The 55,415-nt window shown below is 68.0% G+C and carries 55 protein-coding genes and 2 pseudogenes (2 of these 57 cut by a window edge); 31 read left to right on the forward strand and 26 right to left on the reverse strand.

Annotation, left to right across the window (positions count from 1 at the left end):
- The 8 genes from atpA to J2P76_RS17450 all read right to left on the reverse strand — a co-directional run.
- On the reverse strand, window positions 1-500 hold the 5' end (the start) of the coding sequence (gene atpA / locus J2P76_RS17415) for a F0F1 ATP synthase subunit alpha (protein WP_207408929.1). Its footprint begins 1,042 nt before the window's first position; only the first 500 of its 1,542 coding nucleotides appear in the window; it begins with the start codon at window positions 498-500; its stop codon lies off the left edge, out of view.
- 30 nt (window positions 501-530) lie between these two features.
- A complete protein-coding gene (locus tag J2P76_RS17420) occupies window positions 531-1,070 on the reverse strand; it encodes a F0F1 ATP synthase subunit delta (protein ID WP_207408930.1) in 540 nt (179 codons plus the stop codon).
- Between the two features lie 12 nt (window positions 1,071-1,082).
- Window positions 1,083-1,553 carry a F0F1 ATP synthase subunit B gene (locus J2P76_RS17425; RefSeq protein ID WP_207408931.1) on the reverse strand — a complete coding sequence of 157 codons (471 nt, stop codon included), beginning with the start codon at window positions 1,551-1,553 and terminating at the stop codon, window positions 1,083-1,085.
- Between the two features lie 148 nt (window positions 1,554-1,701).
- Window positions 1,702-1,944 (reverse strand): F0F1 ATP synthase subunit C, encoded by a 243-nt coding sequence (atpE, locus tag J2P76_RS17430; protein ID WP_129968194.1) that lies wholly within the window; start codon window positions 1,942-1,944, stop codon window positions 1,702-1,704.
- Window positions 1,945-2,057: 113 nt separating this feature from the next.
- The gene (atpB, locus tag J2P76_RS17435) at window positions 2,058-2,939 is read right to left on the reverse strand and encodes a F0F1 ATP synthase subunit A (protein WP_207408932.1); all 882 of its coding nucleotides are present in this window, start codon (window positions 2,937-2,939) and stop codon (window positions 2,058-2,060) included.
- A 70-nt stretch (window positions 2,940-3,009) separates the two neighbouring features.
- Complete coding sequence (locus tag J2P76_RS17440; protein ID WP_207408933.1) at window positions 3,010-3,438, reverse strand: ATP synthase subunit I; 429 nt, start codon at window positions 3,436-3,438, stop codon at window positions 3,010-3,012.
- Window positions 3,439-3,619: 181 nt separating this feature from the next.
- A complete protein-coding gene (locus tag J2P76_RS17445; protein ID WP_207408934.1) occupies window positions 3,620-5,182 on the reverse strand; it encodes a DUF1254 domain-containing protein in 1,563 nt (520 codons plus the stop codon).
- Between the two features lie 197 nt (window positions 5,183-5,379).
- Window positions 5,380-6,156, reverse strand: coding sequence for an enoyl-CoA hydratase (locus J2P76_RS17450; RefSeq protein ID WP_207408935.1), 777 nt, complete (start codon window positions 6,154-6,156; stop codon window positions 5,380-5,382).
- Window positions 6,157-6,202: 46 nt separating this feature from the next.
- Between J2P76_RS17450 and J2P76_RS17455 the strand changes: the two genes are divergently transcribed.
- Window positions 6,203-7,966: a M61 family metallopeptidase gene (locus J2P76_RS17455; protein WP_207408936.1), complete on the forward strand. Its 1,764-nt coding sequence runs from the start codon at window positions 6,203-6,205 to the stop codon at window positions 7,964-7,966.
- A gap of 130 nt (window positions 7,967-8,096) precedes the next feature.
- Here J2P76_RS17455 and J2P76_RS17460 read toward each other — a convergent pair whose 3' ends face one another.
- A complete protein-coding gene (locus J2P76_RS17460; protein ID WP_207408937.1) occupies window positions 8,097-8,993 on the reverse strand; it encodes an NAD(P)/FAD-dependent oxidoreductase in 897 nt (298 codons plus the stop codon).
- A gap of 113 nt (window positions 8,994-9,106) precedes the next feature.
- Between J2P76_RS17460 and folB the strand changes: the two genes are divergently transcribed.
- Window positions 9,107-9,475: a dihydroneopterin aldolase gene (gene folB / locus J2P76_RS17465; protein ID WP_012247355.1), complete on the forward strand. Its 369-nt coding sequence runs from the start codon at window positions 9,107-9,109 to the stop codon at window positions 9,473-9,475.
- A gap of 8 nt (window positions 9,476-9,483) precedes the next feature.
- Complete coding sequence (ttcA, locus tag J2P76_RS17470; protein WP_207408938.1) at window positions 9,484-10,458, forward strand: tRNA 2-thiocytidine(32) synthetase TtcA; 975 nt, start codon at window positions 9,484-9,486, stop codon at window positions 10,456-10,458.
- A gap of 131 nt (window positions 10,459-10,589) precedes the next feature.
- Here ttcA and J2P76_RS17475 read toward each other — a convergent pair whose 3' ends face one another.
- From J2P76_RS17475 to apaG, 5 genes are read right to left on the reverse strand one after another with little or no spacing between them, the layout of a single operon-like run.
- Window positions 10,590-11,546: an NAD(P)-dependent oxidoreductase gene (locus tag J2P76_RS17475; RefSeq protein ID WP_207409246.1), complete on the reverse strand. Its 957-nt coding sequence runs from the start codon at window positions 11,544-11,546 to the stop codon at window positions 10,590-10,592.
- A 28-nt stretch (window positions 11,547-11,574) separates the two neighbouring features.
- On the reverse strand, window positions 11,575-12,381 hold the full coding sequence (locus J2P76_RS17480) for a DsbC family protein (protein ID WP_207408939.1): 807 nt from the start codon (window positions 12,379-12,381) through the stop codon (window positions 11,575-11,577).
- Window positions 12,382-12,400: 19 nt separating this feature from the next.
- Window positions 12,401-13,570: a UbiH/UbiF family hydroxylase gene (locus J2P76_RS17485; protein ID WP_207408940.1), complete on the reverse strand. Its 1,170-nt coding sequence runs from the start codon at window positions 13,568-13,570 to the stop codon at window positions 12,401-12,403.
- Entirely contained in the window at window positions 13,567-14,859 is a 1,293-nt protein-coding gene (mltA, locus tag J2P76_RS17490; RefSeq protein ID WP_207408941.1) for a murein transglycosylase A, read from the reverse strand. The genes J2P76_RS17485 and mltA overlap by 4 nt, the downstream gene beginning before the upstream one ends.
- Window positions 14,860-14,893: 34 nt before the next feature.
- Window positions 14,894-15,268 carry a Co2+/Mg2+ efflux protein ApaG gene (apaG, locus tag J2P76_RS17495; protein WP_207408942.1) on the reverse strand — a complete coding sequence of 125 codons (375 nt, stop codon included), beginning with the start codon at window positions 15,266-15,268 and terminating at the stop codon, window positions 14,894-14,896.
- A gap of 104 nt (window positions 15,269-15,372) precedes the next feature.
- On the opposite strand from apaG, the gene rpe reads away from it, so the two are divergent.
- The 7 genes from rpe to J2P76_RS17530 all read left to right on the forward strand — a co-directional run bounded on the left by rpe (window position 15,373) and on the right by J2P76_RS17530 (window position 21,247).
- Complete coding sequence (gene rpe / locus J2P76_RS17500) at window positions 15,373-16,104, forward strand: ribulose-phosphate 3-epimerase (protein ID WP_207408943.1); 732 nt, start codon at window positions 15,373-15,375, stop codon at window positions 16,102-16,104.
- Between the two features lie 7 nt (window positions 16,105-16,111).
- A complete protein-coding gene (locus J2P76_RS17505) occupies window positions 16,112-16,828 on the forward strand; it encodes a phosphoglycolate phosphatase (RefSeq protein WP_207408944.1) in 717 nt (238 codons plus the stop codon).
- 211 nt (window positions 16,829-17,039) lie between these two features.
- Window positions 17,040-18,560 (forward strand): anthranilate synthase component I, encoded by a 1,521-nt coding sequence (gene trpE, locus J2P76_RS17510; RefSeq protein ID WP_207408945.1) that lies wholly within the window; start codon window positions 17,040-17,042, stop codon window positions 18,558-18,560.
- Window positions 18,561-18,624: 64 nt separating this feature from the next.
- Entirely contained in the window at window positions 18,625-19,191 is a 567-nt protein-coding gene (locus J2P76_RS17515) for an aminodeoxychorismate/anthranilate synthase component II (RefSeq protein WP_207408946.1), read from the forward strand.
- A gap of 15 nt (window positions 19,192-19,206) precedes the next feature.
- Window positions 19,207-20,238 (forward strand): anthranilate phosphoribosyltransferase, encoded by a 1,032-nt coding sequence (gene trpD / locus J2P76_RS17520; protein WP_207408947.1) that lies wholly within the window; start codon window positions 19,207-19,209, stop codon window positions 20,236-20,238.
- Window positions 20,235-21,023 carry an indole-3-glycerol phosphate synthase TrpC gene (gene trpC / locus J2P76_RS17525; RefSeq protein ID WP_207408948.1) on the forward strand — a complete coding sequence of 263 codons (789 nt, stop codon included), beginning with the start codon at window positions 20,235-20,237 and terminating at the stop codon, window positions 21,021-21,023. Before trpD ends, trpC begins: the two co-directional genes overlap by 4 nt.
- Window positions 21,024-21,079: 56 nt before the next feature.
- The gene (locus tag J2P76_RS17530; protein ID WP_207408949.1) at window positions 21,080-21,247 is read left to right on the forward strand and encodes a hypothetical protein; all 168 of its coding nucleotides are present in this window, start codon (window positions 21,080-21,082) and stop codon (window positions 21,245-21,247) included.
- Between the two features lie 9 nt (window positions 21,248-21,256).
- On the opposite strand, the gene J2P76_RS17535 is transcribed toward J2P76_RS17530, so the two are convergent.
- From J2P76_RS17535 to J2P76_RS17545, 3 genes are read right to left on the reverse strand one after another with little or no spacing between them, the layout of a single operon-like run.
- Window positions 21,257-22,009, reverse strand: coding sequence for an SDR family oxidoreductase (locus J2P76_RS17535; protein WP_207408950.1), 753 nt, complete (start codon window positions 22,007-22,009; stop codon window positions 21,257-21,259).
- Window positions 22,010-22,043: 34 nt separating this feature from the next.
- On the reverse strand, window positions 22,044-22,664 hold the full coding sequence (locus tag J2P76_RS17540) for a 2-hydroxychromene-2-carboxylate isomerase (protein WP_207408951.1): 621 nt from the start codon (window positions 22,662-22,664) through the stop codon (window positions 22,044-22,046).
- Entirely contained in the window at window positions 22,661-22,921 is a 261-nt protein-coding gene (locus J2P76_RS17545; protein WP_242697400.1) for a DUF2917 domain-containing protein, read from the reverse strand. The genes J2P76_RS17540 and J2P76_RS17545 overlap by 4 nt, the downstream gene beginning before the upstream one ends.
- 128 nt (window positions 22,922-23,049) lie before the next feature.
- Between J2P76_RS17545 and J2P76_RS17550 the strand changes: the two genes are divergently transcribed.
- Both J2P76_RS17550 and J2P76_RS17555 read left to right on the forward strand, forming a co-directional pair.
- On the forward strand, window positions 23,050-23,964 hold the full coding sequence (locus J2P76_RS17550; RefSeq protein WP_207408952.1) for a LysR substrate-binding domain-containing protein: 915 nt from the start codon (window positions 23,050-23,052) through the stop codon (window positions 23,962-23,964).
- Between the two features lie 47 nt (window positions 23,965-24,011).
- A complete protein-coding gene (locus tag J2P76_RS17555) occupies window positions 24,012-25,016 on the forward strand; it encodes an MBL fold metallo-hydrolase (RefSeq protein WP_207408953.1) in 1,005 nt (334 codons plus the stop codon).
- A gap of 10 nt (window positions 25,017-25,026) precedes the next feature.
- Here J2P76_RS17555 and J2P76_RS17560 read toward each other — a convergent pair whose 3' ends face one another.
- Both J2P76_RS17560 and aqpZ read right to left on the reverse strand, forming a co-directional pair.
- Window positions 25,027-25,902, reverse strand: a complete 876-nt coding sequence (locus J2P76_RS17560; RefSeq protein ID WP_207408954.1) for a dienelactone hydrolase family protein — start codon at window positions 25,900-25,902, stop codon at window positions 25,027-25,029.
- Window positions 25,903-25,990: 88 nt separating this feature from the next.
- A complete protein-coding gene (gene aqpZ, locus J2P76_RS17565; protein WP_207408955.1) occupies window positions 25,991-26,692 on the reverse strand; it encodes an aquaporin Z in 702 nt (233 codons plus the stop codon).
- 157 nt (window positions 26,693-26,849) lie between these two features.
- On the opposite strand from aqpZ, the gene J2P76_RS17570 reads away from it, so the two are divergent.
- The gene (locus tag J2P76_RS17570; RefSeq protein WP_207409248.1) at window positions 26,850-27,362 is read left to right on the forward strand and encodes an acyl-CoA thioesterase; all 513 of its coding nucleotides are present in this window, start codon (window positions 26,850-26,852) and stop codon (window positions 27,360-27,362) included.
- A 183-nt stretch (window positions 27,363-27,545) separates the two neighbouring features.
- On the opposite strand, the gene J2P76_RS17575 is transcribed toward J2P76_RS17570, so the two are convergent.
- Window positions 27,546-27,995, reverse strand: coding sequence for a MarR family winged helix-turn-helix transcriptional regulator (locus J2P76_RS17575; protein ID WP_347565329.1), 450 nt, complete (start codon window positions 27,993-27,995; stop codon window positions 27,546-27,548).
- Between the two features lie 224 nt (window positions 27,996-28,219).
- Here J2P76_RS17575 and J2P76_RS17580 point away from each other — a divergent pair, with 224 nt between their 5' ends.
- Together J2P76_RS17580 and J2P76_RS17585 are read left to right on the forward strand one after the other, a co-directional pair.
- The gene (locus J2P76_RS17580) at window positions 28,220-28,684 is read left to right on the forward strand and encodes a tripartite tricarboxylate transporter TctB family protein (protein WP_207408956.1); all 465 of its coding nucleotides are present in this window, start codon (window positions 28,220-28,222) and stop codon (window positions 28,682-28,684) included.
- A 21-nt stretch (window positions 28,685-28,705) separates the two neighbouring features.
- Window positions 28,706-29,392 (forward strand): annotated as a pseudogene (locus J2P76_RS17585) (tripartite tricarboxylate transporter permease); the annotation flags it as partial.
- On the opposite strand, the pseudogene J2P76_RS17590 reads toward J2P76_RS17585, so the two are convergent.
- The 4 genes and pseudogenes from J2P76_RS17590 to J2P76_RS17605 form a co-directional block, all read right to left on the reverse strand.
- Window positions 29,352-30,773: pseudogene (locus tag J2P76_RS17590) on the reverse strand (cytochrome c oxidase subunit I); the annotation flags it as partial. The pseudogenes J2P76_RS17585 and J2P76_RS17590 sit on opposite strands and share 41 nt — an antisense overlap.
- A 144-nt stretch (window positions 30,774-30,917) precedes the next feature.
- A complete protein-coding gene (locus tag J2P76_RS17595; protein WP_207408957.1) occupies window positions 30,918-31,922 on the reverse strand; it encodes a lysylphosphatidylglycerol synthase domain-containing protein in 1,005 nt (334 codons plus the stop codon).
- Complete coding sequence (gene clsB, locus J2P76_RS17600; RefSeq protein WP_207408958.1) at window positions 31,915-33,123, reverse strand: cardiolipin synthase ClsB; 1,209 nt, start codon at window positions 33,121-33,123, stop codon at window positions 31,915-31,917. The genes J2P76_RS17595 and clsB overlap by 8 nt, the downstream gene beginning before the upstream one ends.
- Window positions 33,120-33,893: an endonuclease/exonuclease/phosphatase family protein gene (locus J2P76_RS17605; protein WP_242697401.1), complete on the reverse strand. Its 774-nt coding sequence runs from the start codon at window positions 33,891-33,893 to the stop codon at window positions 33,120-33,122. The genes clsB and J2P76_RS17605 overlap by 4 nt, the downstream gene beginning before the upstream one ends.
- Before the next feature lie 285 nt (window positions 33,894-34,178).
- Between J2P76_RS17605 and J2P76_RS17610 the strand changes: the two genes are divergently transcribed.
- The gene (locus J2P76_RS17610) at window positions 34,179-37,217 is read left to right on the forward strand and encodes a GAF domain-containing protein (RefSeq protein ID WP_207408960.1); all 3,039 of its coding nucleotides are present in this window, start codon (window positions 34,179-34,181) and stop codon (window positions 37,215-37,217) included.
- 25 nt (window positions 37,218-37,242) lie between these two features.
- Here J2P76_RS17610 and J2P76_RS17615 read toward each other — a convergent pair whose 3' ends face one another.
- Together J2P76_RS17615 and J2P76_RS17620 are read right to left on the reverse strand one after the other, a co-directional pair.
- Window positions 37,243-38,319, reverse strand: a complete 1,077-nt coding sequence (locus tag J2P76_RS17615) for a mechanosensitive ion channel family protein (RefSeq protein WP_207408961.1) — start codon at window positions 38,317-38,319, stop codon at window positions 37,243-37,245.
- A 74-nt stretch (window positions 38,320-38,393) separates the two neighbouring features.
- Window positions 38,394-39,320, reverse strand: coding sequence for a sigma-54-dependent transcriptional regulator (locus J2P76_RS17620; protein ID WP_207409250.1), 927 nt, complete (start codon window positions 39,318-39,320; stop codon window positions 38,394-38,396).
- Window positions 39,321-39,635: 315 nt separating this feature from the next.
- Here J2P76_RS17620 and J2P76_RS17625 point away from each other — a divergent pair, with 315 nt between their 5' ends.
- The 15 genes from J2P76_RS17625 to J2P76_RS17695 all read left to right on the forward strand — a co-directional run.
- Entirely contained in the window at window positions 39,636-41,027 is a 1,392-nt protein-coding gene (locus J2P76_RS17625; protein ID WP_207408962.1) for a sigma-54-dependent transcriptional regulator, read from the forward strand.
- A gap of 54 nt (window positions 41,028-41,081) precedes the next feature.
- Complete coding sequence (locus tag J2P76_RS17630; RefSeq protein ID WP_207408963.1) at window positions 41,082-42,851, forward strand: thiamine pyrophosphate-requiring protein; 1,770 nt, start codon at window positions 41,082-41,084, stop codon at window positions 42,849-42,851.
- 58 nt (window positions 42,852-42,909) lie between these two features.
- Window positions 42,910-43,155 (forward strand): hypothetical protein, encoded by a 246-nt coding sequence (locus tag J2P76_RS17635; RefSeq protein WP_207408964.1) that lies wholly within the window; start codon window positions 42,910-42,912, stop codon window positions 43,153-43,155.
- On the forward strand, window positions 43,155-43,637 hold the full coding sequence (locus J2P76_RS17640) for a hypothetical protein (protein WP_207408965.1): 483 nt from the start codon (window positions 43,155-43,157) through the stop codon (window positions 43,635-43,637). Before J2P76_RS17635 ends, J2P76_RS17640 begins: the two co-directional genes overlap by 1 nt.
- A 92-nt stretch (window positions 43,638-43,729) precedes the next feature.
- Window positions 43,730-44,062 (forward strand): DUF883 family protein, encoded by a 333-nt coding sequence (locus J2P76_RS17645; protein WP_207408966.1) that lies wholly within the window; start codon window positions 43,730-43,732, stop codon window positions 44,060-44,062.
- Between the two features lie 68 nt (window positions 44,063-44,130).
- Window positions 44,131-46,833 (forward strand): ATP-binding cassette domain-containing protein, encoded by a 2,703-nt coding sequence (locus tag J2P76_RS17650; RefSeq protein WP_207408967.1) that lies wholly within the window; start codon window positions 44,131-44,133, stop codon window positions 46,831-46,833.
- A 165-nt stretch (window positions 46,834-46,998) separates the two neighbouring features.
- Window positions 46,999-47,727, forward strand: coding sequence for a BON domain-containing protein (locus J2P76_RS17655; protein WP_207408968.1), 729 nt, complete (start codon window positions 46,999-47,001; stop codon window positions 47,725-47,727).
- A gap of 35 nt (window positions 47,728-47,762) precedes the next feature.
- Entirely contained in the window at window positions 47,763-48,191 is a 429-nt protein-coding gene (locus J2P76_RS17660) for a PRC-barrel domain-containing protein (RefSeq protein WP_207408969.1), read from the forward strand.
- Window positions 48,192-48,259: 68 nt separating this feature from the next.
- Window positions 48,260-48,994 (forward strand): SDR family oxidoreductase, encoded by a 735-nt coding sequence (locus J2P76_RS17665; RefSeq protein WP_431603409.1) that lies wholly within the window; start codon window positions 48,260-48,262, stop codon window positions 48,992-48,994.
- Window positions 48,985-49,572, forward strand: coding sequence for a D-glycero-alpha-D-manno-heptose-1,7-bisphosphate 7-phosphatase (locus tag J2P76_RS17670; RefSeq protein ID WP_207408971.1), 588 nt, complete (start codon window positions 48,985-48,987; stop codon window positions 49,570-49,572). Before J2P76_RS17665 ends, J2P76_RS17670 begins: the two co-directional genes overlap by 10 nt.
- The gene (locus J2P76_RS17675) at window positions 49,569-50,675 is read left to right on the forward strand and encodes a glycosyltransferase family 9 protein (protein ID WP_207408972.1); all 1,107 of its coding nucleotides are present in this window, start codon (window positions 49,569-49,571) and stop codon (window positions 50,673-50,675) included. Before J2P76_RS17670 ends, J2P76_RS17675 begins: the two co-directional genes overlap by 4 nt.
- A gap of 30 nt (window positions 50,676-50,705) precedes the next feature.
- Window positions 50,706-52,442: a carbamoyltransferase family protein gene (locus J2P76_RS17680; protein ID WP_207408973.1), complete on the forward strand. Its 1,737-nt coding sequence runs from the start codon at window positions 50,706-50,708 to the stop codon at window positions 52,440-52,442.
- Window positions 52,439-53,428, forward strand: coding sequence for a glycosyltransferase family 2 protein (locus tag J2P76_RS17685; RefSeq protein WP_207408974.1), 990 nt, complete (start codon window positions 52,439-52,441; stop codon window positions 53,426-53,428). Before J2P76_RS17680 ends, J2P76_RS17685 begins: the two co-directional genes overlap by 4 nt.
- Window positions 53,425-54,483, forward strand: coding sequence for a glycosyltransferase family 9 protein (locus tag J2P76_RS17690; protein ID WP_207408975.1), 1,059 nt, complete (start codon window positions 53,425-53,427; stop codon window positions 54,481-54,483). The genes J2P76_RS17685 and J2P76_RS17690 overlap by 4 nt, the downstream gene beginning before the upstream one ends.
- Window positions 54,480-55,415 carry the 5' portion of a glycosyltransferase gene (locus J2P76_RS17695; RefSeq protein WP_207408976.1) on the forward strand. 42 nt of this gene lie beyond the right edge of the window, so 936 of the gene's 978 nt are visible here — the first part of the coding sequence; it begins with the start codon at window positions 54,480-54,482; its stop codon lies beyond the right edge, outside the window. Before J2P76_RS17690 ends, J2P76_RS17695 begins: the two co-directional genes overlap by 4 nt.

The raw sequence follows: 55,415 nt of genomic DNA on the forward strand, positions 1-55,415 counted from the left end.
ATCAGTTCGCGCTGGCCGCGGCCGATCGGCACCATGGAGTCGATGGCCTTGATGCCGGTTTGCAGCGGCTGCGACACCGAGCGGCGGGCGATCACGCCAGGCGCCACTTTTTCGATGATGTCGGTTTCTTTGGTGTCGATGGGGCCCTTGCCGTCGATGGGCACGCCCAGCGTGTTGACCACGCGGCCCTTCAGTTCGGGGCCGACCGGCACTTCGAGGATGCGGCCGGTGGTCTTGACCTGGTCGCCTTCCGACACGCCGGTGTAGTCGCCCAGAATCACGGCGCCGACGGAGTCGCGCTCGAGGTTCAGCGCCACGCCGAAGACGTTGTTGGGAAATTCGAGCATTTCGCCCTGCATCACGTCGGACAGGCCGTGGATGCGGGTGATGCCGTCGGTTACGGACACGACGGCGCCCTGGGTGCGAATGTCAGCCGAAGCGCCCAGGCCCTCGATGCGGCTCTTGAGCAGTTCGCTGATCTCGGAGGGATTGAGTTGCATATTGACTCCTGGAATCCTGTTTGTCTGGCGTCAGGCGGCCAGCGTATCCCGCAAGCGGGCCAATTGAGCTTGTACGGAAGTATCGAGCACCTGGTCGCCAACCGCCACGCGCACGCCGCCGATGAGCGACTTATCGACCGTGACGCTGGGCTTGAGCTTGAGGCCTAACTTGGTTTCGAGCGCCTCGATCAGTTCCTTGACCTGGGCGTCGCTGAGTTCGAACGCGCTGGTGATTTCCGCCTGCGCCGTGCCTTCGTGGCGATTCTTCAGCGCGACGAATTGCTCGGCGATGACGGGCAGCAACAGCAGCCGGTCGTTGGCCACCAGCAGTTCGATGAAATTGCGAACGGCCTGGGGCAGCTGGGCCTTGACCAGGCCGGTAAACAGCCCGGTGCGCTGGGCATCGTCCAGGCGCGGATCGTTCATCGCTTCGCGCACGTCGGGATGGGCGGCCAACTGGGCCAGCTCGCCGATCAGGTCGGACCAGGCCGGCAAGCCGGCCTTGTCGTCACGCGCCACGCTGAAAATCGCTTCAGCGTAGGGCCGGGCAACAGTGGAAAGTTCAGCCATGGCGTTCCTGGATTAAAGCTGCGCCTTGAGCTGGTTGAGCAGCTCGGCGTGGGCGCGGGCGTCGACCTCGCGCTTGAGGATCTGTTCAGCACCCTTGACGGCCAGCGCGGCGACGTCGTCGCGCAGCGTATCGCGGGCACGCTGAACTTCCTGCGCGGCATCCTGTGCCGCCTGGGCGACGATGCGGGCGCGTTCAGCTTCGGCTTCACGGCGAGCCTGCTCGATCAGCGAGGCGGCCTGCTTCTCGGCCTCGATGATGCGGGCGTGGTTCTCGGATTTTGCAGAAGCCTCGATCAGACTGACGCGCGCCTGGGCCTGGGCCAGATCGGCCTTGCCCTTCTCGGCGGCGGCCAGGCCGTCGGCGATTTTTTGGCGGCGCTCGTCCATCGCCTTCGTCAGGGGCGGCCACACGAATTTCATCGTGAACCAGCCCAGAACGAAGAACACGAGCATCTGGAAAAAGATCGTCGCGTTCAGATTCACGGTCGTTCCTTTAACACCTTGCGGCTCCGGACGCGTCAAGGGCGCCACGGAGCACTCGATACTTTGCCGGCATGCGGCGAAAAATTTTCGCCGCCGCCGGCGTCAAACCCGCCATTGCGCCGGCGGGCGTTGCCATGGACCGTCGGGCTTAACCCGCGAACGGGTTGGCGAAAGCGAACAACATGGCGATACCCACGCCGATCAGGAATGCCGCGTCGATCAGGCCGGCCAGCAGGAACATCTTGGTTTGCAGCGCATTCATCAGTTCAGGCTGACGAGCCGAAGCTTCCAGGTATTTGCCGCCCATCAGTCCGATGCCGATGCAAGCGCCGATAGCGCCCAGACCGATGATAAGACCGCAAGCGAGGGCAACGAAAGCGACGTTGGTCATGACAACTCCTTGGTTAGAAATCTGAAGTCAAATTGTAAGAAAACGGTACTGCTAGGAATGCAAGAAAACCTTGCGCCCCGGGCGCGGGCGGCCTGCCCGCGCCAGGAATAGGGTCAATGCCCTTCGTGTGCCTGGCCGATGTACACCAGCGTCAGCATCATGAAGATGAAAGCCTGCAACAGCACGATCAGGATGTGGAAGATGGCCCACACCGAACCGGCCAGCACATGCCCGATGCCCAGGCTGATGCTGGAGGCGTTCAGGCCCGTCCAGGCGCCGCCCAGCAGGGCGATCAGCATGAAGATGAGTTCGCCGGCGAACATGTTGCCGAACAACCGCATGCCCAGCGACACCGACTTGGCGGCGTATTCGATCAGGTTGAGCAGCAGGTTGGCGGGAGCCAGCAGCAGCGCGCCGATGCCATGGCCATGGAAAGGCGCCGTGAAGAGTTCTTTGACGAAGCCGCCCGGGTGCTTGATCTTGATGCCGTAGTAGAGCATCAGCAGCAGCACGCCCATGGACATGCCCATGGGCACGTTCAGGTCGGCGGTGGGCAGGATGCGGTGGTAGTAGAGCGGGTCGCCGTGGTGGGCACCCAGGCCGGTCCAGCGCCAGATGGTGGGCATGAGGTCGACCGGGATCAGGTCGAGCGCGTTCATCAGGATGATCCAGAGGAACACGGTAAGGGCCAGCGGCGCCACGAACTGGCGGCTCTTGGCGTTGTTGACGATGCCCTTGGCCTGGTCGTCGACCATGTCGACGATCATTTCGACGAAGACCTGGAAGCGGCCCGGCACATTGGAAGAGGCGCGGCGCGCGGCCAGCCAGAGAAACAGCACCACGACCAGGCCGGTGAGAGCGGACCAGAACACCGAGTCGTAGTTGATGACGTTGAACTGGGCGATGACGGACTGCTTTTCGCCAATATTGTTCAAGTGCACCAAGTGGTGCTGTATGTACGCGGCCTGAGGTGTTACGTCGCTGGCAGCAGCCATTTGAACCCTACCCTGTTTGCTATGTGGCCGGATCTTGCGAGCCGGCCGTTTACATGATCTTTTTAAGCAGCTACGACAACTTGCGGAACAGCAACAGCACGAGATAGCCCTTCAGCGTGAGGATCAGCCCGAGCAGCACCGCCGGCCACACCAGCCAGCCTTGCGCCACACGCGACAGCAGCCACAACAGCAGTGCCGTCATGAGCAGCTTGACCATCTCGCCGAGGAAAAAAGTAACGGGGCTGGTTCGGCCCGACTTGAGGACGTTGATGAGCAGGCGCAATGCAAACAACGCATTGGGTATGAAATACGCCCCCGCCCCCGCCAACGCCGACAACCCTGCCGCCGCACCCGCAATGATCCCTGCAATTGCTGCCGCTGCGAGCCCCATGGCGCCCTGCGCCGCCAATACCCACAAGAGCCCCCGGCAAGCCTGGGCATCGAGTGCCGCGCGATCGGCATCGGTAAGCACCGGATTCTGTTCCACCAGGCTTTGCATCAGGCTTCCCCGCTCTTGCGGCAAAGACAGGCGCGGCAGGCTTACCGCGTGTTTTTATCCCGCAAGCGTCAAACTCGTAGAGTATAGCGTGATTCGTTTTGGTCGGGCAAATGAAGAAACCGACGCCGGATCAGTCCGGCGCCGGTTTTGCAACACGGCCGCAAGGCCGCCCCGGGCGGGGTCAGTCTTCTTTGACTGGCGGCGGCGCCCAATGGCCATCGAGGGCGATGTCTTTGGGCCAGTACAGCCGCATGTTGAGCATGAAGTTGCCCTGGTGCGGCGCGGGCAGCCAGTTGGCCGCCTTGCGCGGGCCCGGGTCATCGCGCTGGATGTAGATGTCCAGCGAGCCGTCGGCGTTGTATCGCAGGGGATCGGTGCTGCGCAGCGCGTAACGGCCGATGGAGTTGGCGGCCAGGCCCTGATCGGCGTTGTACAGGATCAGGGACCACGACGCATTGACCGGCGGCAATTGCCCCTTGTCGAAATGCAGCACGTACTCTTCGTCGCTGCGCAGCAGCTCGCCGTCGTCATCGATGGTGGTGACCGGGTACAGCGCGTCCTGCGGCGTGTTGGCGCCCAGCCCGGCATAGGCGATGGCGGCGCGGCGGGTGTAATCGGTGCCGTAGGTGCCGATGCCATGCAGCACCGTGCTCCAGCCGTTCATGGGCTTGCCCAACTGGGCAACCGCATCGGCGATGCGGCGCCCCGCCACGGGACGCGCGTCGGCCAGCGCCTGCTGCACCACCGGGTCGAGGCGGCTGTACGAAAAGGGCTGCGGGCCCGCCAGGCCGATGCGGCGCATGCGCGACAGGATCGCATTGTCGTTGGCGTGCGGCGGATTGGCGGCCAGCAGTTCCGAGAACACCGTGAAGAACGTGGCCGGGTCCATGGCGGCCACCTGCTGGCCGGGCGAGCCCTGGGCGTTCCAGGTAACCGACGAGACCGGGGGCGGCAGCATCGGGGCCGCGCCCACCGGCACGTAGCCGGGGCTGGCCGGGCTTTGCGGCCAGGTGGCCGGCTTGGCCGCGCCGCGGCGCGGCGGGGTGACCAGCGCGGGCGGCGGCGCCGCCATCGGCGAGGCAGTCATGCCGGCCTGAAACTGGTTGACGGCGCCATATTCGTTGGGCCCGCCAGTCTGGATGCGGGCGATCAGCCATCCCATGCCGGTGGGGCTGCGCACGACATCCGCGCCGATCGGCGCGGTGCCCTGCCAGTGCGGGCCGACGATGGCGAAGGTTTGCTCGCCATTGCCGGTGGTGCGGGTGCCGCGCGAGGCGAACTCGTCGGTCCACATGTCGAGCAGCGACAGCGCGTAGTAGCGGCCGCCCGAGGCGGGCACGCGCACGATCAGCGGCTGGCGCGAAACGTCGAACCAGAGGCTGGAATACAGCATGTCGGTGCTGGGCCAGGCCACGTCGGTGGCGCCGGGATCCGGAAACACCGTGCGGTGGCCGAACTGATTCATGGGCGCCTTGCCCGCCAGCGGTGTCTGCACCTGGGTCGAGGCCCGCCGCGTCGCCTCCATCAGCACCATCGGATAAGCGTAGAGGTAGGCGTCGACCGCGATGTCGCGCAATTCTTCGGCGGTAACGGCGGGGCTGGACGCGGCCGTCGGGGTTTCGGACACCAGCCGCATCGAGGGCCGCGGCTGGGCCAGGGCGGCGCAGGCAAAGCCGGCGGCCAGCGCGCCGGCCAGCAGGGCCCGGGGCCAGCGGCGTGTGAGGGGAAATGGACGGTTATGCATGGGGGGCTCCTTGTTCGTTGTTGGCAAACGAGCCAGCCATCCCGCCCGGAAGGGGATGGCCTTTTTCGGCATGACGCTGCTTCAGGATAGGCGCGGAAGCTGCAACAAGGTGAGATTTAAAGGTTACAGCCCGAAACCAACCGTCCATATTCCCCGCGCAATCCGTTTTTGTTCGCCGGGAGCCCGCGTAACAAGCGTTACTTGTGCCGGAAAGCCGGCGGGCGCTTTTCCATGAAGGCGGCCATGCCTTCTTTCTGGTCTTCGGTGCCGAACAGCGAATGGAACACGCGGCGCTCGAACAGCAGCCCTTCGTTCAGCGACGACTCGAAGGCGCGGTTGACGCATTCCTTGGCCATCATGACCGAGGGCAGCGACATCGAGGCAATGACAGTGGCGGCCTCGAGGGCTTCGTCCATCAGCTTGTCGGCCGGGACCACGCGCGATACCAGCCCGGCCCGCTCGGCTTCTTCGGCGCCCATCATGCGGGCGGTGAGGGCCAGGTCCATGGCCTTGGCCTTGCCCACCGCGCGGGGCAGGCGCTGCGTGCCGCCGGCGCCGGGAATGACGCCCAGCTTGATTTCCGGCTGGCCGAACCGGGCGGTGTCGGCGGCGATGATGATGTCGCACATCATGGCGAGCTCGCAGCCGCCGCCCAGGGCGTAGCCGGACACGGCCGCGATGACGGGCTTGCGGATGCGCTTGAGGGTTTCCCAGTTGCGGGTGATGTATTCGCTGCCATAGACGTCCATATAAGACCAATCTTTCATGGCGCCGATGTCTGCGCCGGCGGCGAACGCCTTCTCGCTGCCCGTGATGACCACCGCGCCGATGCCGTCGTCGGCTTCGAAAGCCAGCAGCGCGGCGCCCAGCTCATTCATGAGCTGGTCATTGAGCGCATTGAGCGCCTTGGGGCGGTTCAGCGTCAGCAGCCCGACGCGTCCACGGGTTTCGACCAGCACAAACGATTCGCTCATGGGGATGTCTCCTGGAAAAATAAATGTAGGTCAGTAAGATAGCGCAATGGACACCCCCGTAATTTACCGCCTAGAGCCCAGCGACCCCGCCGGCCATCGCTACCGCATCACCCTGACCGTGCCGCAGCCGGACCCCGACGGCCAGCGGCTGGCATTGCCGGCCTGGATTCCCGGCAGCTACCTGATCCGCGATTTCTCGCGCCAGGTCGAGACCTTGCAGGCACGGTCGGCCGGCCGCCCGGTCGCCGTCACCAAGCTCGACAACCACACCTGGCAAGCCGCGCCCTGCGCCGGCCCGCTGCAGATCGACTACACCGTCTACGCCTGGGACCTGTCCGTGCGCGGTGCGCACCTGGACGAGGCTCACGGCTTTTTCAACGGCACCAGTGTGTTCCTGCGGGTAGAGGGCCGCGAAAACGCGCCCTGCCTGCTGGACCTGGCCCCGCCGCGCGGCATTGCCGGCTGGAAGGTCTACACCAGCCTGCCCGAGGCGCGCGGCCACGCCGGCGCGGCCCGCCGGCACGGCTTCGGCCTGTACCGGGCCCCCGACTACGACGCGCTGATCGACCACCCCGTGGAAATGGGCACGCCCCAGGTGGCCCGCTTTACCGCGCACGGCGCCGAGCACGAACTGGTCTTCACCGGCGTGGCGCCCCGCCTCGACCTGAGCCGCATCGCCGCCGACGCGCGCCGCATCTGCGAAGCCCAGATCGCCTTCTTCGAGCCGCGCAGCAAGCGTGCGCCCTTCCTGGACAGCAGCGACCGCTATGTATTCATGACCATGGTGGTGGGCGACGGGCACGGTGGCCTGGAACACCGCGCCAGCACCGCGCTGATGGCGTCGCGCAAAGACCTGCCGGTGCTGGGCCAGCAAGGCCAGGGCGAGGGCTATCGCGGCTTTCTGGGGCTGGTCAGCCATGAATACTTCCATACCTGGAACGTCAAGCGCATCAAGCCGGCCGCCTTCGCGCCCTACCATCTGCAGCAGCCCGACCTGACGCGGCTGCTGTGGGTGTTCGAGGGCTTCACGTCGTACTACGACGACCTGATGCTGCTGCGCGCGGGCGCCATCGGCCTGACCGACTACCTGCGCCTGCTGGCCAAAACGATTACCAGCGTGGCGCGTTCGCCGGGGCGCCGCAAGCAGTCGGTGGCCGAAAGCTCGTTCGATGCCTGGACCCGCTACTACAAGCAGGACGAGAACTCGCCCAACGCGCTGGTCAGCTACTACACCAAGGGCGCGCTGGTGGCGCTGGGGCTGGACCTGACCATCCGGCGCGAGTCCGGCGGCGCGCGCTCGCTGGACGATGTCATGCGGCTGCTGTGGCAGCGCTACGGCCGCGATTTCTATCGCGGCAAGGCGCAGGGCCTGCCCGAAGACGCCCTGCCCGCGCTGGTCCGCGAAGCCACCGGCGTGGATGTGCGGCGCTTCGTGGCGCGCCACGCCTACGGCACGGCCGACGTGCCGCTGGCCGAATTGCTGGCGCCGCACGGCGTCGGCCTGCACTGGAAGCCCACGGTCAACATCCCGTCGCTGGATGTGCGCACGCGCAAACAGGGCGATGCCCTGGCGCTGGCCACGGTGCTCGAGGGCGGCGCGGCCCACAAAGGCGGCCTGTCGGCCGGCGATGTGCTGGTGGCGGTCGACGGGCTGCGCGTGGATGCGCCGGCCGGGCTGGAGCTGCTGCTGGCGCAATACCGCGCCGGCGACCGCGTGACGGTGCACGTGTTCCGCCGCGACGAACTGCGCGCCTTCACTGTGCGGCTGGCCGCGCCGGCGGCGCTGGACTGCGTGCTGTCGGTAAAGTAGCGGCCGCCCAGGTGTCAGGCTCCGCCAGGTGCCTGACACCGCAGTACGCCGCGGCCGTCTCAGTCCCTACGGTGTCCGATACCCTGCGGGAGTCGGACACCTGGCAACAGCCCGGGATGGTTCGCCATCTTCAGCCGGCGCCGCGCTCCCAGTGGCGCTGGATGGCCTTGGCGGCCACCACGCCATCGGCCAGCGAAGTCACCACGCAGGGGTGCATGCGGTGGGCGACCTCGCCGATGCCGTAGACGCCGGACACGCTGGCCTCGGCCGTGGCGGCATCGGTGCGTATATACCCGCGCGGGTCGCGCTGCAGGCCCAGGCCGTCGGCAAACGCGGCCTGCGGCTCCCAGCCGTAGAACACCAGAATCACGTCATAGGCCTGCCCATCCACCGTGCGCGCCGCGGGATCGACCCGGTAGGGGCCGACCCGCACGCCGTCGCGGCCGGCCCGCGACACCCATTGCTGCTGGGCGCGCACGCTGCGGGCGTACAGATGCACGCTGCGCGCGCCCCGGTTGCGCACATAGACGAAGTTTTCATAGGCGTTGTCGCCGCCGCCCAGCACGGCCACCGACAGGCCGGTGTAGTCGTGCGCCATGATGGACGAGCCCGGCCCCACGAACACGCCGGGCCAGGCGGCGTCGGCGGGGTGGTCCGGCAGGCCGCGCGCGCGCACGCCCGAGGCGATTACCAGGGCCCGCCCCCGGACAGTGGCGCCGGCCCCGCCGGCGTCCAGATCGACTTCGAAACCGCCCTCGGCGCGCCGCGCCTGCCGCGCGGCCGTGCCCAGGCGCGCCGGTACACCGGCGGCCCGCACGCTGCTGGCGATATTGGCGGCCACCTGCTGGCCGGTAACGCCGGGCAGCACGGCGATCCAATCGTCGGCGAACGGATTGTCGTTGCCCAGCCCGCCCAGGCGCGGCCCGGCCTCGACCAGCAGCGGCGCCAGGCCCAGCCGGGCCAGCCAGATGGCGCACGAGGCCCCGGCCGGGCCGCCGCCCACGATCACTGCGTCGTATTGCTGCATAGTCTGTCGTATTCCGTGTGGCAATGCCGTGCGCCGCGCGGGCGCATCAGGCGGATTGTAGCCAGGGGCCCCACCCGCCTTACAATTCCGGTTCTCTCTTCCAGGTATTCATCATGCCTACACGCCGCATCATCCTTTCCGGACTGGCGCTGGATGCCCGCATCGGCATTCTCGAACACGAGCGCAGGGCCACCCAGCCGCTGCACATCGATGCCGAGTTCGACGTGGACATCACCCGCAGCGTCGATGACCACGACATCCACAGCGTGCTCGACTACCGGCGGCTGCGCGAGGCCATTGTCGAAGAATGCACCCAGGCGCACGTGAACCTGATCGAAACGCTGACCGAACGGGTCGCGGCCCGCCTGCTGCGCGATTTCGACGAGGTACGCGCGCTGCGGCTGCGCATCAGCAAGCCCATGGCGTTCTCGGACTGCGCCGCAGTGGGCGTGGAAATCCAGCTCAATCGCCAGGCCGGCTGACTCTGACCATGCAAGACCTTATCGACACCCCCATCGCCGCGCGCACGCCGGCCGAAGAAAAAATCCGCCACGAAGGCAACAAGCTGTCCAAGCGGCTGGCGCGCGAAACCACCCGCGCCATCGCCGACTACAACATGATCGAAGCGGGCGACCGGGTCATGGTGTGCCTGTCGGGCGGCAAGGATTCCTACGCGCTGCTGGACATCCTGCTCAGCCTGCGCAAGCGCGCGCCGTTCTCGTTCGACATCGTGGCGGTCAACCTGGACCAGAAGCAGCCCGGCTTTCCGCCCGATGTGCTGCCCGCCTACCTGACGTCGCTGGGCGTGCCTTTCCATATCGAGACGCAGGACACGTATTCGATCGTGACCCGCGTGATACCCGAAGGCAAGACCATGTGCTCGCTGTGCTCGCGGCTGCGGCGCGGCATTCTGTACCGCGTGGCGGGCGAACTGGGCGCCACCAAGATCGCCCTGGGCCACCACCGCGACGACATCCTGGCCACGTTCTTCCTGAACCTGTTCTACGGCGGCAAGGCCAAGGCCATGCCGCCCAAGCTGGTCTCGGACGACGGCCGCCACACCGTGATCCGGCCGCTGGCCTACGTGCCCGAACACGACCTGGTGGCGTATGCCCGGTTCAAGCAGTTTCCGATCATTCCGTGCAATCTGTGCGGCTCGCAGGAAAACCTGAAGCGCCAGGAAGTGGCGCGCATGATCCGCGACTGGGACCGCCAGCACCCGGGCCGTTCCTGGAACGTATTCAATGCCCTGTCGCGCGTCGTGCCATCGCACCTGATGGACCGCGACCTGTTCGACTTCGCGGGGCTGAAGCCGTCGGGCGTGCCGGACGCCAACGGCGACACGGCGTTCGATCCGGTCGATCCGGAAGATCCGCAAGCCGAAGCGGGCGGCGCCTGTGCCGACGGCCCTGCCGGCGGCGACTCGGCCATGACGGAACAGAAAGTGGTGTTTGCCAGACTGTAGGCCCGCGGCCGCCAGCTGCCTGGCCGGGGCCAGGTGCCTGACTCCGAAGGTGTCAGACACCGTGCTGTTGAAACAGTCGTTGCACACTTCGGTGTCTGACACCTTCGGGGTCAGACACCTGGCAATACCGCCTACGCGTTCAGCACGCGCACTGGCTGGCCTGCCATCCAGGCTTTTACGGCCTCGAGCGCGCTGCGGTAGAACGCGGTGAAGTTCTCGGGGCTGACATAGCCCAGGTGCGGCGTCAGCACCACGTTGTCGAGCGCCCGCAGCGTGTCGGTGGGCGGCAGCGGCTCTTCGGCGTAGACATCCAGGCCGGCGCCGGCGATGCGCCCCTTGCGCAGGGCGTCCAGCAGCGCGGGCTGGTCCACCAGCCCGGCGCGCGAGGTGTTCACCAGGAAGGCCGTGGGCTTCATGGCGGCCAGCGCGGCGGCGTCCACCACATTGCGCGTACGGTCGCTGAGGATCAGGTGCACGCTGATGACATCGGCATTGGCGAACAGTTCGTGCTTGGGCACGAATTCCACGCCCGCGGCCTCGGCCCGCTCGGCCGTCAGGTTGGGGCTCCAGGCCTGCACCTGCATGCCGAAGGCCTTGCCCACCTGGGCCACCGCCGTGCCCAGCTTGCCCAACCCCAGCACGCCCAGGCACTTGCCGGCCAGCGGCTGCGGCATGCCGGTTTGCCACAGCCCGCGGCGCATGTTGGCGTCTTCGGTGACCAGGTTCTTGAACAACGCCAGGATGTGCGCCCAGGCCAGTTCGGCCGTGGCGGTGTTGGCATCGGCGCTGCCCGGCGCTCCGCACACCACGATGCCCTGGCGCGTGCAGGCGTCCATGTCGATGGCCAGGTTGCGCAGGCCGGTGGTGACCAGCAGGCGCAGCCTGGGCAAGGCCTCGACCAGCTGCGCCGGAAACGGCGTGCGCTCGCGCATGGCCACGATGACATCAAACGGTTGCAGGGCGCCGGCGCGCTCGCCTTCGGGCAGGTAATCGCGAAACGACTGCACCTGGACCCGCGGGCCCAGCGCGGCCCAGTCGGCGTAGCGCTCGGCCACGCCGTGGTAGTCGTCGAGCAGGGCAACCTTGATGACATCGGTGTTCATGAAGAGGCTCCGGTCATTGGCCCAGGCGGGCCTGGATCATTTCGAGCGGGGCGGCGCCATTCAGGCGGGTGCCGTCCTGGAAGAAGATCGCGGGGGTGCCGCGCACCATCAGCTTCTGGCCCAGCGCCAGCACCTGCTGGATGGGCGCGTCGCACTCGGCGGTGGCCGGCGCCTTGCCGCGCTGCATCCAGTCTTCCCAGGCCTGGGCGGGATCTTTGGCGCACCAGACATCGCGCGACTTGGTTTTCGAATCGGGCGCCAGGATGGGATACAGGAAGGTGTAGATGGTGAGATTGCTCTCGTTCTGCAGCGTCTTGTGCAATTGCTTGCAGTAGCCGCAGTTGGGGTCTTCGAAGATGGCCATCTTGCGCGAGCCATCGCCGCGCACCTGCTTGACGGCCAGGTCGAGCGGCAGCTGGTCGAAGGAGACCGAGCCGAGTTTTTCCTGGCGTTCGCGGGTGACGTCGCGGCGCGTCATGGCGTCGATGAGCGGGCCCTCCATGACCCAGGTGACCTTTTCATCGGTATAGACCAGGTCGCCGCCCAGCTGGACTTCGAAAATGCCATAGGGCGTGCGGCGCACGGCGGTCACGCTGAGTTCGGTGAAGCGCTGCGCGAAGCGTTCCTTGACGGCCTGGGCAGCCGGATCGGACACCGATTCGGTGGAATACGACTTGCCGGCCGGCGCCTTCGAGCCTGGCACCGTGGAATAGACCTGGTCTTGCCTGGCGGGCGCCTGCTGGGCCCAGGCGCCCCATGCCAGGGCAAGCCCCGCCACGCACAGCGCGCGGGCCAACAGGGCGGAAAAGCGGAAATTCATCAGTGCTCCTTGGGGCGGGCTAGTTGCGCGAGGCCCCGTCGATCAAGTGGCGTTTCAGGAAAGGGGAAGCGTCGACCCATTGCATGCCGGCATTGCGCAGCCAGGCCAGCGGCGCGGCACGTGTGCCGAACAGACGATACAGGCCATCGGTGGCCAGGCGCATGGCGAATACCGATTCGGCGCGGGCCCGTTGATAGCGGCGCAGCACGCGGGCATCGCCGGCCGTGCGGTAGGGTTCGCGGCCGGCCACCGCGCGGGCCAGGGCTTCGACATCGCCCAGGCCCAGATTGAGCCCCTGCCCGGCCAGCGGGTGCACGCGATGCGCCGCATCGCCCGCCAGCGCGATGCCGGGGGCCGTCATGCGGGCCTGGTCGAGGGTAAGCGGAAAGCCGTGCAGCTTGCTGCGCATGCGCAACCGGCCCAGGCGCCCCTGGGCGGCATGCGCCAGCAGCTGCTCGAGCTGCGCCGCCTGGGCCTCGGGGGCCAGGGCCTGCAAGGACTGGGCCTGCGCGTTGCGCATGGACCAGACCATCGACACCTGCGGCCCGGCCGAAGTATCGGGCAGGGGCAGCAGGGCCAGCACGCCGTCGTCGCGGAACCACTGGAAGGCGGTGCCATGATGCGCGAGCTCGGCGTCCAGGTGCGCCACCAGGCCGGTGTCCTGGTAGGGCACCGAGGTATGCGGGATGCCGGCGGCCGTGCGCAGCGGCGAGGCCGCGCCATCGGCGCCGACGAACAGTTCGGCCCGCAACCATTCGCCCGAGCTGGTTTCCACCGCGCCATCGCGATAGCCCACGCAGCGTTCGGGCAGCCAGGGAATGCCGAACATGCGCACGGCCTGCATCAGCACGCGTTCGATTTCGCCGGACTCGACGATCCAGGCCAGCTGCGGCTGGGCGGCCTGCCAGGCGGTCAGGTCGACCCGGCCATCGGCGTCGCCGTGGATTTCCATGGCCTGCACGGGCATGATGCGCGCCGCGGGCATGGCATCCCAGACACCCAGCTCGGCCAGAAAGCGCTGGCTGGCCGGCGAAATGGCGTAGACCCTCGGGTGGTAGGCGTCGGGATCGGCGGCGGGCACGGTGGCGGCGGGCGCCAGCAGGGCCACCCGCTGCCCGCGCCGCGCCAGGGCCAGCGCGCTGGCCAGGCCGACGATGCCGGCTCCGCAGACGACGATCTGGTGAGTCATCGCGCGCTGGGCTCCCCGGCCTGCTTGGGCCACAGCACCCACATCTGGCCGCGCTGCTTCATGCGGCCGGCCAGGGCGCCGGCCTCTTCGCCATAGCCCCAGTAGAAGTCGGCACGCGCCGCGCCGCGGATGGCCGTGCCCGTGTCCTGGGCGAACACCAGGCGCTGCAGCGGCCGGTCGGATGCCGGCCAGGTGGTGGCCAGGTACACGGGCGTGCCCAGCGGCACGAAACCGGTATCCACGGCAATGGCGCGGCGCGGCGCCAGCGGAATGCCGTAGGCGCCCTTGGGCCCCAGTTCGGGATCGACCACGGCCTCTTCGCGGAAGAACACCACGGCCGGATTGGCGTTGAGCATTTCGGGCACCCGGCCCGGGTTGCGCTGCGCCCAGGCGCGGATGTTCTGCATCGAGGCCTGGTCGGCGCGCAGCTCGCCCTGCGCGATCAGCCAGCGGCCGATCGATGCATACGGCTGGCCGTTGTGGTCGGCGTAGGCCAACCGGATGGTGGTGCCGGCGTCGGGGCCGTCGGTCAAGAGCACGCGGCCCGAGCCCTGCACCTGCAGGAAGAAGTTGTCGACCGGGTTGTCGATCCAGACGATGGCCGGCGGCCGCTGGCCCGAGGATTCGATGGCGGCGCGGGTGTCGTACGGCACTACGCGCTTGCCCACCAGCTTGCCGCGCACCCGCTTGCCCGCCAGTTCGGGATACACCGCCCCCAGGTCGATGGTGAGCAGGTCGTCGGGCACGGCATACAGCGGCCATTGGTAGGCCCCGCCCTGCCGGCGCGAGCCGCGCACCAGCGGTTCGTAATAGCCGGTGACCGTATTGGCGGCCGGACGGTTGTCGGCGCCGTTCAGGCGCCACGGCTGCAGGTATGTTTGCAGGAACTGGCGCACGGCGGCGGCGTCGGCGGGCGCGCGGGCGGGGTCGGCCGCCGCCGCGCAGACCGGCTGCCAGGCGCGCGGCGTGGCGCGCGCCGGCGCCGCCAGGTTGCCGCTGGTGGGCCGCATCAGGCCCTTGCAATTGCGGATGAACAGCGGCCAGAACTGCGACAGGTCGTCGCCCGACCAGCCCGGCAGGTCGGCCCAATTGGCCCGCTGGAAGCGGCCGCCCAGCGTGCGCGCGGGGGTGTCGCGCAGGGCCGACAGCGGCGGCACCACCAGCGGCCCCGTGACGGAGGGCGCGGCGGCGCCGGGCTGGCCCGGCTGCCCGGACTCGGGCGGGACTTCGGACAGGCTGCATGCCGCCAGCAGCGGCGGCAGGCACAACAGGCTAAGGAAACGCTTCATAAACCGTGACAGGGAAAAAGCGGCATGCCGGGCATCAGTGCAGGGTGCGCGGCATGGCCAGCAGGAATTCGGTAATGGGCACCTCGAACGGGATGCCGTTCTCGCCCACGCAATGGTAAGTGCCGCGCATGGTGCCCACAGGCGTGTTCAGCGGACAGCCGCTGGTGTATTCGAAGGTTTCGCCGGGCGCCAGCAGCGGCTGCTGGCCCACCACGCCCAGGCCGCGCACTTCCTGGACGCGCTGGTTGCCGTCGGTGATGATCCAGTGGCGGCTGATGACCTGCGCGGGATGCTCGCCCGTATTGGTGATGCGCACGGTATAGGCGAACACATACTGCTGTTCGGCGGGATCGGACTGCTCGGGCACGAAGCGCGGAGCGACGGTGACGGTCAGGTCGTACGGTTTCAAGGGCCTTTCCCGGTGGGCACTGGGCGGTTGAGCGGCGTGCCGCGCGGCCGGCGGGGCCGGGCCAGGCGGCATTCAGGTGCGGCAAACTACAATAATGGCACATTATGCCCGCGGAAACCCCGATCATCATGCCCACTGCAGCCCCGGCCGCCACCCGCATCGCCCCCAGCATCCTGTCCGCGGACTTCGCCCGCCTGGGCGAAGAGGTGCGCAACGTCGTCGCCGCCGGCGCCGACTGGATCCATTTCGACGTCATGGACAACCATTACGTGCCCAATCTGACCATCGGGCCGATGGTATGCGCCGCGATCCGGCCGCACGTGCAGGTGCCCATCGACGTGCACCTGATGGTCGAGCCGGTGGACGAACTGGTGCCGCAATTCGCCAAGGCGGGCGCCAACATCATTACCTTCCACCCCGAGGCCTCGCGCCACGTGCATCGCACCCTGTCGCTGATCCGCGACCACGGCTGCAAGGCCGGGCTGGCATTCAACCCGGCCAGCCCGCTCGACGCCATGGATCACGTCATGGACCTGCTGGACGTGGTGCTGCTGATGTCGGTGAACCCGGGCTTCGGCGGCCAGAGCTTCATTCCGGCCACGCTGCACAAGCTGCGCGACGCCCGCGCGCGCATCGACCGCTGGATGCAGGCGGGCGGCCAGCCCATCCTGCTCGAGGTCGACGGCGGCGTCAAAGTCGACAATATCGCGCAGATCCGTGCGGCGGGCGCCGACACGTTCGTGGCCGGCTCGGCCATTTTCGGCCAGCCCGACTACGCGGCGGTCATCCAGTCCTTGCGCGGCGAGATCGCCAAGGCCGGAACCCTGTCCGCCTGAGGCCCCCATGACCGCTTTCCACGCCGTGCTGCTCGACCTGGACGGAACCCTGCTCGACTCCATTCCCGACCTGGCCCACGCGGCCAACGCCATGCGCATCGAACTCGGCATGACGGCCCTGCGCGAAGAAGTGGTGGCCACGTTCGTAGGCAAGGGGGTCGACAACCTGGTGCGCCGCGCCCTGGCCGGCTCGCTGCACGACGCCGACCCCGATCCGGCCCTGTTCGCCCGGGGGCGCGAATCGTTCTACCGGCACTACCACCTGGTCAACGGCGACAAGGCCACTGTGTTCGACGGCGTGATCGACGGGCTGAAAGCCATGCGCGACCAGGGCCTGAAGCTGGCCGTGGTTACCAACAAGCCCACGGAATTCACCCTGCCCCTGCTGCAGCGCACCGGCCTGGCCGGCTTTTTCCAGGAAGTGGTGTGCGGCGACACCTGCGCGCGCCGCAAGCCCGACCCCGACCAGATGCTGTACGTGTGCGAGCGCCTGGGCGTGTCTCCGGCCCAGGCGGTGGCCATCGGCGACTCCATCAACGACGCCCAGGCGGGCCGCGCCGCGGGCGTGCATGTGCTGGCCGTCCCGTACGGTTACAACGAAGGCCAGGACGTGCACGGACTGGATGTCGATGGTATAGTTGGCAACATTGCCGAAGCGGCCCGGTGGATTGCCCTCTGGAACGCCGACCGGCAATTTTCTTCATTGCACAAACCCGTCAAATGAACGCTCGCCCCTTGAACCAAATGCGCAACGCCTCGTGGCGTTGGTGGCGTTTGTCTTCCGGGTGGCGATGATTCCCTTCCCGGCCCTGGACGCATCTGCCGCCTAGTGCCGAAGCTGTATGAAAAACAGCGCCAAAGCCCGGAACCGCAACTGGACCGGGCTTTTTTGTTGTGTGCCTGGTCCGTAGACCCAAAAAACCCACGAGACCCACATGACCGAAATCGAATTCAACGCACTGGCCGCCCAGGGGTACAACCGCATTCCGCTGGTAGCCGAGACCTACGCCGACCTGGACACGCCGCTGGCCATCTACCTGAAGCTGGCCCACAGCGGCCCGCAGGGCGGCCGCATGAGCTGCCTGATGGAGTCGGTGGTGGGCGGCGAACGCTTCGGCCGCTATTCGTTCATCGGCCTGCCGGCCCGCGTGGTGATCCGCGCCAGCGGCACCACCACCGAAGTGCTGCGCGATGGGCAGGTTGTCGAAACGCACGCCGGCGACCCCCTGGCATTCATCGAGCAGTACCAGGCCCGTTTCAAGGTGGCCCTGCGGCCCGGCATGCCGCGCTTCTGCGGCGGCCTGGCCGGCTACTTCGGCTACGACACCGTGCGGCACATCGAACCGCGCCTGGGGCCGGCGGTCAAGCCCTTTCCGGCGGGCATGGACGGCGGCACGCCCGACATCATGCTGATGCACGTCGATGAACTGGTCATCGTCGACAACCTGGCCGGCCGCACCTACCTGATGGTGTATGCCGACCCCACCCAGCCCGAAGCGTACAGCCGCGCCCAGCGCCGCCTGCTGGAGCTGCGCGGCCGCCTGCGCCGCCCGGTGGACATTCCGTACAGCCACGCCAGCATGCAGACCGACGAGCAGCGTGACTTCAAGAAAGAAGACTACCTGGCCGCCGTGCGCCGGGCCAAGGAATACATCGCCGCCGGCGACCTGATGCAGGTGCAGGTGGGCCAGGTGATTTCCAAGCCGTTCCGCGACGCCCCGCTGTCGCTGTACCGCGCGCTGCGCTCGCTGAACCCGTCGCCCTACATGTACTTCTGGAATTTCGGCGACTTCCAGGTGGTGGGCTCGTCGCCCGAGATCCTGGTGCGCCAGGAACAGGTCAACGACAACGGCGCGGCCAAGTCGCAGGTCACCATCCGCCCCCTGGCCGGCACGCGCAAGCGCGGCTCGACGCCCGAGCAGGACCTGGCCCTGGCCGAAGAACTGCGCGCCGACCCCAAGGAAATCGCCGAGCACGTGATGCTGATCGACCTGGCGCGCAACGACGTGGGCCGGGTGGCCGAGGTGGGCTCGGTGAAGGTTACCGACACCATGACCATCGAGCGCTATTCCCATGTCATGCACCTGGTGTCGAACGTGGCCGGCAACCTGAATCCCGGCATGAGCAGCATGGACGTGCTGCGCGCGGCGTTCCCGGCCGGCACGCTGACCGGCGCCCCCAAGGTGCGGGCCATGGAAATCATCGACGAGCTCGAACCCGTGCGCCGCGGCATCTACGGCGGCGCGGCCGGCTACCTGAGCTACGGCGGCGAAATGGACGTGGCCATCGCCATCCGCACCGGCGTCATCAAGAACGGCATGCTGTATGTGCAGGCCGCCGCCGGCATCGTGGCCGACTCGAACCCCGAGCTCGAATGGGCCGAGACCGAGGCCAAGGCGCGCGCCGTGCTGCGCGCGGCCGAACAGGTGCAGCACGGCCTGGACGAGCCCATCTGAACCCGCCGTCCCGTACCGCCACCCCGAACCCAGCGACCGCGCAACCCATTTACGCAGGTGCCCCATGCTCTTGATGCTAGATAACTACGATTCTTTTACCTACAACCTGGTGCAGTACTTCGGCGAATTGGGCGAAGACGTGCGGGTGGCCCGCAACGACCAGATAACGCTGGATGAAATCGCCGCCCTGAAGCCCGACCGCATCTGCGTGTCGCCCGGCCCGTGCTCGCCGGCCGAGGCCGGCGTGTCGGTGGCGCTGATCCAGCGCTTTGCCGGCCAGGTGCCGATCCTGGGCGTGTGCCTGGGCCACCAGGCCATCGGCGCGGCCTATGGCGGCGATATCGTGCGCGCGCAGCAGATCATGCACGGCAAGACGGTGCGGATCACGCACCAGGGCACCGACGTCTTCGCCGGCCTGCCCTCGCCCTACACGGCGATCCGCTACAACTCGCTGACCATCGCGCCCGACACGCTGCCCGACTGCCTGGAAGTGACCGCCACGGCGCCCGACGGCGACATCATGGGCGTGCGCCACAAGACGCTGCCCCTGTACGGAGTACAGTTCCATCCCGAGTCCATGCTGAGCGAACACGGGCATGACCTGCTGCGCAATTTCCTGAATATCCGATAAAAAGGGGACAACACCATGACCATCGCGCCCGCCGAAGCCCTGACGCGCTGCATTGAGCACCGCGAGATTTTCCACGACGAAATGCTGCACCTGATGCGCATGCTGATGCGCGGCGAAATGTCGCCGCAGATTGCCAGCGCGCTGCTGATGGGGCTGCGCGTCAAGAAGGAAACCGTTGGCGAGATCACCGCGGCGGCGCAGGTCATGCGCGAGTTCGCCACCCCGGTCGTCACGCCCAATCCGCAAGACCTGCTGGACATGTGCGGCACCGGCGGCGACGGCAGCCACACGTTCAACATATCGACCACCGCCATGTTCGTGGCGGCCGCCGCCGGCGTGCCGATCGCCAAGCACGGCGGGCGCAGCGCGTCGTCGTCGTCGGGCAGCGCCGACGTGCTGGAAGCCCTGGGCGCCAACCTGGTGCTCAGCCCCGAACAGGTGGCCGAATGCATCCAGGCCACCGGCATCGGTTTCATGTTCGCCCCGGCCCACCACAGCGCCATGAAAAACGTCGCGCCGGTGCGCAAGGAACTGGGCGTGCGCACGATTTTCAACATCCTGGGGCCGCTGACCAATCCGGCCAATGCCGCCAACCAGCTGATGGGCGTGTTCCACCCCGACCTGGTCGGCATCCAGGTGCGCGTGCTGCAGCGACTGGGCTCGCGCCACGTGCTGATCGTGCACGGCAAAGACGGCATGGACGAGGCTTCGCTGGGCAGCGCCACCCTGGTGGGCGAACTGAAGGACGGCGAAATCCGCGAATACGAGATCCACCCTGAAGACTACGGCCTCTCGATGGTGTCTAATCGAGGCATCAAGGTGGCCAACCGCGAGGAATCGCGTGAACTTGTCATCCAGGCGCTGGACAATGTCGAAGGCGTCGCCCGCGACATCGTCGCCCTGAACGCGGGGCTGGCCATCTATGCTGGCAACAAGGCCGACACCATCGGCCAGGCCCTGTCGCTGGCCTTTGAAACGATTTCTAACGGCTCGGCCCGCGCCAAGCTGGAAGAGTTCTGCGCATATACCCGGAAATTCCAGAAATGAACGATATTCTTGCGAAGATCCTCGCCGTCAAGGCCGAGGAAGTCGCTACTGCCCGCCAGATGCGCAGCGAAGCCGAGCTGCTGCGCGAGGCGCAGGCCCGGCAGGACGTGCGCGGCTTCGCCCAGGCCATCGAAGACAGGATCGCCCAGGGCAAGGCCGGCGTCATCGCCGAAATCAAGAAAGCTTCGCCCTCGAAGGGCGTGCTGCGCGAAAACTTCGACCCCGCCGCCATCGCCGCCACCTACGCGGTGCATGGCGCGGCCTGCCTGTCGGTGCTGACCGACGTGCAGTTCTTCCAGGGCTCGCACGACAACCTGCGGCGCGCCCGCGCGGCCTGCCCGCTGCCGGTGCTGCGCAAGGACTTCGTCATCGATCCCTACCAGGTGATTTCGGCGCGGGCCATGGGGGCCGACTGCGTGCTGCTGATCGTGGCAGCCCTGGCGCCGGCCCAGCTGCGCGAACTGGAAACCCTGGCCATGGAGCTGGGCATGGACGTGCTGGTCGAGGTGCACGACGCCAAGGAACTGGACGTGGCTCTCAGCCTGAAGACGCCCCTGCTGGGCATCAACAACCGCAACCTGCGCACCTTCGAGACCAGCCTGCAGAACACGCTGGACCTGCTGCCGCAGATTCCGGCCGGCAAGCGCGTCGTCACCGAAAGCGGCATTCTGTCGTCCGACGACGTCAAGCTCATGCGCGGCCACCAGGTCGATGCCTTCCTGGTGGGCGAAGCCTTCATGCGCGCCGAAGACCCGGGGGTCGAACTGGCCCGCCTGATGGGCTGAAATGATGGTCCCGCCGCCGAAGCGCTGCGCGGTAAAACACTGACAGGAGAGCCGCCATGAAACCGCTACTGTCCCTGCTGTCGCTGATCGCCGCCGCGCTGCTGGTGGCCGGCTGCGCCAACGGCAACCATCAGCCCGGCCCGCCGCACCCGGGCGCGGTCAACCCGTACAGCAATGGCGGGTTCCATGACGCGGGGCCGAACTACCCCGACACCGGGCGCTAGGCGCGGCGCCTACCTGCCGCCCGACACGTCGATGAACGAGCCGGTGGTGTAGCTGGCTTCGTCCGAGGCGAACCACATCACGGCGGCGGCCACCTCCTGGGCGGTGCCGCCGCGCTGCATCGGAATGGAACCGGCCACCCGGTCGACGCGGCCCGGCTCGCCGCCGCTGGCATGCATCTCGGTGTAGATGGCGCCCGGCCGCACCGCGTTGACGCGGATGCCGTCGCCCGCCACTTCTTTCGACAGGCCGATGGTCAGGGTGTCCAGCGCGCCCTTGGAGGCGGCGTAATCCACATATTCGCCCGGCGACCCCAGCCGCGCCGCCATCGACGACACGTTGACGATGGCGCCGCCGCGTCCGCCATGGCGCGGCGCCATGCGGCGCACCGCCTCGCGGCAGCAGACCAGCGCGCCCACCACGTTGGTGGCCAGGATGCGCGACACCCGCGCGGCATCCATGTCTTCGACGCGCATCTGAGTGTCCAGCACGCCGGCATTGTTCACCAGCGCATCGACGCGGCCCAGCTCGCGATCGACAGTCTGGAACAGCTGCACGATCTGGGCCTCGTCGGCCACGTCGGCGGCAACGGCGATGGCCCGGCCGCCTTCGCCGTGGATGGCGCGCACGACTTCGTCGGCGGCATCGCGGCGCTGGCGATAGTTGACGCAGACCGCATAGCCGCGCTGCGCGGCCAGCCGGGCCACGGCCGCGCCTATGCCGCGGCTGGCGCCGGTGACGATCATGACTTTATCCGAGGACATGGCATGGTTCCTGAGAGTGGTTAGGGGGACGGCGCTACGCCTGCGCGGCGGGGCCGCGCGCCGCCCATTGCAGCGCATCTTCGAGGCGGTCGTTGCCCCAGAACATTTCACGCCCCACGATCAGGCTGGGCGCGCCGAAAATACCCAGTTCGCGCGCGCGGTCGACCTGCCGGCGCAGGGCTTCCTTGGTGCTTTCCTGGCGCGCCTGCGCGATCAGCGCCGGGCCGTCCAGCGCCAGGCGGTCCAGGATACCGCCCACCACGGCTTCATCCTGGATATCCAGGTCGTCGACGAAATTGGCGCGGAACACCGCCAGGCAGAAATCGCGCCCCCACGGCTGGTCTTGCCCCAGCAGGGCCACCCGCGCCGACAGCACGCTCATGCGCGGGAACTGGCTGGGCCGGCGGTAGCCCAGGCCGTACTTGTCGGCCAGGCGCGCGATGTCGCGCATCATGTAGGCGCCCTTGCCGGGAAACAGGCGGAACGGCGAGTCGTTCCAGCCCTGCGCCTGGAAAATCGGGCCCAGCAGGAACGGCCGCAGCGCCACGCCGACGCCGGCCTGGCGCGCCAGCGGTTCGACCCGTTCAATGGCCAGGTAGCTGTAGGGGCTGGCGAAGTCGAACCACATTTCGCAGGGCAAGGCAGAGGCATTCATGCAGGGGGCTCCAGGATGAAAGCGACCCGCGCGTCGGGCAGGCCGCTCAGGACAATATCGCGATTGCCGCGCAGTTGCACGGCGTCGCCCGCGCCGAGCACGTGGTCTTCGCGGCAGCGGTCTTCGGATATCCACACCGCGCCGGACTCGCACAGGATACGCAGGCCGCGGGCCCGCCTCAAGCGCACGGCGGCCCGGGCCGACAAGGCCAATGACATTCCCGTGATGCAATACAGGCGGATCGGGGCGCTGGCCATGCCGGCTCCTGGCTGCCGCGCGGCCGTCGGGCCACGCGTGAAGAAAACGTTTCGTGCAGCCCCATTGAACGCTGGAAGCGTATGATTGTTCAACCGATTTTCACGCCGCATTCGCATGCGCTGACAGAATGCCATACCCTTTATCGAAGCTGCCGCCGCTGGACCTCGTGCGCGGGTTCGTGGCCGTGGGGCGGCGCATGAGCATCACCGCCGCGGCGCAAGACCTGCACCTGACGCAATCCGCGGTCAGCCGCCAGATCCGCGCGCTTGAAGCGCACCTGGGCGTCGCGCTGTTGTCGCGCGGTTTCCGTTCAGTGTCGTTCACCTCTGAAGGCGCGCATCTGTTCCGCATGGCCGACCCCTGGCTGACGCAGCTGGGCGAACTGGCCGCGCAATGGCGGGCGCCCGAGCGCCGCACACCGGTGACGGTTACCACCACCATCGGCGTGGCCTCGCTGTGGCTGCTGCCGCGGCTGGGCGAGTTCCAGGCGGCGCATCCTGCCGTGGACGTGCGCGTGGCGGCCGACAACCGGGTGCTGGACATCGATCGCGACGGGGTCGACATCGCCATCCGCTACAGCCCGCGCGAAGCCGCGCCCGAGGGGGCGCTGTGGTTATTCGGCGAAGCCGTGGTGCCCGTGGCGCACCCCTCGCTGGGCGTTGCCCGGCTGGATGCCGGGGCGCTGGCCGGCCTGGTGCTGCTGGAATTCGACGACCCCACCCGCCCCTGGCTGCAATGGGCCGAATGGCTGCAGGCGCATGAGCTGGGCGGCGCCCGGCCCAAGGGCATGCTGCGCTTCAATCAATACGACCAGATTGTGCACGCGGCGCTGGCCGGCCACGGGGTGGCGCTGGGCCGGCGCGCGCTGATCGAGCCGCTGCTGGCGCAGCAGCGCCTGGTGGCCGTGGGTGATGTCCAGCAAAGCGCGGCGCGCCATGCGTACTGGATGATATGCAGTCCGCAGCCGCGTTCGCCCGAAGTACGCATCGTGGCCGCCTGGCTGGCAAGCCAGGCGCGCGCCACGGCGCACGTGCTGGGTTGATTCGCGCTATCCTCGACGCACTCTCGCTTGCCATGGAGCACCGACTCATGCGCTTTCCGGCCTGTTTCCCCTCGCGCGCACTGGGCGCGCTCAGCCTGTCCGCCGCGGCCCTGCTGGCCGGCGGCGCATCCCCCGCGCTGGCCACCGCGCCGGCCCAGACCGCGCAGGCCCCCGGGTTCCATCGCATGGCGCTGGGCGACTTCATCGTCACCGCGCTGTACGACGGCTACGTCGACCTGGACCCGGCCATTCTCAGCGGCGCCAGCGCCCAAGACATACAGGCATTGCTGGCCAGCATGTTCGTGCCCGTCGAACCCGGCATGCAGACCGCGGTCAACGGCTATGTGGTGCAGAACGGCAAGCAAGTCGTGCTGGTCGATACGGGCGCCGGGCCCTGCATGGGCCCCACGGCCGGCGGCCTGGCCGACAACCTGCGCGCCGCCGGCTTCCAGCCCGAACAAGTCGACGCCGTGCTGCTCACTCATTTGCACCCCGACCATGCCTGCGGACTGCTGACGCCCGAAGGCGCGGCGCTGTTTCCCAACGCCGATGTCTATGCCGCCCGCGCCGAGACCGATTTCTGGCTGAGCGCCGCCGTGGCGGCGCAGGCCCCTGCCGACGTCCAGCCCTTTTTCAAGATGTCGCGCGACGCGGCCGCGCCCTACCAGGCAACCGGCAAATTCCTGACCTACCAGCCCGGCGAAGCCCTGCTGCCGGGCGTGCGGGCCGTGCCCACGCCCGGCCACACGCCGGGCCATACCTCGTACCTGTTCACCTCGGGCCGGCGAAGCCTGCTGGTGTGGGGCGACATCGTGCACAGCCACGCCGTACAGTTTGCGCGGCCGGAAGTCGCCATCGAGTTCGACGTGGACAGCGCCCAGGCCGTCGCCAGCCGCAAGAAGATCTTCGCCGAGGCCGTGCGCGGCCAGCTATGGGTGGCCGGGGCGCACCTGCCTTTCCCGGGCCTGGGCCACGTGCGCGCCGATGGCCAGGGCTATGCCTGGGTACCGGCGGCATACGCGCCGTTGCGGCAGCGCCCGGCCCGGCCCTAGCCGGCCGGGCCTACCCGCCGTAGCGCTCGAACCAATCGAGCATGCGGCGCCAGGCGTCCTCGGCGGCGTCTTTGCGGTAACTGGGCCGGTAATCGGCATGGAAGCCGTGGGGCGCGTCTTTATACAGGCGGATCTGCGACTGCCGGGCGGCTTCCGAGCCCTTGCCCAGCGCATCGCGCATCTGTTCGACGTCGGCCACCGGGATGCCGGCATCGGCCTCGCCATACAGCCCCAGCACCGGCGCGGCCAGCTTGTCGACCAGCGCGATCGGGTCGGTCGGCTTGATGGGGCTGGTGGTGTTGCGCACGTGTCCGTACCACGCGGCGCCCGCGCGCAAGCCGGGATTGTGCGCGGCATACAGCCAGACGATGCGGCCGCCCCAGCAGAAGCCCGTGACCATCAGGCGCTTCGGGTCGCCGCCATGCCCGGCCGCCCACGCCGCGGTGGCGTCCAGGTCGGCCATGACCTGGTCGTCGGGCACCTTGTCGATGATCTCGGCGCGCAGCCGGGCGATCTCGGTGTACTTGGACGCGTCGCCCTGGCGCGCGAAGAGTTCGGGCGCGACGGCCAGGTAGCCGGCCTTGGCCAGCCGGCGGCACACGTCTTGTATGTATTCGTGCACGCCGAAGATTTCGTTGATGACCAGCACGGTGGGCAGCGCCTTGCCGCCCTGGGGCGCGGCGCGGTAGGCCGGCATGTTGCCGCCCTGCGCCGGAATCTGCACCGGGCCTGCGTCCAGCCCGGCGGACGGCGTGGTGATGGCGGTGGCCGCGGCCGCGTGGCCGGTGGCGGTGGTGAAGCCCGTGGCCAGGGCAGTAACCACGAACGCGCGCCGGTCCAGCCGCAAGGGCGGCAGCAGGCTGTCGAACTGCGAATCTCGGGACATGGGAGGTCTCCTTGGGGGATGGGCCGCCCGCGCGCGGCCGGAAACCATTATGCATCCGGCCGCATGTCCCGTCTTGGCGTTTTGTTTACTAGTTTTCGCGCTCCAGGCAGCGGTAGACCAGCCCCGCGATGATGGCGCCGGCGATCGGCGCGACCCAGAACAGCCACAGCTGCTCGAGCGCCCATCCGCCCACGAACAGGGCCGGGCCGGTAGAGCGGGCCGGGTTCACCGACGTATTGGTGACCGGGATGCTGATCAGGTGGATGAGCGTCAGCGCCAGGCCGATGGGGATGGGGGCGAAACCCGCCGGCGCGCGCTTTTCGCTGGAGCCCAGGATCACGAACAGGAAACCGAAGGTCAGCACGACCTCGCACACCAGCGCGGCGCTGAGGGCGTACTGGCCGGGGGAATGCTCGCCGTAGCCGTTGGCCGCGAAGCCGCTGGCGACCAGGTCGAAGCCCGGCTTGCCGCTGGCGATCCAGGCCAGCACCGCCGCCCCGATCACCGCGCCGATGACCTGCGCCACGGCGTACGGCACCACCTCGCGCATCGGGAACCGCCCTCCCACGGCCAGGCCCACGGTGACGGCCGGGTTGAAGTGCCCGCCGGAAATATGCCCCACCGCGAACGCCATGGTCAGGACCGTAAGGCCGAATGCCAGCGCAACCCCCACAAAGCCGACGCCCAATTCGGGAAAACCGGCGGCCAGTACCGCGGTTCCGCACCCGCCCAGAACCAGCCAGAAGGTGCCGATGAGTTCGGCCGTGCAACGCTTTGATAACGAAGACATGATGCTTTCTCCAGGGAAAAACCGCAGTGAGCGTATCGCAACCACATCAAGCACAAAGTGAAGCTTTGCAAAGAGCGCGGCGCCGCGGCGGGCGCCCGATATGCTGGGCGCCGTGCGCACCGATTACCATGGCGTTTTCCATTCTGCCCCCGACGCCATGCAAGAACCTGCCAGCCACCAACTGTCGATGACCATCCTGATGACGCCGGACATGGCGAACTTCGCGGGCAATGTCCACGGCGGCACTATTCTGAAGTATCTGGACCAAGTTGCCTACGCCTGTGCAAGCCGCTATGCCGGCCACTATGTCGTCACCCTGTCGGTCGACCAGGTGGTTTTCCGCCAGCCCATCCACGTGGGCGAACTGGTCACGTTCCTGGCGTCGGTGAATTACACCGGCCGCACCTCGATGGAAATCGGCATCAAGGTCATTACCGAAGACATCCGCCGCCAGATCGTGCGCCACGCCAACAGCTGCTATTTCACGATGGTGGCGGTGGACGACAACGGCCAGCCCACGGCCGTGCCGCAGCTGGCGCTGCGCACGCTGGAAGAAAGACAGCGGCATGAAGCCGCGTGCGAGCGCCGCGAACTGCGCCAGGCGATGGAAAAACACCACCAGGAAATCAAACAGCGGGTGCAGGACCCCTTGGCCGACCCGGCCGCATAACACGCATGGGCGGCCGTTGTTGCAGCTTCACAACGATCCGGGCCGCCAATTTCTCGGGATTTTCCCTAGTGTGTGTATTCAGGTCTGTGTAACGAAGCCGCGCCCGCGTGCTTTGCCGGGCTCGGGGCCGGGCGCGCGGCCATCCTGCCACCAAAGGCAGGTGTCCATCTGATGTACGTTTTTTTAATGAATTGCGGGACCGAATTTATCCAGCAATTTGATCAAAAGCGGCCCGATGCGGCGCAATTGTTCAAGGTGAACGGCAGATAAAGCCTGCAGCTTGGCCTCGGCCTGGGGCGTGAGCGCGACGCGCACGCGGCGGCCGTCGGCCGGGTCCACGGAACGCGCCACCATGTCCATGCGCACCAGCCGGCTGATGAGTTCGACGGCGCTGTGGTGCTTGATGCAGAGTTTTTCGGCGAGTTCGCCCACGGTAAGGGCCTGCGCCCCGCTGCCCTTGATGGTGAGCAAGGCCTGGTGCTGCTGCGGCGACAAGCCCTGGCCGTGGGCCTCGGCTTCGCTGAAAACGGTGAAGCACCGCAGCGCATAACGGAACTCGGCCAGGGTTGCGAAATCGGCCGGTTGCAATTCCCGCGTTTCGATATCGGCTCCCCGGATGGTTAGAGGATTCACCAACAGAATTCTAAACTACATCGTGCTACGATCCATTCGACTTGGACTTATGCGTGCTGGCGGTGCGCTGAGTGTCCGGACGCTTGCAGAACCCGATATGGCTCGCGCCGCCGTGCCATATTTTTTTTTATATGTTTCATGTCCAAGCCTCATGCGTCCTCCGGCACTGCGTCTCCGCCTTTCAGGTTCCACCAACCTGGCACGGCACAATACGGAGACCTTCTATGCAGCTAAAGAACAAGCAGGATTTCTGGTCAGGGGTGATGTTCACCCTGATCGGCCTGGGATTCGCGGTTGGGGCCACCCAATACAACATGGGCACTTCCGCCCGCATGGGCCCCGGCTACTTCCCTTTCTGGCTGGGCATCTGCCTGGCCATACTGGGCGCCACCGTCGCCTTCGGCGCGCTTTCTCCCAAGGCCACCGAAACCACGATCGAGAAATTCGATTTCAAGATCCTGTTCATCATCATCGGTTCCGTTGTGCTGTTCGGGATACTGCTGCGCCCGCTGGGTCTCTATCTGTCGCTGTTCCTGCTGGTGGTGGGAAGCAGCGTCGCCAGCTATGAATTCAGCTGGAAAGTTGCCGTCGCCAACGCGATTTTCCTGGTGGTGTTCTGCTGGCTGGCATTCATCAAGGGTCTGGGATTGATCTTCCCGCTGTGGCCTTCGTTTCTGGGCTTGAACTAAAACCAAGGGGAAGACAACATCATGGAATTGCTGGATCACCTCGCGCTCGGGTTCTCCGTCGCGTTCACCCCTGAAAACCTGCTGTATGCCCTGCTGGGTTGTATCCTGGGCACGCTGGTCGGGGTGCTGCCGGGCCTGGGGCCCGTGCCCACCATCGCGATGCTGCTGCCGATCACGTACGTGCTGCCCCCGGTGGCCGGCCTGATCATGCTGGCAGGCATCTATTACGGCACGCAGTACGGCGGCTCCACCACCGCCATCCTGGTCAACCTGCCAGGCGAGACATCAGCGGTGGTAACTGTGCTGGACGGGCACCAGATGGCGCGCAACGGACGAGCCGGGGCAGCCTTGTCGCTGGCCGCCGTCGGCTCGTTCTTCGCGGGCAGCGTCACCACCATGCTGATCGCCGCCTTCGCGCCCCCGCTGGCCGAAGTCGCGTTCAAGTTCGGCCCGGCCGAATACTTCTCGCTGATGACCCTGGGCCTGATCGGCGCCGTGGTGCTGGCCTCGGGCTCGCTGCCCAAGGCGATCTGCATGATCTTGCTGGGCCTGCTGCTGGGCATGGTGGGCACCGACGTCAACTCGGGCGTGGCCCGCTACGACTTCGGCATCCCCGAACTGCAGGACGGCATCGACTTCGCCATCGTGGCCATGGGCGTGTTCGGCTTTGCCGAAATCCTGTCCAACCTCGAACAGAAAGAAAACCGCNGGTGGTGAACTGCGCGGCGTAGTCGGCGTAGCGGCGCGGCATGCCGGCCAGGCCCAGGAAGTGCATCGGGAAGAACGTGACGTTGAACGAGATCAGCGTGGACCAGAAGTGCAGTTTGCCCAGCTTTTCGTTGTACATGCGGCCGGTCCATTTGGGCACCCAGTAGTAGGCGCCGGCAAACAGGGCGAACAGCGAGCCGGCCACCAGCACGTAGTGGAAGTGCGCCACCACGTAGTAGGTGTCGTGCACCTGGATGTCGATCGGGGCCACCGACAGGATCAGGCCGGTGAAGCCGCCCATGGTGAACACGAAGATGAAGCCCACCGCGAACAGCATGGGGGTTTCGAAAGTCATCGAGCCGCGCCACATGGTGGCGATCCAGTTGAATACCTTCACCCCGGTGGGGATGGAGATCAGCATGGTGGCGTACATGAAGTACAGCTGGCCGGTGACGGGCATGCCGGTGGTGAACATGTGGTGCGCCCACACGATGAACGACAGCACCGCGATGGCCGAGGTGGCGTACACCATGGACGCATAGCCGAACAGCTTCTTGCGGGCAAAGGCCGGCACGATGGCCGACACGATGCCGAAGGCCGGCAGGATCATGATGTAGACCTCGGGGTGCCCGAAGAACCAGAACACGTGCTGGTACAGCACCGGGTCGCCGCCGGCGGCGGCGTTGAAGAAGCCGGTGCCGAAGTGGCGGTCGGTAAGCACCATGGTGATGGCGGCGGCCAGCACGGGCATCACGGCGATCAGCAGGAAGGCGGTGATCAGCCAGGTCCAGCAGAACATCGGCATCTTCATCAGGGTCATGCCGGGCGCGCGCATGTTCAGGATGGTGACGATGACGTTGATGGCGCCCATGATGGACGAGGCGCCCATGATGTGGATGGCGAAGATGGCCAGGTCCATGCCGGGGCCCATTTGCGCCGACAGCGGGGCGTACAGGGTCCAGCCGGCCGCGGTGGCGCCGCCGGGCACGAAGAACGAGGTCGTCAGCATGATGGCGGCCACGGGCAGCAGCCAGAAGCTGAAGTTGTTCATGCGCGCGAAGGCCATGTCGGATGCGCCGATCTGCATCGGGATCATCCAGTTGGCGAAGCCCACGAACGACGGCATGATCGCGCCGAACACCATGATCAGGCCGTGCATGGTGGTGAACTGGTTGAACAGCTCGGGCTGGAAGAACTGCAGGCCGGGCTCGAACAGCTCGGTGCGCAGCAGCAGGGCCAGCGTGCCGCCTTCCAGCAGCATGATGAACGAGAAGATGAGGTACATCGTCCCGATATCTTTGTGGTTGGTGGCGAACAGCCAGCGGCGCCATCCGTGCGGGGCGTCGTGCCCGTGCGGGGCATCGTGGGTCAGAGTGTCCATGGCGCATCCTGAAGTTAGGGCGGGCTGGCGCTGGCGGCAGCAAACAATGTGCCGCGTCGCCCGGAGACCTGATCCATATATTGAGCGCCTATAGTCCTGACATCTTCCTGAACGTTGGCCGCCCGATGCCGGCGGTTTTACAACTTACCCCGGCACATCCGGCGTTTTTTGCGCCTGTGCCGCCGGGCGGCCGCGGCGGCGCAGGCGGGCTTCCAGCCCGGCATAGACCAGCAGCGCGGCGGCCAGCGGCGCAAGGTAATACAGGGCGCGATAGGCCAGCAGCGTTCCCAGCACCTGGGCTTGCGAGACTTCGGGCGCCAGCATGGCCACGAACACGGCTTCCAGCACGCCCACGCCGCCCGGTATGTGGACCAGCGCGCCGGCGATGCTGCTGAGCAGCAGGGCCGCCAGCACCAGCGTGTAGGACACCTGGCGTTCGAACAGCAGGTACAGGATGCCGGCAATGGCGCCCCAGCAGATCACGGCCAGCGCCGATTGCAGCAGGGCAATGCGCAAGCTCGGCAGCGGGATGTGGCGCCGGCCCAGGTGCAGGTGCCGGCGGCGCGACAGCGCGCACAGCGCCAGATAGCCCGCCGCGACGGCCAGCATGGCGGCGCCGGCCAGCTGCAGCGCGACAGGGCTCAGGTGCCAGGCCGCGGGTGCCTGGTGCACGGCGAACAGCACGCCGAACAGCCACAGGTAGCCCAGCCAGTTGGTGAAAATGCTCATCGCCAGCACTTTGGATATCACCGACAGCCGCAGCCCCAGCCGGCCGTACAGGCGAAAGCGCAGGCCCACGCCGCCGATCAGCGAGCCCAGGTTGACGTTGGTCGCATAGCTGACGAAGGCCACGGCCATGGTGGTGGCCGTGCCCAGCTTGTGCCCCGTGTAGGCGCGGCCGATCAGGTCGAAGGCGGTGTAGGCCAGGTAGGCCACCGGCACCAGGCAGGCGCTTTCCAGCAGCACCGGCACGGGCATGTCCCGCAGGACGCGCCATACTTCGTGCCATTGGACATCGCGCGCCAGCCGTGCCAGCAGCACGATGGCGGCCACCATGAACAGGCCCGTCCAGTAGCGCCGCGTGCGCTTCCAGAAGCGGCGCGCGCCGCGCCAGCCGGCAGAGGAAAACACGCGGCGCGGCTCAGTCATGCGGGCGCTCGTCGGTGGGCGCGGCGGGCTGGGGCGGATCGATGCGCTGCAGCCGCGGGCGGCGCGCCGGCAGGGTCGCGGCCCAGGCCGGAAAACGGTGCAGTACATGGAACACCGCCACCCCGAACCAGAGCCGGCGCAGTACGCGCTTCATGCCTTGCTGCGGCACGATGCGGCGGCAATGGTGCTGGATCAGCTGATCCAGCGAGGCGCGCAGTTCCGCGGTGAAGGCGCGGTCGCGCACGACCACATTGGCTTCCAGGTTCAGGGCCAGGCTGAGCGGATCCAGGTTGCTGGAACCGACCGTGGCCCATTCGTCGTCCACGCAGGCCACTTTGCCGTGCAGCGGCCGCTCGCAGTATTCATAGATGATCACGCCGGCCGACAGCAGGTAGTCGTACAGCGTGCGTGCCGCCAGTTTCGCGATCGGCATATCGGGCTCGCCCTGCAGCACCAGGCGCACGCGCACGCCGCGGCGGGCGGCGTTGCGCAAGTCGCGCAGCAGCCGGTAGCCGGGAAAGAAATAGGCATTGGCCACCGTGATGTCCTGCCGCGCGGTGCGGAATCCGGCCCGGTAATAGCGTTCGATGTCGGTGCTGTGGCGGTCGTTGTCGCGCGTGACGAACAGGGCCGCGCCTTCGCCCGTGGCGCCGTGGGCCGAGCCGGCGCGGCGCGGCCAGCGCCGCCGGCGCGCGCCGCGCACGGCATCATGGGCAAAGCGGCGGATATCTTCCACAACCGGCCCGCGCAGCTCGGCCGCGTAATCCTGCTTGGCTTCCGGCCCGAACTCGGCCAGGTGGTCGGCCGAATAATTGATGCCTCCCACGAAAGCCACCTGGCCGTCCACGACGGTTACCTTGCGGTGCATGCGATGCAGGGCGTTGACGCGGAAGCCGAATACCCTGGGGCGCGGATCGTACACATGGAAGCGCACGCCGGCCTCGGTCAGCCCGCCGATGAAGGCCTCGTCCAGGCAATCCGAGCCGTAGCCATCCACCGTCACATCCACCTCGACGCCGCGCCGGGCCGCCTCGATCAGCACCTGGCGCAGTTCCTGGCCGACCGGATCGTCGAACAGGATGAAAGTTTCCAGCAGGACTTCGCGCCGCGCCGCGCGGATGGCCTGGAACACGCTGGGAAAGAACGCTTCGCCGTTCTCCAGCAGGCGTACCGTGTTGCCCGGGCGCCAGGCGGCGGTCATAGCCGCACCTCGGCCGCCAGCGGCGCGTGGTCGGACAGGTGGCGCCAGACCCGCGCGGCCAGCGCCACCGGGCGCGCCGCCGCCACATCGCGCACATAAATGCGGTCCAGCGCCAGCAGCGGCCAGCGCGCGGGGTAGGTGCGCGGCTCGCGTCCCAGGGTGGCGCGGAACACATCGCGCATCGAGCAGGCCGCCAGCAGCGGGCTGGCGCGGCGGCGCCAGTCGTTGAAGTCGCCGCCAATCAGCACCGGCGCGTCGTCGCCGATGCGCCGCACCAGGGCGCACAGCTGCCCCAGCTGCGCGCGCCGGTGCGTTTCACGCAGGCCCAGGTGCACGCATACCGCGTGCAGGTCGCCGGGCAGGTCGGGATGGCGCACCGTGCAATGCAGTATGCCGCGGCTTTCGTGGTTGCCGACCGAGACATCGTGATTGTGGTGGGTGACGATGGGCCAGCGCGACAGCACGGCATTGCCATGGTCGCCGTCCGGGTAGACCGCGTTGCGCCCGTAGGCGAAATCGCTCCACAGGCTGTCGGCCAGGAATTCGTATTGCGAGGTGGCCGGCCACGCCGCCAGGCGCCGGGCATGGCGGTGGTGCGAGCCGATGACCTCTTGCAGGAACACGATGTCGGGTTCGGCGTCGCGCAGCGCGGCCTTCAATTCGTGCAGGATGAACCGCCGGTTGAAGATCGTGAAGCCTTTGTGGACGTTGACGGTCAGCAGCTTGACCATTGTGTCGCCGTGTTGCTTGGTGGGTTCCTGACCTGGCATGTGGCTTTCCGTAGGCATGGCCGGCGGGTGGTGCAAGCAGCGTGCCCAGGCCGCCGCGCCGCCGGTGGGCGGCACGCCCTGGTGTCCTTTTTTACCAACAAGAGAAGAAAATTCGCTTTCCGTCGCCCGGGCCGGCCGTGGGCAGGCACGCTGCGTGCTGCCGGCCCGGCCGGCACGGCGTTGCGTGGTGTTACGCCGACCGGGGTGCGGCCCGGGCATACTGAGGGCCACGCCGCAAGCACGGCACGCAGGCCTGCCCGTGTGTCAGTTGTTGAAGAGGACGCCATGTTCACCAAGCAAGACCAGGTGCGCAATCCTTGGGGGGTCACCCGGGCCCGCCTGGAAGACGAGCGCGTCATGCTGCAGCGCATTGCCGAAGGCATGCCTTTGGCCGAGGTCATGGAACAGGTGCTGCATACCGTCGAGCAGCAGTCCAGCGTGGACCTCAGCGCGTCGATCATGCTTGCCGATTCCGACTGCACGCGCCTGCGCCATCTGGCGGCGCCCAGGCTGCCGCCCGAATTCGTGGCAGCGATCGACGACGTGCCGGTAGGCCCCCAGACTGCCTCGTGGGGCGCCGCGGCCTGCCTGGGCACGCCCGTCTATGTCGGCGACATCGCCACGCATCCGAACTGGAGGCCTTGGCGCGACCTGGCGCTGAGGCACGGCCTGCGGGCCTGTTGGGCCACGCCCATCAAGGGCGCCGACGGCAGCCTGCTCGGCGTGTTTTCGAACTACTACCGCGTCGAGCACTTGCCGGCGCCCAGCGATATCGACGCAATGGCGCTGGTGACGCGCACCGCGGCCCTGGCCATTGAACGCTACCGCACCCAGCAGGCGCTGCGGGAAAGCGATCAACGATGGCGCGGCATGTTCCAGCGCATGCAGGAAGGTTTTTTTCTCAGCGAAGCCATGCGCGACGATGAGGGCCGGATCACCGACTTCCGCTTTCTCGAGGTCAATCCCGCCTTTGAACAGCAGAGCGGCCTGCAGGCCGGCGACACGCTCGGCCATTCGCTGCGCGAGATGATACCGGGGGTGCCCGACCTGATCATGCAGACCTTCATCAACGTGGTCGAAACAGGCGAGTCGGCGCAGTTCGAGCAGGCGGCGCCGCATCAGGGGCGCGAAGCCTGGTACGAGGCGCACGTGCACAAAGAAGGACCGAACCGGATCACGGTGCTGGTGCTGGATATTTCGGCGCGCAAGGCGGCCGAAAGCGGGCTGTGGGCCGAGCAGCATCGCAAGAATTTCCTGCTGTCGCTGGTCGACCAGATGCGCGAGATCCACCAGCAGCGCGACATCGAGCATGTCGCGTGCGAGGCGCTGGGCCGGCACCTGAGCCTGGGGGTGGTCGCCGTCCTGGAATTCGGCGCGGACGCGGCGCGCGTCGTCACGCACTGGATCTCGGAGCAGGCCGAAGCCGACGGCGAGACCCTGTCCGCCGGCCAGATCGGCTATGAATGCGCCCGGGCCTACGAAAATGGCCGCACCTCGTTCCTGTCGCCTTTGCTGGCCGACCGCGCGGGCGAGGCCAGCCCGATGGCCATCGCCATTCCGCTGCGGCGCTGGGGCTGGCCAACCGGCGTGCTGTACGTGCGTCCGCATCACAGCCATCGCCTGAAAGGGCCGGATATCGCCTTCCTGGAAGAAGTGGCGGAATCCCTGTGCAATGCGATCGAGCGTTCCCAGTATGCGCGGGTGCTGGAGCAGCGGGTCGAATCGGCCATCGCCGAGCGCGACCGCATCTGGCGCCTGTCGCCCGAATTGCTGGCGGTGGCGAATGCGCGCGGCCACTTTGTCAGCGTGAATCCGGCGGTGCGCGCCATTCTGGGCTGGACGCCCGAGCAGTTCCTGGCGATGCCCCTGGAAGAGCTGGCGCACGAGGAAGACCTGCCGCGCATCAGGGAAAGCCTGATGCCCGGGGACGGCGCCGGCCAGAAAGTACGGCACCTGGAAAGCCGCCTGTTGAACAAGCAGGGAGGCTATAGCTGGATCACCTGGACGATTTCGTCGGCGCACGACAACTTCTACCTGGTCGGCCGCGACGACACCGATTTCAAGCAGCAGGCCAGGCAGCTGCGCCAGGCCCAGGCGGCCCTGCTGCAATCGCAGAAGATGGAAGCCGTGGGGCAGCTTACCGGCGGCATTGCGCATGATTTCAACAATATGCTGCAGGGCATCAGCGGGGCGCTGTACCTGATCCAGCGCAAGTTCGACACGGGCAAATACGATGAAGCGGTGCGCTTCATCGCCACGGCCATGGATTCCACCAATCGCGCGGCGCGGCTGACGCAGCGGCTGCTGAGCTTTTCGCGGCGCCAGCCGCTGGACCCCCGGCCGCTGGATCCCGCCGCCACGCTGGCGTCGATGGAAGACCTGTTCCGCCGCTACACCGGCGAAAGCATCATCCTGAAGTGCCGGGCGCAGCCCGGGCTGCAGATAGTGAAGTGCGATGCCAACCAGTTCGAAAGCGCCTTGCTGAACCTGGTCATCAATGCCTGCGACGCCATGCCGGATGGCGGCCAATTGGCGATCGAGGCACTGAACACCCGGCTGGACGAAGATTTCCTGCGCCAGCATCCCGATGTGCCGCCCGGCGAATTCATCGAAGTGCGGGTCGTGGACCAGGGCTGCGGCATGTCGCCGGAAACCCTGGCGCGGGCTTTCGAACCGTTCTTTACCACCAAGCCCATGGGCGAAGGCACCGGCCTGGGCCTGTCGATGATCTACGGCTTTGCCCGCCAGGCCGGCGGACTGGTGGCCATGGACAGCACGCCCGGGCAGGGCACCACCGTCAGGCTGTGCCTGCCGCGCTACCAGGGGCGGCCCGCCGGCCAGGATGGCCGGGCGGCGCCCCCGGCGGTCGACGCCGACGCGCTGCCCGAGGGCGCCGTGATCGTGCTGGTTGAAGACGACACCAATGTGCGTGAAATTGTGCGCGAAAGCCTGGCGGGCCAGCAGCTGCGCGTGCTGGCCGCGGCCGACGGCGAAGCCGGAACCCGTTTGCTGGCCGACGCCGCGCGCGTCGACCTGCTGCTGACCGACGTGGGCCTGCCTGGCCTGAACGGGCGCCAGCTGGCGGATATCGCGCGCGAATCGCGCCCGGACCTGAAGATACTGTTCATGACGGGTTATGCCGAAAATGTCGTGGACGGCAGCGAGTTCCAGGGCGTGGGCATGGAGGTCATCCTGAAGCCGTTCTCGCTGGGCGATCTGCTGCGGCGCATCCGCGAGATGCTCAGGGATGCGGCGCCGGTGTATTCTTCCGCGTCGAACTCGCCTGCGGCGGCGGACAAGGGCACGGGGCTGTCGCCCGTATAAGGCCCGGGTTTAAGGCCCGGGTTGCTTACGGCCGGGCAGGCGCCTCGGCCGGGGCGTCGCCGCCGGGCCGCTCGCGCGACAGCTGCACACGGCGTTCCGAAACGGCGAACGCGATGCCGGCCGTGCCCAGTTCGCGCAGCAGGCCCAGGTTGATGCGCTGCTGAATGTCCATGTAGTGGTTGTAGTCCGCGATCATGACGTAGTACACGGCTTCGAACACCAGCCCGCTTTCGCCGAAACTGGCGAAATGGGCCCGGTCGAATTTGGTATCGGGTTCCGCCTCGATCTGGCGGCGCACGATATCCGGCACGGCCGCCACGCCTTCGGGCGGCGTGCGATAGGCCAGGGTAAAGCCGAACACGATGCGCCGTTGCTGCATGCGCTTGTAATTCTGGATGGTCTGCTTGAGCAGCTCGGTATTGCTGCAGACGATCTGCTCGCCGCCCAGGCTGCGGATGCGGGTTGTCTTCAGGCCGATATGCTCGATGCTTCCCGCCACCGCGCCGAACACGACGAAATCCCCCACTTCGAACGGTTTGTCCAGGCCGATGGCGATAGAGGCAAACAGGTCGCTGAGTATGGTCTGCACGGCCAGGGCGACCGCCACGCCCCCGATGCCCAGGCTGGCCACCAGGGCCGTGATGTTGACGCCCAGGTTGTCCAGCATGGCCAGCACGACCATGACCCACAGCACGATCCGCAGCAACAGGGCCAGCAGCATGGCGGTGACCGCGCGGCCGCCGGCGCGGTTCACCAGGGCCCGCACCAGGCCGACGGTAATGGCCCGGTCGGCCCAAAGCGCCACCTGCAGGGCGGCCAGCACAAACCACAAATGCGAGGCCGCCACGGCCCAGGGAGCGATGACCCCGGTAATGCGCGCCGCCAGCAGCACGGCGATCAAGAGCAGGATCAGCCAGCTGGTGCGGCCCAGAATTTCCAGGGCCGCTTGCAGGCCCGCATGGCCGCGGGCGTCCAGGCGCCGCTGCAGCCGGGCCCGGGCCACGCCCAGGGCCGCCCGCATGGCGGCCAGCAGCACCGCCGCCAGCAGGGCGGCAAGCAGCCAGGCCCACAGCGGGCTGCCTGCCAGACTATGGTTGATCATCCATTGCACGCGCTTGTCCCGGCCATGAAACAGGCCGTCATGGACGCAAACCGCATGCCCGCGGGCGCGGGCCGTCAGTTCTGGCGCGTGGAAGAGGGCGTATCGGCGCTGTAGGCGCCCAGGCGGTTGTACAGGGTTTTCAGGCTGACGCCCAGGGTATCGGCGGTGCGCTGCTTGTCGCCGTCGTGGTGCGCCAGGGTGGCCAGGATGACGTCGCGCTGGGCCTGGCTCAGGGGCGTGCCTATGGGGAAGCACAGCGCGTCGTCGGCGCCGCCGCGCGCGTCGGGGGCAGGCGTGCGGCGGCGGAACTCTGCCTCGACAACGGTGTCGGCCAGGATGAAGGCGCGCTGCACCACATTGCGCAGTTCGCGCACGTTGCCCGGCCAATCGTATGACAGCAGCGCATCCATCATGCGGGCCGAGAAACGCTTATTGGCCTGGTGGGCGGTGTTCAGTTCATCCAGGAAGCGCTGCGCCAGCAGGCGCACATCGCCTTCCCGTTCCCGCAGGGGCGGCACGCGCAGCGGCACCACCAGCAGGCGATGCAGGAAGTCCTCGCGCAGTTCGCCGCGCTCTACCGCGGCGTAGGGGTCGCGGTTGGTGGCGCAGACGATGCGCGCGTCGGTGTGCAGCAATTCGCTGCCGCCCACGCGCTGGTATGTGCCGCTTTCCAGCACGCGCAAGAACTGTACCTGCAAGCCATCCGACATCTCGGTAACCTCGTCCAGGAACAGCGTGCCGCCGCTGGCCGATTCGAAGTAGCCGGCCGTCTGGCTCAGCGCGCCGGTGAAGCTGCCTTTTTCGTGGCCGAACAGCTGGGCGTGGGCGAGGGAATGGCTGAAGGCGCCGCAATTGACGGCGACAAAGGGATGCTTGCCGCGATCGCTGCCGTCATGGATGGCGCGCGCGATCATCTCCTTGCCGGTGCCGCTTTCGCCAGTGATGAAGACGGTGGCGTCGCTGCGGGCGGCGCGCGCCACCTGCGCGCCGAATTCCTGCATCAGCGGGCACATGCCGGCAAAAGCTTCTTCAAGCTGCGCGGACGTACGTATCGATTGCCTGGCCTGACCGGGCGAAATGGCCTGCATGCGTTCCCCCGAGGGCAATCCGGGGCTGGCCGCCCCGTGCGGTTATCTAATAGTGGAATCGATGATACGGCAGCCTATCCCTCCATTTGCAACCATGTGCAAACATTGGCAAACGTTGGTGGGCAAGCGCCCGGAATCGGGCCGCGCGAGCGCGGCGCAGAGGTATGCTGAAGCCAAGAAAATCCGCTGCGGCTTTCCGCCGTTGTCTGACTTTGTAACGGAGTAGCAATGCCTCATTTGCTCGTTCTGGACGATGACGAAGCAATACGCGAGATCCTGGCCGAGATTGCCCGCGAGCATGGCTTTTCGGTCGCGCAGGCCGCCACCATGAAAGACGCGATGATCCAGCTGCAGCGCCAGCAGCCCGACCTGGTGCTGACCGACGTGCGCCTGCCGGGCGACAGCGGCATGGAGATATTCGGCCGCATGCAGAACTCGGACGCCGAGGTGGTGGTGATTACCGGCCACGGCAGCATGGACAACGCGGTCGAAGCGCTGCGCCTGGGCGCCACCGATTACCTGGTCAAGCCGGTGTGCATGGAGCGGCTGTCGGATATCCTGAACCGCGTCGCCGCCGACCGCGGCGCGGCCGCCAATGACGGGCCGTTCCAGGAACCGGGGCGCTTCGGCAAGCTGCTAGGCCAGTCCGAATCGATGGAGCAGCTGTACGTCCAGCTGGCGCGCGTGGCCGCCACCGATGTCACGACGCTGCTGATCGGCGAAAGCGGCACCGGCAAGGAACTGGCCGCGCATGCCATCCATGAGCTCAGCAGCCGCAGCAGCAAGCCGTTTATCGCGGTCAATTGCGGCGCGATCTCGCCGCACCTGATCGAAAGCGAGCTGTTCGGCCATGAACGCGGCAGTTTCACGGGCGCCGACCGGCAGCACAAGGGGTATTTCGAACGCGCCGATTCCGGCACGCTGTTCCTGGATGAAGTGACCGAGATGCCGCTGGACCTGCAGGTGAAGCTGTTGCGGGTGCTGGAAACCGGGCGCTTCATGCGGGTGGGCACGCACCGCGAAGTGGCGTGCGATATCCGCATCGTGGCGGCCACCAACCGCAATCCCGAGCAGGCCATCCAGGAAGGCAAGCTGCGTGAAGACCTGTATTACCGGCTGAGCGTGTTTCCCATCGAGCTGCCGCCGCTGCGCGACCGCGGCACCGACATCCTGTTCCTGGCCGACCGCTTCCTGGCGGCGCTGAACGAAAAGTACGGCGAAGCCAAGCAGTTTTCCGGGCAGGCGCGCCAGGCCATCTGCGAATACGCCTGGCCGGGCAACGTGCGCGAGCTGAAAAACTATGTGCGCCGGGCCTACATCATGGCCGAGGACGGCCTGCTGGGCGCCGACGCCCTGCAGCCGCAGATCGCGCCCGATGGCGGCGGCCAGGCGGCGCGCGTCACGGTGCCGCTGGGCGTGACGCTGGCCGAGGCCGACCGCCGCCTGATCATGGCCACGCTCGAGCGTTGCGGCGGCATCAAGAAGCAGACGGCCGCCGTGCTGGGCATCAGCGCCAAGACCCTCTACAACCGGCTGGAAGAATATACGCGCGCCGGCCACACGGTCATGGACGAAGAGGAAAAAACCGGCCGCAGGGCCGGGCGCGAACACGGCGCCTGACAGGCACGACGCTTGCTGCCCCCGCCCCCATGGAAACCCTCTATGGGAGCAGGCATGCAAACGGTGTCGGATTTCATTCTGTCGCGCCTGGCGCAATGGGGCATTCAACGCGTCTACGGCTATCCGGGCGACGGCATCAACGGGCTGATCGGCGCGTTCGGCCGCACCTCCGAGCCGCTGGAATTCGTGCAGGCGCGCCACGAAGAAATGGCCGCTTTCATGGCATGCGCGCACGCCAAGTTCACCGGCCAGGTGGGTGTCTGCATGGCAACCTCGGGGCCGGGCGCCATCCATTTGCTTAACGGGCTGTACGACGCCAAGCTCGACCACCAGCCGGTGGTGGCCGTGGTGGGCCAGCAGGCACGCACCGCGCTGGGCGGCGACTACCAGCAGGAAGTCGACCTGGTCAGCCTGTTCAAGGATGTGGCCCATGATTTCGTGCACCTGGCCGCCAGCCCGGTGCAGGCCCGCCACCTGGTCGACCGCGCCATCCGCATTGCACTGGAGCGGCGCGCGGTGACCTGCCTGATCGTGCCCAACGATGTGCAGGACCTGCCCGCGGTGACCACGCCGCCGCGCGAGCATGGCACCGTGCACACCGGCATCGGCTTTACCTCGCATGCCGGCGTGCCGGCTCCCACGGCGCTGCAGAATGCGGCCGACATCCTCAACAAAGGCGAACGCGTGGCGATCCTGGCCGGCGCCGGGGCCCGCGATGCGGGCGACGAGCTGTTGCAGGTGGCCGAACTGCTGGGCGCGGGGGTGGCCAAGGCGCTGCTGGGGAAATCGGTGGTGCCGGATGACGTGCCCTATGTGACGGGCTCGATCGGCTTGCTGGGCACGCAGCCCAGCTGGCGCATGATGAACGATTGCGACACCCTGCTCATGGTGGGCACGGCCTTTCCCTATGGCGAATTCCTGCCGCCCGAGGGCCAGGCGCGCGCGGTCCAGATCGACCGCGACGGCCGCATGATCAGCCTGCGCTACCCGGTAGAGCAGGGCCTGGTGGGCGACAGCAAGGCCACGCTGCGGGCGCTGGCCCCGCTGCTGCAGCCCAAGGAATCGCGCCGCTGGCGCGACAAGATAGAAAAAGACGTGGCGCAGTGGTGGCAGACCGTCGAGGCGCGCGCCATGGTGCAGGCCCGCCCGGTGAATCCGCAGCGCCCATTCTGGGAGCTGTCGCCACGGCTGCCGGACCACAGCATCATCACCTGCGATTCAGGGTCGGCCGCCAGCTGGTACGCGCAGCATCTGCGCCTGCGCAAGGGCATGGCGGCGTCGCTGTCGGGCGGACTGGCCAGCATGGGCAGCGGCGTGCCCTATGCCCTGGCCGCCAAGCTCGCCCATCCCGACCGGCCGGTGTTTGCCCTGGTGGGCGACGGCGCCATGCAGATGAACGGCCTGAACGAACTGATCACCATTGCGCATCGATGGCGCGACTGGCGCAATCCGACGCTGGTCGTCATGGTGCTGAACAATGGCGACCTGAACATGGTGACGTGGGAACAGCGCGTGATGGGCGGCGATCCGCGCTTCAAGGATTCCCAGCTGCTGCCCGCGTTTCCGTACGCCGACTATGCGCAATCGCTGGGCCTCGAAGGCATCCGCGTGGACGACCCCGAGCAGGTCGGGCCCGCCTGGGACCGCGCCATCGCGGCCGGCCGGCCGGTGCTGCTCGAGATGGTCACCGACCCGGAAGTGCCGCCCATACCGCCGCATGTGCCGCTCAAGCAGGTGCAGAACTATGTAAAAGCGCTGCGCCAGGAAGACGCCTCCGGCGGCGCCGCCTTGCGCGCCACGATCAAGCAGTGGTGGGCGGGTTGACGCGTCCGGCACTGTTCCGCATTTGCATTGCCATTGAAGGAGTCCAACCATGATCCACATGCCCCATTCCGATCGTGCGGCCGACACCCGCGCGCACGCCGATCCGGCGGAGGCGCCGGTGCAGGACCCGCCGCGCCACCCGGACGACGCACCCGAGCGCACGCCGGACCGCAAGCCTTATCCGCCTGACAGCATTCCCAACCCCATGCCCGGCGTCGATCCCCAGCAGACGCCCGGCATCGACCGCTGGCAGGACGATGGCGAGTTCGAGGCCGCCTGGCGCCGCGCGACCCGGGAGCTTTGATGCACGGCGGCCCGACATGCGATAAGGACGCCTGCGGCGGCCGCGAGGCCGCGGCCCGGGCCGTGGCGATGGTGATGCCCATGATTGTGGCGGCCATGGCCGACCGGCGCGTCGGTGAAAGCGGCTTCCTGCATATCGTGGTGATGGATCCTGCCGCGCGCCCGCAGGCGCGGGATTTTGAGCAGGCGATTCTCTACGAAGAAAGCGTGGGAGACCGTTCGGCCTGGGATGCCGATTACGCCGCGTACGCGCGCGGCAAGGCTGCCATATCCTGGCGCACCGGCCTGGACAGCCATGCGGTATGCGAGACGCGTCCCCATCTGCTGCGGCCGGACGATGTCACCGTGTGGGGCAGCGTCTGCCTGGACGGCATCGTGGTGGGCGTCAGCGGCGCCAACCCCTGGTACGACGAGGCGTTTGCCGGCGCGATCGCGCACGCCTTCAAGGCCATCGCCAAGGCGCGCAGCCGCCAGGCGGACTGAACAGAGGCGCTGTCCCGCCGCGGCACGATATTTGCGTTGCCTGGCCCACACCCATGCCGGCGCGGGCCGGCAGGTTATACAAGGAGTGATTCATGAGCTTGCATACCCACCGCAACCGCGAGTCGAGCGAACGCGTGAAGGGCGGCCTGCGTGAGCTGGTCGCCGGGGTCGAGGACCTGCTGCGCTCGACGGCTTCCTACAGCGGTGCCGATATCGAGTCGACCCGCGACCGCCTGAAGCGCCAGCTGGACATTGCCCGCGAACAGGCCCACGAGTGGGAGCGTTCAGCCGTGGGCCGCTACCGGCATGCGTCGGCGGCCACGGACGAGTACGTCCACGACCATGCCTGGAAGACCGCCGGGTTGGCGATCATCCTGGGGGTGGCGATAGGCGCCTGCCTGGCGTCGGATCATTGGCGCCGTTGATTCCACCGGCCGGCCGCGGCCGGACCTGAATCGGGCGAAGGCGCCGCGCCTTCGCCGCGAGCCCATCCATGCCTGAAGACAGCAGCGCGGCCCGCGCGCGCCAGGAGGTCAATCGCAGCATTCTGCTGGCGCTGTGGAAGCACCGCGGGCGCACGGCTGCCGCGGTGGTATTGCTGGTGCTGGCCAAGCTGCTGATGGTGGCGGTGCCGGCGGTGCTCAAGCGCATCGTCGACACCCTGGGCGCGCAGGGCACGCTGCTGACCCTGCCTGTCTTCCTGCTGCTGGCCTATGCCTTGCTGCGCTTTGCCGGCAGCCTTTTCACCGAGCTGCGCGATGTGGTGTTCGTGCGTGTCACGCAGGCGGCGGTGGCCGACTTCAAGGTGCGCATGTTCGAGCACCTGCAGCGGCTCGGCGCGCGTTTTCACGGCTCGCGCCAGACCGGGGTGCTGGCGCGCGACGTCGAGCGCGGCACGGCGGGCGTGGGGTTCCTGCTGGGCACGGCCTTGTTCACCCTGCTGCCCACCCTGGTCGAGATCGTTTCCGTACTGGTCATCCTGATCGCCGGCTACAGCATCTGGTTTGCCGTGATCGTTGCCATCACGTTCGCGGCCTACGCGGTCATGACCATGGTGCTGACAGAACGGCGGGCGCCGTTCCAGCGGCAGATCAACGACCTCGATTCCATGGCCAGCGGCCGCATGGTCGACAGCCTGCTCAACTATGAAGCGGTCAAGCTGTATGCCAACGAAGAACTGGAATCCAACCGCCTGAGCAGCGTGCTGAAGCAGTGGGTGGGAGTGGGCATCGTCAACCAGCGCTCGCTGTCCGTGCTGCACATTACGCAGAGCGCCATCATTGCCTTCGGCGTGGCGGCCGTGATGCTGCTGGCGGGCAAGCAGGTGGTGGATTTCGACATGAGCGTGGGCGACCTGGTGCTGGTCAATGCATACATCATCCAGATCTGCCTGCCGCTGAACACCCTGGGGCTGATATTCCGCCAGGCCAAAGAGGCGCTGATCAACGCCGAGCGTGTCGGCGCGCTGCTGCTGATCCGGCCCGAGATCAGCGACGAAGGCGCGCTGCCGCCCCTGCAGGCGCGTGAAGGCGAGGTGCGCTTCGAGAACGTCAGTTTCGGCTATGAGCCGGGCCGGCAGATTCTGTGGGATGTGGATTTCACCATTCCCCCGGGCGCCACGGTGGCGGTGGTGGGCGGCAGCGGCTCGGGCAAATCGACCCTGGCGCGGCTGCTGTTCCGCTTCTACGACCCGGATGCCGGCCGCGTGCTGGTCGACGGGCAGGACTTGCGCCATGTCGACCCGAAAAGCCTGCGCCGCGTGCTGGGCATTGTGCCGCAGGACACGCTGCTGTTCGACGAGACTATTGCTTACAACATCGCTTACAGCGACCCCGGCACGCCGCGCGCGGCGGTGGTCGAGGCCGCGCGCGGCGCGCGCGTGGACGAGTTCATCGCCAGCCTGCCGGCCGGCTACGATACGCGGGTGGGCGAGCGCGGCGTCAAGCTGTCGGGCGGCGAACGGCAGCGCATCGCCATCGCCCGGGCTCTGCTGAAGAACCCGCCGATCATGGTGTTCGACGAGGCCACCTCGGCGCTGGACACACGCACCGAGCGCGCCATCCAGGCAGAACTGGCGCGCATATCGCGGGACCGCACCACGCTGGTGATCGCGCACCGGCTGTCGACTATTGTGGACGCCGACCTGATCCTGGTCATGGAGCATGGCCGTGTCAGGGAGCAGGGCACGCACGGTGAACTGCTGGCCCGCCAGGGCATGTACGCCCAGATGTGGAATCTGCAGCGCCAGCAGAACGCCCTGGAAGCCGAAGCCACCCGCCTGAGCCGGCAGCCGGTGAACCTGGTGGCGCTGGTGGCGGGCGTGCTGGACGGCGCGCGCCCGCTGCTGGACGCCAAGGGCGTGAACCTGTACACGCAGATTGCCAGCGAAGCCGCGCGCATCACGGGCGATCCCAGCGCGCTGCAGCAGCTGGTCTGGAACCTGTATGCGCATGCCGTCGCGGTGACGCCGCCCGGCGGGCGCATCGAACTGCGGCTGGCGCGCGAAGGGCCGCTGACCCGCCTGACCATTGCAGACGGACGGCCGCCGCCCGGCCAGGCCGCCGCCCAGGCGCCGGCGGCAAGCGAGCCGGACGTGCTGCGCAGCATGGCGGCCCTGGATCCGGCCCAGGTGCAGGCCGAGGCCGAACGCCTGGGCGGCGTATTGCGCACCAGCGCGACGCCGGCCGACGGGGTGGCGTATTCGCTGGAATTCCCTCTGCGCGCGGTGGATGCGCTGCCTGCCTCGGCCGCCGAAGTGGCCGGCATCGATCTGGCGGGCGTGCCGATCATGGTGGTCGACGACCAGGAAGATGCGCGCGGCCTGGTGGCCGAAGTGCTGGCCGACCGGGGCGCGGCCGTGCGCACCTGCGCCAGCGGCGCCGAGGTGCTGCAGGCGCTGCAGCAGGCGGCGCTGGACGAGTGGCCCGATCTGCTGGTGTGCGACATCTCGCTGGGCGATATGGAAGGCTACGAACTGATCGGCCGCATCCGCGCGCTGGAGGCCGAGCGCGGCGCGCCGCTGGGCGCCCGCATGCCGGCCATTGCCCTGTCGGGACATACCGGGCCCGAGGACCGCCTGCGGGCGTTGCTGGCGGGCTTCCAGATCCACGTGGCCAAGCCGGTGGATCCTCGCGAGCTGCTGGCCACGGTGGCCGCCATGCTGCGGCCGGACAAGCGGCCCGGCGCCGCGTCGTAGGCGGCCCGCGGCCAGGCCCGCGATTTCTTACTGCGGGGTGTAAGAAGTGCCGCCGCGCCCGGCGGCTGTCGGGCGCGGCCGCCGTGGCACACCGCTTGCTCAGTCTTTGCCGGGCGGCGGCCCGGATTCTCCGGAGCCCGCCGTGACATCTGCAGGAGACCAGCCATGCATTATTCAAACCGGCCCCCGCCGCGCCATTACGGCCGGGACTTCGACCGCCGGCCGGCCGGGTGGGGCGAGGAACAGGACGAGGGAGAACGCTATCCCCGTGAACACCACACCCGGCAAAGCGGCCGCTGGGGCGGCGAAGAGCCGGCCTACGGGCGGCGCTACGGCGAACGGCCCGCCGAGCCGACGGGCGGCGGCGATCCCAATTTCCATGGCCCGCAATACGAGCAGGGCGGCCGCTATCCGGGCACCCGGGAAGCGGGCCCGTTCGAGGGACTGCGCAGCCGCAGCGCCGATCCGGGCCAGAGCAGCTACGGCGGCTTCCATGGCGAAGACCCGCGCTGGCAACGCCAGCAGCTGCGCTATGGCGACGAGGCATATGACGACCTGGAAGAACCGGCCAGGTGGGGCGGCGCCGAGCGCCGCTACGGCTGGCGGGATCCGGCCCTGGCAAGGTCGCAGCGCATCACGCCGAAAGGCTATGTGCGTTCTGACGAACGCGTGCGCGAAGACCTGTGCGAGCGCCTGAGCCACAGCGGCCTGGACGTCAGCGATGTATCGGTGGAAGTCAGCGACGGCACGGTCACGCTGGAAGGCACCGTGCCCAATCGCGCCACCAAGCACGCCATCGAAGACTGTGCCGACGACTGCCTGGGTGTGAACGACATCCAGAACCATATCCGGGTGGGCGGCATTGCCCATCCCGGCATGACGCGGATGGAATGACAAGCTGCGCCATCCCACTTCAACGGAGATCGATTATGACCAATGACACGACAGGCCAGGCCGCCGCCGACGGCCAGACCCGCATTATCGGCAAGGGCAGGGCCACCGCCGACGGCCCCGGCCCCGAGATCATGGCGGCCGACACGCTGGTCGGCAACGACGTCTACAACCCGGCCAATGAAAAGCTGGGCTCCATCCAGGACATCATGCTGGACGTGCCGCATGGGCGCATCGCCTACGCCGTGCTGTCGCACGGCGGCGTGCTGGGCGTGGGCGACAAGCTGTACGCGATCCCATGGAGCGCGCTGGTGCTCGATACCGACCGCAAGTGCTTCGTCCTGGATATCGCCAAAGACCGCCTGAAGAACGCCACCGGCTTCGACAAGGACCACTGGCCCAGCATGGGCGAGAAGCAGTGGGCCCAGGAACTGTACGAGTATTACGACCAGCCTCCGTATTGGTAGGGCAGCGCCTGGTCCGGTCCGGGCAGCGCAGGCGCGCCGCCCGGCCTTACGCACGTCAAGACGGAGAGATGAGCATGAGGGAAAACGAAACCCTGGCGGGACGCGTTGTCCTGGTGACAGGCGGCGGCAGCGGGCTGGGCGCCGCGATCTGCGACATGCTGGCCGCCGAAGGCGCCAGTGTGGTGGTGGCGGACCTGGACGAAACGCGCGCCCACCAGTGCGCGCGCCGCCTGGCCGAGCACGGCGCGGCGGCCTGCGCCACCGTAATGGACGTGGGCGACCCGGCGCAGGTGGCCGCCGCCCTGGACCTGGCCATACAGCGCCACGGCAAGCTGGATGCCGTGGTCAATAACGCCGGCATCGACGTCACCGCGTCGATCGACGATCTGGAAGTGGCTGCCTGGGAGCGCGTGCTGCGCACCAACCTGACGGGCCCTTTCCTGGTGGCCAAGCTGGCCAGGAACCGCCTGGCGCCCCATGGCCATATCGTCAACATCGCCTCGACCGCCGCGCGCCGGGCCTGGCCCAACGCCAGCGCCTACCACGCGTCGAAATGGGGGCTGCTGGGGCTGTCGCATGCGCTGCACGCGGAATTGCGCGGCATGGGCCTGAAAGTCAGCGCCGTCATCGCGGGGGGCATGCGCACGCCTTTTCTGCTGGACCGCTTTCCCGATATCGACACCAGCTGCCTGCAGGATCCGGAGAACGTCGCGCGCGCCGTGCGTTTCGTGCTGACCCAGCCCGACGAGACGGTGGTGCCCGAGGTGATGGTGCTGCCCATGAAGGAAACCTCATGGCCTTGAGCCCGGCGGTATTCCTGGACAAGGACGGCACGGTGCTGGCCGATGAACCGTACAACGTCGACCCCGCGCGCATGGCTTATGCGGCCGGCGCCCGGGAGGGGCTGCGTGTGCTGGCCGCCGCCGGTGTGCCGCTGATCGTGATCAGCAACCAGCCCGGCGTGGCGCGCGGCCGCTTCGCGCCCCAGGCGCTGGCCGGCGTGGAGGCGCGCCTGGGCGCCATGTTCGGCGCGGCCGGCGCGCGCCTGGCGGGATTCTATTGGTGCCCGCACGATCCGCGCGGCAGCGTGGCGGCCTATGCCTATGCCTGCGCCTGCCGCAAGCCGCGGCCGGGGCTGCTGCTGCAGGCCGCCCGCGAACACGGGATCGACCTGGCGCGTTCCTGGTTCATCGGCGACATCCTGGACGATGTCGAGGCGGGCAACCGCGCCGGCTGCCGCACGGTGCTGCTCGACGTGGGCAGCGAGACCGAGTGGCGGCCGGGCCGCTGGCGCGCGCCCACCGCCAGCATGCCGGATCTGGGGCGCGCGGCGCACCACGTGGTGCGCGCCATGCGCGGCGAAGGCCGGGAGGCCGCATGAACGACGCGCAGACCGTCTGGGCCGGGGCCCGCCGTATTCTCTGCATCCGCCTGGACAATCTGGGCGATGTGCTGATGAGCACGCCCGCCATGCGCGCGCTCAAGGCGCTGGCCGGGCGGCCGCGCCTGACGCTGCTGGCCAGTTCGTCCGGCGCCGCGGCGGCGCCGTTCCTGCCCGATGCCGATGCCGTGATGCGCTATGACGCGCCCTGGGTCAAGAACGACGCCACCGACCGCCGGCACGATGCCGAGATGATCGAGCGGCTGCGAGACCAAAGATTCGACGCGGCCGTCATTTTCACCGTATACAGCCAGAGCGCCTTGCCGGCCGCGCTGTTGTGCCACCTGGCGGGCATTCCCCGGATACTGGCGCACAGCCGCGAGAATCCCTATCGCCTGCTGACCGACTGGGTGCGCGAGCGCGAGCCCGAACAGGGCGTGCGGCATGAAGTCCAGCGGCAGCTCGACCTGGTGGCCAGCGTGGGCGCCGCGGCGCCCGGCACGCAGCTGGCGTGGCGGGTGCGGCCGGCCGACCGGGAAGCCCTGCGCCACCGGCTGCATGCGGCAGGCGTGGCCGAGCCCGGCGGCTGGATCGCGGTGCACAGCGGCGCCAGCGCGGCCTCGCGGCGCTATCCGGCCGGCCACTATGCGCAGGCGATCGCCGCGCTGCGCCATGAAGGACGCCGCATCATCTTGCTGGGCACGGCCGCGGAGCGCGGCCTGGACGGCGCGCTGGCCGCGCAGCGGCAGGCCGTGCCCGGCCTGATCGACTTGTGCGGCGAGCTGGCCCTGGGCGAACTCGCGGCCACCATCGAAGCCGCGGCCGTGCTGGTGTGCAACAACAGCGGCCCGGCCCACATCGCCGCGGCCCTGGGCGTGCCGGTAGTGGACCTGTACGCGCTGACCAACCCCCAGCACACACCGTGGCAGGTGCCCAGCCGGGTGCTGTTTCACGATGTCTCGTGCAAGTACTGCTATCGCAGCGTATGCCCGCAAGGCCACCACGCCTGCCTGGTGCGGGTGAAGCCGCAGCGCGTGGCCGCCGCGGCGCGCGAGCTGCTGGCCGGCCGGCCGCAGCCGGCACATACGGGGCTGGCCGCCTGAACGGCGAGCATGGATAAGAAAGGAACCGTCATGTACACATTGGGAATCAACGCCGCCTTCCATGATTGTTCAGCCGCACTGGTGCGCGACGGCACGGTGCTGGCCGCGGCCGAGGAAGAGCGCTTCACGCGCATCAAGCACGGCAAGCGGCCGGTGCCTTTCTCGACCTGGCAATTGCCGTTCCATGCCATCGACTACTGCCTGGGCGCCGCGGGCATCGCGCTGCGCGAGGTCGACCATATTGTCTATGCTTTCGACCCGGCGCTGCTGCCGGCGCCGCCGCAAGCCGACGGGCAGATCGTGCTGCCGCTGGAACCCTCGCGCGCCGCGGCGCGCCCGCACGAGGGGTCGCCCTGGGACCCGCTGTTCACCTCGTATGTGCTGAATGCGCCGCGCCAGCTGCTGGACGGCGCCCCGCACCACCTGAAGGCGCGCTTCGAGGGCCTGACACTGGATCACATCCTGTCGCGCTGGATGTTCCTGGACCACCATCTCAGCCACGAGGCCAGCGCCTTTCTGGCGGCGCCATGCGATGAATCGGCGGTGCTGACGCTGGATGGCCGCGGTGAACGCGCCAGCACCAGCTATGGCCTGTTCAGCGATGGCCGCTACACCCGCCTGAAGCAGATCGAACTGCCGCATTCGCTGGGCCTGCTGTATGAAGACATTACCCGCTACCTGGGGTTCCTGCATTCTTCCGACGAGTACAAGGTGATGGCGCTGGCTTCGTTCGGCCAGCCCGAATATCTGCGGCAGCTGCGCGATATCGTGCGCCTGGACGAGCAGGGCGGCTACCGGCTGGAGCCGGCCCGCCTGCAAGAGCGCTTCGGGCCGCCGCGCCGGCGCGGCGCGCCGTTCGAGGCGCACCACAAGAACCTGGCCAGCTCATTGCAGCATGTGCTGGAAGAAACGGCCCTGCACATGGCCGGGTGGCTGCATCGCGAGACCGGCGCGCGCCATCTGGCGATGGCGGGCGGCGTGGCTCTGAATTGCGTCATGAACGCGCGCCTGAGCCGCGACGGCCCCTTCGACAGTGTATGGGTGCAGCCGGCCGCGGGCGATTCCGGCACGGCGCTGGGCGCCGCGTTGTACGTCGATTACCGGCAGCGCGGCGGGCCGCGCCGCTGGACGATGGAACACGCCTACCTGGGGCCGGAATACGGCGACGACGAGATCGAGCGCTTTCTTTACCGGTCCAGGCTGGCATTCCGCAAGCTGGACGACGTGGCCGGCGAAGCGGCCGACCTGCTGGCGCAGGAGAAGATCCTGGGCTGGTTCCAGGGGCGCATGGAGTTCGGGCCGCGCGCCCTGGGGGCCCGCTCGATCCTGGCCTCGCCGCTGGATAGCGGCATGCAGGCCCGCCTGAACGGCCTGAAAGACCGCGAGGACTTCCGGCCGGTGGCGCCGGTGGTGCTGGAAGAGCGCGCCGCGCAATGGTTCGACGCGCGCGGAGAAAACCCGTTGTGCGCGCCGTTCATGCTGTTCGTCTACGACGTGCTGCCGCATCGCGCCGCGCAGATACCGGCGGTGCGGCACATCGACGGCACCGCGCGGGTGCAGACGGTGCGCCGCGACCAGAACGAACGCTACCATGACCTGCTCGAGGCCTTCGAGCGCCGCACCGGCGTGCCGGTGCTGGTCAATACCTCGTTCAATACGCGCGGCGAGCCGGTGGTCTGCTCTCCGCGGGACGCTGTCGAATGCTTCTGGACATCGCCGCTGGATGCGCTGGTCATCGGTTCTTATCTGCTGGAGAAGCCGCGATGAGCGAGGCCGCGCAGTCGATTCAGGTGTCGGTGGTGGTGCCTACCCGCGGCCGGCCCGTGCTGCTGGAACGCTGCCTGCGGGCCTTGCTGGCGCAGGAATTCCCGCCCGATGCCTACGAGATCATCGTATGCGACGACGGTGCCAGCGCCCGGACCCGGCGGCAAGTGCAGGCGCTGGACGCGCCGCGTGGCGGCCGGCCGCGCATCCGCTACCTGGCCGCCGAGCACACCCGCGGGCCCGCCGCCGCGCGCAACCAGGGCTGGCGCGCCGCGCGCGGGCCCGTCATTGCGTTCACCGACGACGATACCGTTGCCGCGCCGGATTGGCTGGCCCAGGGCTTGCGCGCGTTGGGCCCGGGGGTGCAGGCGGCGGCGGGCGCCATCGAAATGCCGATTCCCGCCGTGCCCACCGATTACCAGCGCGATGCCGCGGGGCTGGCCAGGGCCGAGTTCGTGACCGCCAATTGCTTTGTGCGGCGCGCGGCCCTGGAAGAAGTGGGCGGCTTCGATCCGCGCTACACGATGGCCTGGCGTGAAGATTCGGATCTGTTCTTCGCCATGCTGGAGCGCGGCATGGAAATCGTGCGGGCCCCGCGCGCGCTTGTCGTGCACCCGGTGCGGGGCGCGCCGTTCGCCGCGGGCCTGCGCATGCAGAAGAAAGTCATGTTCGACGTGCTGCTGTACCGCAAGTATCCGCGGCTGTACCGGGCCCGCATCCGGTCCGGACCGCCCTGGTTCTACCTGGCGGGCGCGCTGTCGCTGGCCGGCGCGGTGGCGGCCGGCCTGGCGGGATACGCGGCCGCCAGCGCCGCCCTGGCCGCTACCTGGTTGGGCCTGACCGCGTACTTCTTCATGCGCCGGCTCGATGGCGTATCGCGCCGCCCGGCTCACGTGGCCGAGCTGGCGCTGACATCGGCCGCCATTCCCATTCTGTCGATCGCGTGGCGGCTGGTGGGAATGGCCCGCTATGGGATCCGTTTCCCATGAGCGCAGCCGCCGGTTCCCAGGGCCAGCCCGCCCGCATCGCCGTGTTCCGCGCCTTGCAGCTGGGGGACATGCTGTGCGCGGTGCCGGCCTTGCGCGCCTTGCGGCAGGCGTTTCCGGCCGCCCACCTCACGCTGGTGGGGCTGCCCGGCGCCCGCGATTTCGCGCGCCGCTTCGATCGGTACATCGATGAATTGATGGAGTTTCCCGGCACGGCCGATTTCCCCGAGCAGGCCGCGCGCGAACAGGGGTTGCCTGCGTTCTACCGCCATGCGCACGCCCACCGGTTCGATGTGGCGCTGCAATTGCACGGCAGCGGCCGGCATTCCAACGCAGTGGTGCGCGGACTGGGCGCGCGGCGCTGGGCGGGTTTCGTGCCCACCGGCCCGGAAGCCGTGCCCGGCAGCCGCATGACCTGGCCCGATCATCTGCCCGAGCCGCTGCGGTACCTGGCCCTGTTGCGCTACCTGGGCATCCCGGCCTTCGATTCCGCGCTCGAACTGCCGCTGTTGCCGCGCGAAGAGGCCGCCGCCGATGCCCTGCTGCGCCACGAGGGCCTGGACCCGCGGCGCACGGTGCTGATGCACCCGGGAGCGCGCCTGCCGTCGCGGCGCTGGCCCACCGAGCGCTTCGCACAGGTGGCGGCGGCCCTGGGCGCGCAGGGCTGGCAGGTGGCGTTGACCGGCACCGACGACGAGGCGGCGCTGGTAGCCGCCGTATGGCGCGCCTGCGGCATGCGGGCGGCCAACCTGTGCGGCCGGACCTCGCTGGGTGAACTGGCGGCGCTGGCCGGCCGGTGCCGCCTGGTGGTCTGCAACGACACCGGCATGTCGCACGTGGCGGCCGCGGTGCGCACGCCCAGCGTCGTGATCGCGTCGGGCAGCGACGTGCGCCGCTGGGCGCCGCTGGACAGCCGCCGCCACGCCGTCATAGCCGCCAGCATGCCGTGCCGCCCGTGCAGCCATGCGATATGCCCGATCGGACATCCCTGCGCGCTGGCGGTATCGGTGGACGAGGTGCTGGCCCTGGCGCGGCGCCAACTGGAGGCGAAACCATGACGCCGCATGCTGAAGCTTCCGGCGGCGCGCGCCGGCTGCGCATCCTGGTGTGGCATGTGCACGGCAATTACCTGTATTCGCTGACACAGGCGCCGCACGATTTCTATGTGCCGCAGCGCGGCGACGGGCGGCCGGGCTATGGCCCCCTGGGCCGCGGGATTCCCTGGGGCCCGAATGTGCATGGCGTGCCGGCCGGGCAGGTAAAAGACCTGCCGGTCGACCTGGTGTTGTACCAGTCGGGCCACAACCTGGCCGATGCGCCGATGCTGCTGTCGCAGGCGCAGCGGCGGCTGCCGTGCGCCTACATCGAGCACAACCCACCGGCGCCGCTGGCCGCTGAAACGGTCCATGCATTTCGCCACGAGCGGGGCCTGCTGGTGCACGTGACCCCGTACAACGCCGTCATGTGGGATGCGGGCGGCATGCCGCAACAAGTGGTCGAGCACGGGGTGGTGGACCCGGGCCCGCTGTATCGGGGCGACCTGGCGCGCGGCATTGTCGTGGTCAACCACCTGGCGCGGCGCGGCCGGCGTGTCGGCGCCGACCTTTATGCGGACGCCGCGCGGCACGTGCCGCTGGACCTGATCGGCATGGGATCGGAAGAGATGGCCGGCGGGCTGGGCGAGGTGTCCAATATGGAGGTGGCCGCCTTCATGGCGCGCTACCGGTGCTTTTTCAGTCCGGTGCGCTACGCCAGCCTGGGGCTGTCGCTGGTCGAGGCCATGCTGTGCGGCCTGCCGGTGGTGGGCTTCGCCGCCACCGAACTGCCTTGCGTCATTACCAGCGGGCGCGACGGCTATGTCGATACCCGGCCGCACCGGCTGCATGAGGCCGTGAGGCAGCTGCTGCACGATCCGGCGCTGGCGCGCGAATGGGGCCAGGCGGGCCGGCGCACGGCGCTGCGGCGCTTTGCCATCGAGCGCTTCGTTGCG

Source organism: Bordetella petrii (assembly GCF_017356245.1).
Taxonomy (GTDB): Bacteria; Pseudomonadota; Gammaproteobacteria; order Burkholderiales; family Burkholderiaceae_B; genus Bordetella_A; species Bordetella_A petrii_D.

Excerpts from the sequence above, each read along its gene's own strand:
- J2P76_RS17420 (WP_207408930.1), bottom strand. The coding sequence starts at position 1,070 with ATGGCTGAACTTTCCACTGTTGCCCGGCCCTACGCTGAAGCGATTTTC.
- atpE (WP_129968194.1), bottom strand. The coding sequence starts at position 1,944 with ATGACCAACGTCGCTTTCGTTGCCCTCGCTTGCGGTCTTATCATCGGT.
- atpB (WP_207408932.1), bottom strand. The coding sequence starts at position 2,939 with ATGGCTGCTGCCAGCGACGTAACACCTCAGGCCGCGTACATACAGCAC.
- J2P76_RS17440 (WP_207408933.1), bottom strand. The coding sequence starts at position 3,438 with ATGCAAAGCCTGGTGGAACAGAATCCGGTGCTTACCGATGCCGATCGC.
- J2P76_RS17445 (WP_207408934.1), bottom strand. The coding sequence starts at position 5,182 with ATGCATAACCGTCCATTTCCCCTCACACGCCGCTGGCCCCGGGCCCTG.
- J2P76_RS17450 (WP_207408935.1), bottom strand. The coding sequence starts at position 6,156 with ATGAGCGAATCGTTTGTGCTGGTCGAAACCCGTGGACGCGTCGGGCTG.
- J2P76_RS17455 (WP_207408936.1), top strand. The coding sequence starts at position 6,203 with ATGGACACCCCCGTAATTTACCGCCTAGAGCCCAGCGACCCCGCCGGC.
- J2P76_RS17460 (WP_207408937.1), bottom strand. The coding sequence starts at position 8,993 with ATGCAGCAATACGACGCAGTGATCGTGGGCGGCGGCCCGGCCGGGGCC.
- folB (WP_012247355.1), top strand. The coding sequence starts at position 9,107 with ATGCCTACACGCCGCATCATCCTTTCCGGACTGGCGCTGGATGCCCGC.
- ttcA (WP_207408938.1), top strand. The coding sequence starts at position 9,484 with ATGCAAGACCTTATCGACACCCCCATCGCCGCGCGCACGCCGGCCGAA.
- J2P76_RS17480 (WP_207408939.1), bottom strand. The coding sequence starts at position 12,381 with ATGAATTTCCGCTTTTCCGCCCTGTTGGCCCGCGCGCTGTGCGTGGCG.
- J2P76_RS17485 (WP_207408940.1), bottom strand. The coding sequence starts at position 13,570 with ATGACTCACCAGATCGTCGTCTGCGGAGCCGGCATCGTCGGCCTGGCC.
- mltA (WP_207408941.1), bottom strand. The coding sequence starts at position 14,859 with ATGAAGCGTTTCCTTAGCCTGTTGTGCCTGCCGCCGCTGCTGGCGGCA.
- rpe (WP_207408943.1), top strand. The coding sequence starts at position 15,373 with ATGCCCGCGGAAACCCCGATCATCATGCCCACTGCAGCCCCGGCCGCC.
- J2P76_RS17505 (WP_207408944.1), top strand. The coding sequence starts at position 16,112 with ATGACCGCTTTCCACGCCGTGCTGCTCGACCTGGACGGAACCCTGCTC.
- trpE (WP_207408945.1), top strand. The coding sequence starts at position 17,040 with ATGACCGAAATCGAATTCAACGCACTGGCCGCCCAGGGGTACAACCGC.
- J2P76_RS17515 (WP_207408946.1), top strand. The coding sequence starts at position 18,625 with ATGCTCTTGATGCTAGATAACTACGATTCTTTTACCTACAACCTGGTG.
- trpD (WP_207408947.1), top strand. The coding sequence starts at position 19,207 with ATGACCATCGCGCCCGCCGAAGCCCTGACGCGCTGCATTGAGCACCGC.
- trpC (WP_207408948.1), top strand. The coding sequence starts at position 20,235 with ATGAACGATATTCTTGCGAAGATCCTCGCCGTCAAGGCCGAGGAAGTC.
- J2P76_RS17530 (WP_207408949.1), top strand. The coding sequence starts at position 21,080 with ATGAAACCGCTACTGTCCCTGCTGTCGCTGATCGCCGCCGCGCTGCTG.
- J2P76_RS17535 (WP_207408950.1), bottom strand. The coding sequence starts at position 22,009 with ATGTCCTCGGATAAAGTCATGATCGTCACCGGCGCCAGCCGCGGCATA.
- J2P76_RS17540 (WP_207408951.1), bottom strand. The coding sequence starts at position 22,664 with ATGAATGCCTCTGCCTTGCCCTGCGAAATGTGGTTCGACTTCGCCAGC.
- J2P76_RS17545 (WP_242697400.1), bottom strand. The coding sequence starts at position 22,921 with ATGGCCAGCGCCCCGATCCGCCTGTATTGCATCACGGGAATGTCATTG.
- J2P76_RS17550 (WP_207408952.1), top strand. The coding sequence starts at position 23,050 with ATGCCATACCCTTTATCGAAGCTGCCGCCGCTGGACCTCGTGCGCGGG.
- J2P76_RS17555 (WP_207408953.1), top strand. The coding sequence starts at position 24,012 with ATGCGCTTTCCGGCCTGTTTCCCCTCGCGCGCACTGGGCGCGCTCAGC.
- J2P76_RS17560 (WP_207408954.1), bottom strand. The coding sequence starts at position 25,902 with ATGTCCCGAGATTCGCAGTTCGACAGCCTGCTGCCGCCCTTGCGGCTG.
- aqpZ (WP_207408955.1), bottom strand. The coding sequence starts at position 26,692 with ATGTCTTCGTTATCAAAGCGTTGCACGGCCGAACTCATCGGCACCTTC.
- J2P76_RS17570 (WP_207409248.1), top strand. The coding sequence starts at position 26,850 with ATGCAAGAACCTGCCAGCCACCAACTGTCGATGACCATCCTGATGACG.
- J2P76_RS17580 (WP_207408956.1), top strand. The coding sequence starts at position 28,220 with ATGCAGCTAAAGAACAAGCAGGATTTCTGGTCAGGGGTGATGTTCACC.
- J2P76_RS17595 (WP_207408957.1), bottom strand. The coding sequence starts at position 31,922 with ATGACTGAGCCGCGCCGCGTGTTTTCCTCTGCCGGCTGGCGCGGCGCG.
- clsB (WP_207408958.1), bottom strand. The coding sequence starts at position 33,123 with ATGACCGCCGCCTGGCGCCCGGGCAACACGGTACGCCTGCTGGAGAAC.
- J2P76_RS17605 (WP_242697401.1), bottom strand. The coding sequence starts at position 33,893 with ATGCCAGGTCAGGAACCCACCAAGCAACACGGCGACACAATGGTCAAG.
- J2P76_RS17610 (WP_207408960.1), top strand. The coding sequence starts at position 34,179 with ATGTTCACCAAGCAAGACCAGGTGCGCAATCCTTGGGGGGTCACCCGG.
- J2P76_RS17615 (WP_207408961.1), bottom strand. The coding sequence starts at position 38,319 with ATGATCAACCATAGTCTGGCAGGCAGCCCGCTGTGGGCCTGGCTGCTT.
- J2P76_RS17620 (WP_207409250.1), bottom strand. The coding sequence starts at position 39,320 with ATGCAGGAATTCGGCGCGCAGGTGGCGCGCGCCGCCCGCAGCGACGCC.
- J2P76_RS17625 (WP_207408962.1), top strand. The coding sequence starts at position 39,636 with ATGCCTCATTTGCTCGTTCTGGACGATGACGAAGCAATACGCGAGATC.
- J2P76_RS17630 (WP_207408963.1), top strand. The coding sequence starts at position 41,082 with ATGCAAACGGTGTCGGATTTCATTCTGTCGCGCCTGGCGCAATGGGGC.
- J2P76_RS17635 (WP_207408964.1), top strand. The coding sequence starts at position 42,910 with ATGCCCCATTCCGATCGTGCGGCCGACACCCGCGCGCACGCCGATCCG.
- J2P76_RS17640 (WP_207408965.1), top strand. The coding sequence starts at position 43,155 with ATGCACGGCGGCCCGACATGCGATAAGGACGCCTGCGGCGGCCGCGAG.
- J2P76_RS17645 (WP_207408966.1), top strand. The coding sequence starts at position 43,730 with ATGAGCTTGCATACCCACCGCAACCGCGAGTCGAGCGAACGCGTGAAG.
- J2P76_RS17650 (WP_207408967.1), top strand. The coding sequence starts at position 44,131 with ATGCCTGAAGACAGCAGCGCGGCCCGCGCGCGCCAGGAGGTCAATCGC.
- J2P76_RS17655 (WP_207408968.1), top strand. The coding sequence starts at position 46,999 with ATGCATTATTCAAACCGGCCCCCGCCGCGCCATTACGGCCGGGACTTC.
- J2P76_RS17660 (WP_207408969.1), top strand. The coding sequence starts at position 47,763 with ATGACCAATGACACGACAGGCCAGGCCGCCGCCGACGGCCAGACCCGC.
- J2P76_RS17665 (WP_431603409.1), top strand. The coding sequence starts at position 48,260 with ATGAGCATGAGGGAAAACGAAACCCTGGCGGGACGCGTTGTCCTGGTG.
- J2P76_RS17670 (WP_207408971.1), top strand. The coding sequence starts at position 48,985 with ATGGCCTTGAGCCCGGCGGTATTCCTGGACAAGGACGGCACGGTGCTG.
- J2P76_RS17675 (WP_207408972.1), top strand. The coding sequence starts at position 49,569 with ATGAACGACGCGCAGACCGTCTGGGCCGGGGCCCGCCGTATTCTCTGC.
- J2P76_RS17680 (WP_207408973.1), top strand. The coding sequence starts at position 50,706 with ATGTACACATTGGGAATCAACGCCGCCTTCCATGATTGTTCAGCCGCA.
- J2P76_RS17685 (WP_207408974.1), top strand. The coding sequence starts at position 52,439 with ATGAGCGAGGCCGCGCAGTCGATTCAGGTGTCGGTGGTGGTGCCTACC.
- J2P76_RS17690 (WP_207408975.1), top strand. The coding sequence starts at position 53,425 with ATGAGCGCAGCCGCCGGTTCCCAGGGCCAGCCCGCCCGCATCGCCGTG.